Source organism: Sphingobacterium sp. xlx-96, assembly GCF_011007365.1.
GTDB lineage: Bacteria > Bacteroidota > Bacteroidia > Sphingobacteriales > Sphingobacteriaceae > Sphingobacterium > Sphingobacterium luzhongxinii.
On sequence record NZ_WFKM01000014.1, the window covers coordinates 1 to 57671 of the forward strand.

The window sequence follows — 57671 nt, forward strand, 5'->3', positions numbered from 1 at the left end:
CACAGCCTTTATATGCGCTGTTGGATAATGAGGGTGAGCTATTGGTTCCTACAAGCGGAGCGGTATACGACATTGAGAAGTATATAGCCTTCCTGCAATCGGGAATCGATGCATTCAAAGCAAAATAGTACTTTACTAATTGTTTAATATATGGCCCCTTTTTCATGAAAATGTTGGAGGGGTTTTTTTATATCTCTTTGCTCCATATTTCATATATAGGATCACCTTTCGAACTTTTACCGGAGTGATGCCAATGTCCCTGCTTGAGTTCGCCCTTAAAGTCTAACTGAGCTCCCACTCTCGTGTCATCTCGTGAAAAGAAAAGGATATGCTCCGTATACGCTGTATTAGAAAAACTGTAGTTTCCGCCTCCTGTACCATAAAATCCTTTAACAGCCGGGTTGATTGCAATCCATTGAAAGAATCCGTCGATCATTATTTTAATTGTCTTACGCGATGATTTTGGAATCGGACTCCTTTGCGAATCAGATTGTCGTCCGGTAATCCGCCACAGACCATCGAGATCCTGTGGTTTTGCAGTTTTTTTTTCGTAGATGGTATCGTCTAGTATTAGTTGATTTGTTTGTATATTGGTCGGTATCTTGAGCTCCGAACCTACACGTTGTGGAGAGATATCGTTGTATTCGGTTTGTAGAGTCATAATTTGATCGTTAAGGGTAAATGGGCCACCTTCCGTTCCAATATATTTACTGTCTGTATAGATGGTATGGCTACCATAGTTTTCCACAAATAACCATAAGTGCGTAGTATCCCCTTGCTTCGCGGTAAAGGCTCCGGTCAATTGTTTCGTCTGGGCTAGGCCTGCAAACCAAGCTGCAACAAGAATAATGGATAATATATTTTTCATCTTTTTAAATTTATACTTTTATTTGTGATGAAGCAATCTGGTTTATTCATAGAGTATATTTTTTAAGCGGCATTCATGAACTCACTTCACTCGGTTATTCATTGCCCTATGTGATTGAATAAATCATGATGGTTTTCTATTAAAAAGTGCTTGATACACTTAAAGTTACATAATCCGGATTAAATACACGAAATGTCGATTACAGGGTTGTTGGATTTAAAATCAAATTTCCCTAAGTTTGTTAATTATAATCCTTAAACCTTAATACTAATTTACTATGATCAAAAAATATGTTGTTTACTCTTTGATTTCAGGATTTGCTATTGCAGGACTTAATGCTTGCGGAGGCGCGACACAAAATACAGAAAAAGAAGAAATTCATAATGCCGCTACACAGACTATCCCTAAAGAGGCAGAGGGATTAATCGGTCGATGGGACATCACCGTAGAGAAAGAAGGGAAGCAAGTTCCTTCTTGGTTAGAAGTAAAGCTGTCAGGTTTTAATGTGTTGGTTGGTTCATTTGTTGCTGATGCAGGTAGCAGTAGACCAGTATCCCACATTAAGTTAGATAAAGGTAAGTTTTCGTTTGAGATTCCACCTCAATGGGAAGGAGGAGAAGGTGTATTTACGATTCAAGGAGAGCTTGTTGGGGAAGAGATAAAGGGAACAATAACTAGTAATAAGGGCAATGTCTTTAATTTTAGTGGAGTAAAAGCTCCTTATCTGGTCCGTACAGGAGAGGTAAAATGGGGTGAACCAATAGAGTTATTCAATGGTAAAGATTTAACCGGTTGGACTACGTCGAGTGAAGACAATCAATGGACTGTTAAAGATGGTGTGCTTGTTAATCAAAAGGCAGGCGCAAATTTGATATCGGATCAAAAGTTTGAAGATTTCAAACTGACGGCCGAATTTAGGTATACAGAAGGGGGGAATTCCGGGATCTATCTGCGTGGTCGCTATGAGGTACAGATAGAGGATTCTCCAAAAGATAGACATCCAGGGGCTTTATATTTTGGTGGTGTTTATGGTTTCTTGGCTCCAAATGAGATGGCTACGAATGGAGCGAATGAATGGAATACCTATGAAATTACGCTTCGGGGGAGGATGGTGACAATTGTCTCGAACGGAAAGACAATTATTAATAACCAAGAAATTCCAGGGATTACGGGAGGAGCATTGGATAGTAAGGAAGGTGAACCAGGTCCAATCTATTTACAAGGAGACCATACGGGAGTTGAGTTTAGAAAGATTAGTATCACTCCTGCGAAATAGAAGTAATTTTTACATTAATGGTCTGTTAAGAATATTCGTATTGCTGACAGACCATTTTTTTTGACTTTAATTATGTTACAGATACGTTCTATATTTTATTCTGTTCTTGTGATGGGGCTGTTTGCGAATGGTGCATTTGCTAATACAGATTCTGTTATGATTTCAAGAATTTACCATCAGTCATTTTTTAAAGGAGAAGCATATGCCAATTTGCGTTATCTGACTAAGGATATAGGTCATCGTATTGCGGGATCTCCGCAAGCAGCTGCAGCAGTGCAATGGTCTAAAAAGCTAATGCAAGCATTGCCGTTTGATAAAGTGTATCTGCAGGATGTCAAGGTGCCTTATTGGAGCCGTGGTGCTAAAGAACAAGCTATAATAGTCGGATCTGGAGAGAAACTGAATGTACTGGCCCTAGGGGGATCGGTTGCTACACCTGCAGGAGGGATAGAAGCTGAAGTAATTGAGGTAGAGTTGCTATCGGATCTTCGCAAGTATGGAGATGATGTGCGTGGGAAGATTGTTTTTGTTAACAAACCCTGGGATGAATCTCTTGTAGAAACTGGTGTCGCTTATGGGTTAAATAGCGCGCAGCGTAGCAGAGGACCCGCAGAGGCTGCTAAGTTAGGGGCAGTAGCCTATTTGTTCCGGTCCTTGGGGTCAGGTATTGACGATTATCCGCACACAGGTGCTACACGATATACCCAAGGTATCGATAGTATTCCTGCAATGGCAATTTCTGCCATCGGAGCAAATACACTAAGTGCTGCGCTTAAACATAACGCAAAACTGCGTGTATTTCTGCAACAGAGTTGTGCGTGGAAAGGGGAGGTCCTTTCGCACAATGTTATCGGTGAATGGACAGGTACAGAATGTCCAGAACAGGTCATCACTATGGGAGGACATTTGGACTCTTGGGATGTTGGAGAGGGGGCGCATGATAATGGTACGGGTACGATGGGTACATTGGATGCCTTGAGGACACTTATGGAGCTGGGTTATAAGCCGAAGCATACTATTCGTTTGGTATTCTACATGAACGAAGAGAACGGCGTGCATGGTGCCTCTCAATATGGATTACAAGCTAAAGGAAAGAACGAAAATCTGATTGCAGCCATAGAGAGTGATGCCGGCGGATTCGCGCCAAGAGGATTTGATATAAAAGCAGGGAAGCGAGCAATACAATGGATTCAAGCTTACTGGAAGCCTTTATTTGAACAGACGTATTGGGTCTCTAGGTTTCTAGAAGGAAGTCCGGGCGTAGATTCCGGTGTTTGGGGTAAGTACCACCCGAAAGCCATGATGTTTAATTTTAGGCCAGACCCACATCGTTATTTTGATTTGCATCATACGGATAAGGATGTTTTTGAAGCTGTCGATAGGCGTGAGCTCCAATCTGGAGTAGCTGCTTTAGCATCTTTGTTATATTTGTTAGATAGTCACTATAATCGCATTCCCGATTAAAGACGTTTGTTAGACTCCAATATGTACGACCACAATATCGGGATTACGATATGAGGGGTGGTATGAGGCTATACTGCTACTTCGTTTGTAATAGGCAAGCTCATCGTAAACGACCTCTCGAAGCACTCCTTTACCTTTGCCATGGATAAATTCGATTTGGGTATACTCCCAATAAATAGCAGCATCTAGTGACGCTCTTAATTTGTCTAGGGATGCAGCAATAAGTTCCTCTGCATCGTATTCTTCGATGTCGTCAATAAATGCGTCTGTGTGCAAGTCTACTATTTTAGGGGGGCGGGGTAATGTACGGGACATGTGGCGTTTACTTAGAGGATAATTGATTTATCAGGGTTTTTTTTTATGTAATCCAGTTTACTTTGGAACATCACTGCCATTTTATTGGCTCTCCATTTGGCCTCATCGGCTTTTTCGCCGGCAAAAAGACGGTCAACAGTCTGGTTGAACAGCGCCAACCAATGATCGAAATGTTGCTGACCTATGGGAAGGTGCGCATGTGGAGGAAACGGCCTGCCATCGTAAGTATATTCATTTAATAAAAGTGTCTGCCAGAACCGGTACATTTTGGAGAGGTGTTCAGGCCATTTGTCCTGTATATTCTGATTAAAGATAATACCTAGCATTTCGTCTTGGCGGATATGTTCATAAAACGTATCCACGAGTAGTTTTATATCTTCAAGTTTTGTTATATCTTTCTTTTCCATCTTCCAAGTCGTCTATTAACAAGGTATAAAGTTCTTGATTTTTTTTGATATTGTGGTCAGCGCGATGTCTGTATTTATGATATTAAGGGGGAGTTGAAAATTATTTATCAAGAAATCAGTATATTCTCTATTATTTTGTGGTGATCGCTTTGAATAGTCAAAGTAGGTTCCTATATTTGCATCACTTTAAAGGTGATACCTTTTCGGGGTGTAGCGTAGCCCGGTATCGCGCCACATTTGGGATGTGGAGGTCGTAGGTTCGAATCCTGCCACCCCGACATAAAAGCTCTAACGAAAGTTGGAGCTTTTTTTGTTTGTGGGGGGTGAGAACCGTTGGTTCGATCGGAAGAAGCTTTAAAAACTTATTCTTTGATTCACAAAAAAAATGGATGTACGAAGGTAGAAGTCTTAATTTAGGCTACAATATGGGGGGCTTGTTTTTTTTTTAGGTAATCCTGTTTGCTTAGGGAGGGTCTTGTTTTTTAAAAGGTTGTTATCGATTTGAGGAGTATTGGCAGATGTTGGTCTGATATTTGTAAAATATGGGGTAAATAAGGTTTTTATGATGAGACAAAAAATTTTTATCCTGTTGGCGTTGTTTGCTTTAAGCTTAAGTTCCTGTTATGTTAATAAGCATCCTCATGGTCATGTACCTCCGGGAAAGGCAAAGAAAGTGTACGGTGAAAAATCAGCGAAGCGACATGCTCCTGGTCAACAGAAGAAACAGCACAAAAAAGGTAACGGTCATTACAAACATAGCATTTATGTGTACTAGCTTTCAATAAGATTTTGTTAGATTGATAAATTGAAAAAGGCTGCACGAAATCCGTGAAGCCTTTTTGGTATTTAAAAATCAAAATAGCACTGTTACTAACAGTATTCGTCAAACGCAGCAACAAGGTTGTCTGCTATCATTTGTGCTGAACGACCCTCGATCATGTGTCTTTCGATCATGTGAACTAATTTTCCATCTTTAAAAAGAGCCATAGCAGGTGAGGATGGAGGGTAAGGAAGCATGTATTGACGGGCTTTGTCAACAGCTTCTTTTTCCATTCCGGCAAATACAGTAACTAATTTAGTAGGGTGTTTTGCGTTTTGTACAGCTGCTTTTGCTGCTGGACGAGCATTGGCTGCGGCACAGCCGCAAACAGAGTTTACCACCACAAATACGGTGCCTTCAGCGGGAATTGCAGCGTCAACTTCTTCTACTGTCTTTAGTTCTTGAAAGCCCGAGTCTGTTAATTCTTGGCGCATCGGGGCTACTAAATATTCTGGATACATCTGTTTTTAGAATTTAAATGTTTAAAATAAAAAATTACCATAAGTAATCGGTCTTTAAAGAGCAATCTTTAAATTTTGAAAACATACTTACAGTTGCAAAGATAAACTATTAAACCGATCCCGCCAAGGAGTCATCCTCAGTATAATGTCAGATTGTAGGGAGGTCAATCATATGTTTTTAATTCGAATTGAATGTTTGGATTTTCTTTATTCTTTAGTGTAAAAACATTTTTTGCATTTGTCCTCGTGTCTTGGTTTTGGAACGTATATTTAAGATTTCTGTTTATCTCTATTTTTTTTTGTTTTAACGCCTCAAGCATTTCTTTTAATAGAACTGGGCAGAAGTTGCTTTTGTGTTCCAGGTTGTATAATGCTCCCCTTCTCATGAGTTCTGTATTAAGTTTATTAATAATTGTTTGATATTAACAAAATTAAGACATGAAAGGGGGGAATCCTATACCCAATTATGAGTATTTTTCAATTGTTTAGTTCAAAAAAGACTGTCAAATCCGCTGTCTTTGTACCATTTTAAGGTTTTGTAAAAAGTGTGAGCAGGCCCCGAATTCTCTGCGCTCGGGATGTAGCAGGTCAGACCTGAGTTGGTTTTAATTTCAAAACCATTGAAAAAAGCTGTATTTGCTTTATATAGGACAGTTTGCTCTAGCGCTTTTTGTGTGTTTTGGTAATTGATGCTGTTGTTGTAGTTTTGATAGAGAAAGTCAAGAAAGTCAAATGCTATCAGTGGATTACCGATGCGGTCAAAATCCATTCGTTGTATATTGGAGCGGTTGAAGTCGGTATATAAAGGTGGTTGTGATTTTAGTGTGACCTTCGTTTGCGCGGCAAGATTACTTAGTTGGAAAGCGTCTACCACTGAAACGGTGGCCCAGGCTCCTGAGGACAGGCTGTTGTAATGATTGTAATATTTTGCTGCAATGGTTTTGTAGCCTTCTGGGCCTGGTAAAAATAGGTCATTCGTTATTTTATCATAAGGCATGCCATTGGATACAACTTCGCCGGGTGATGCTATAAAATATTTTGCCTTATCTTTTATTTCATATAATACTTCAGTGCTTGCCATTGAGCAGGCGTCAAACATGATAAAGTCGAAATTGTTAGGGAGCGCATTGTTTAAGTCGGTTATATCCATGACATGTCCGTTGTCATCGCCAAAGGATCTTAGTTTGATTCCGTTTTGGTTAGCGGGTACCCATCCCGTAGCATGTGACCATAGAATCAGCCCGTAGGTGTCGGCAGGATAGAGTTCTTGTGTTTCTTTGATGATGCTCTTCATTACAATAGGGTCAGAAGAGCTGTAAGGAGGATAATCTTTTATTTTTTTTAAACCACTTTCCGTTCCCGTCTTTTTGGTCACTTCGTACAGTGCTGGGGAGCCGGTCTTTAATTTTGCATATACAATCAAATTGCCATCGATATTACCTATGGCTTCTTCCATTTGACGCATGTTTTTGTAAGCGTCGTCTTCTAGGTTGTTGTTGGCCGCGAGGTATACGAGTACGGTTCTGTACTTTTGTTTTGCCTCCGGTTCTATACTTGGCTTTCCGCATGCTGCGAATACAAGGCTTAAACAAAATAGGGGGTATAAGAGTATCTTTTGCATCCTTATGATGATTTTGAATGTAATATAAGGCTAATTTCTTTATTACATGATTTTTTTGTTTTTGAGTTTGGTGTAAAACCGGGTTGAAAAGTATAGGCCTATGCTGCTGGTTAATAATAGTATAAGCGTTTCTGTGAGTTCTCTATTCATATTTTATGGGTTATATGGTTGTTAATTGGATCAGGTGATGTTCATATTTAAAAAAGGGCGGCTATTGCCGCCCTCTAAAAAGATATGAACTGTTTTTACTAAGTTAGTGTGAGATTAGATGTTGGGATTAACCCTGATCTTAATTTCTTTAACAACTTCAGCTTCAGTTGCAGCCAGGCCGGCAACGTTGAATTTGTTAGTTACTGTTACTTTGTATACCAAGTAAATTGGCTGTTGTAGGTTTGCACCCGAGTTAGTCCAGACAAGGTCTTGGCCATTTACACTTGCACTTGCTCCAGAAGGTGCTGAAATTGCAGTACCACTGGCGTTTTCGTAACGTACGAATGATACATTGGTTAAATTGTAACTTCCAAACATAGGGGAGATACCATTGATACCGTAATCGCTAATTAAGCCAACGTTCTTCGTACTTGAGAACCCTCCAGTGAAGTTATAAATTACTGTATTGTTGAAATCTTTGATTGTAATCAATCTTCTTACATCGATTTCAGATACATTCGTTCCAGAAACTTCTTTGTCTGTAAACTCTTTGTATGGTGTTTTAGCTTCAATAGCTTTTACTGGGTTTATGAACTTCACGTTAAACGAAGTCTGAAGACCGTTGTTGTAATTAACCCCATTTACAGTTCTATTGATGCTTAGGGAAACCATACCGTTGTTGACTTTTGCGCGAGCAGCAGTTTGGTTTTCGTCTAACTGTACTTCATTTGCGCTTATAGCAATACCGTTTACAGCTGGAGAGACGCCAAATGTGTAGCCCATTACAGGTGCGTTTGGTCCAGAAACTGTCGTTTCCGTCCAGTAATCCCATAAGTTAGCGTGAAGCTCCCAATTGCCACTAACCAATTTTCCATTAATGATTCCAAACGATTGATTTGTATCCCAGAATGGTAAGTCTTTAGTCAGTGTTGTGATGTTATTTCCAGTTACGGTTACATTGATCGTTACATTTACTACAGGATCTGTTGATACAGATGATGTGTATGTACCATGCAATGTATATGTTCCTGGCATTACTGTGTTGGCAACGGATACTTCGCGTGCAGCCCCTTGCGTAGGATTGTTCATTCCTGTACCTGGGCCGGTGATGAATGCAAATCCAGGAGGGTTAGATCCGCTTGGTGTAAAGGTATACACGGCATGGAAATCTGCAGCTGTTTTTTGTGTGTGATTGTATGCTGCATCTAAAGTTAATGGAGTGCTCCAAATGATGCCTTTGTTAACTGAAGGAGTCGAAACAACATCGTGAGTGAATGTACCGTTTACAGAAACAGGTGCCACTGCGCTTTGTACAAAGTTAACTTTGATAAAGCGATGAGCAATTACATTTGTGCTTCCTGTTCCAGGGAAGATGCTTACTCTCACTACTGCAAAATTATTGGTGGCAGCAGAGTTGTACTGATTGCCATTTGTTGTTGAGATCTTAACTGAAATTTTACCAGTAAGCGGATCTAAAGTTAGCCAATCTCTTTCTGGAGCATTTGCGCCATAATGATCGATGTCGTAGCGTAAGTTGTAGTCTGATAAACCATGATCATCCATGGAAACTATGTTGTTGTTGACCTGCGCCCGGCCGAAGAACCCATTTAATTTATCATCTAATACAATACCGCCTGTATAAGCTGTGTTATTGTCAAGGTTTGTCGTAGCATCGTTCTTGAAATGCAATTCGAAATTTGCGTCGGCTCTAGCGTCAGCTTGTGTTTTCGTATGTGCTAAAGACTGGCTGCTACTTCCTGCATCAGCGAATGCTGCTGTAGCGCCGTTTCCTGTGAATAATGGATTAACCCCGTTAAGTAGCGTTACTTTATCACCTGTTGCTTGTGCATTTCTAGATGATTTTTCAATCGTGATTTCGTCTTTCTCAACGATCTCTTCTTTCGCGATATTGAAAGGTGAAGCAACGAATTTCTGGCCGGTAGCGGCTTTTGCGTTGTTTACCTGTAATGCAATGAATAGATCTGTAGCGCCTGCTGCTGTTGGGAATGTGGAATTTGCGTTTGAAGGACGGTATTTTACAGTGATATCACCGAATGTTTTTACCGCAGCTCCTACTGCTGAGAAGTTCGAGCTAACTGTTCCTCCGGATGAACGGAATTCTACTTTTTCCGAGCTTTGTGTTAATAAACCGGTTGCTTCGTAGTTTTCAACCTTTACGCCAAATGGATTTAAGTTGTACTTAATCTCTGCATACCCTTGTAATAGTGTGTTTCTATTGGTGTTGCTCTCTACGATACGAGGGAAGAATACTACCGGGCTATTGTTGTTTGTAAAAGTTGGAACAATAGCTAAGCTATTAACTGCAACAGCTTCTGTAGCTAAGAAGATAGAGTCAGACGTCACACCTTTTGCGTCGGTGAATACCACGTTGTAACCACCATCTACAGCTACCATCGCGATATCGCCAGCATAAGCCTGTACTGTGGTTTGTGCGCCGTCTAGTGCCCAGTATTGTTTGCCGTCAGTCCCGGTAACCATAGTCACTACAGTTCCGTCTTGACCAGCAGGACCTTGAGGCCCAGTAGGTCCGGTAGGTCCAGTAGGTCCAGTTGCACCTGTATCACCTTTATCACCTTTAGCTTTGATGCCGGTGTCGACATATGTAGTGCCATTGTTGGCAATCTCCCAATTGCCATTTGTTCCGATGCGGATTAATGGTGATGATCCATTTGTACCATTTGTGCCATTAGTACCATTAGTTCCATTAGTACCGTTTGCACCATTTCTAATTTGATAAGTTTGCTTAGTTCCATCAGCCTTTTTGAAGACGATGTCAAAACCACCAGTTACAGAGGTAACCGATTCAACAACCATGTTGCTCGCTAATGACGCTAATGACGTTTTTAAAGAAGCAATGTCAGATGTGTTCTGATTAATACTTTGTTCTAGACGCGATATATCGTCGTCATACTTTTTACAGCCTTCGAGCACTACTGCACTACTTATGGCAATAGCTAAGGCGACTTTGGATAGATTTCTAATTTTCATGTTTTACTTTTGAAATTTGAATTCGGTTAACGCTCAAAATTGATTCTATTATGATGTTTGCTAATTATTATTCTGTAAAAGTACAATGTAATATTGTAATTTCAAATAAAAATTGAAAAATATATTTAAGAATATGTTTTTAATTCAAATTGGAAGCTGTGCATTTGCCCGTCTATATCTGTTATTTTGACTTCGAATGTGCTCTTTTTGCTTTTTCTTTTGATTGTTAAATGCTCCTCTGCATATTTTTTGTCTTTTATTTTTATGTTTTTGAGACTTATAAGATTCATTATATCTTTTTCGGTTATTTCTTTTGCCTCGTCTGATGTTATGTTTTTGCTTTCATTTTTTCTTTTTAAATCCATGGTGTTAATGGTTAATAAATGGTCTTGGTTTGATGACTTTGTTTTATTTAACCTTGTCTTTTCACGTCTGTATATTTAGTTGTAGTTATAAAACTACGCAAACATACAATAGTAAATTGTATTTTACAATAATCAATTGTTTTTTTTGTTATTAAATTTCGTTTGCTTAATTTGGCCTAATATTTGCCTACTTCTGTGTGTTCTCTCTCTCTGTTTAGAGATAAAACAGCATTAAAGCTTAGGAGAGCTAAAGCACACTTGTGTTCTTATGAAGTTGTTTTAATGCAGAAAATAAATATTTTGATACTGTTTATATAAATTTTATGTCTAACTGGGGTCGTTTAGATCAAGTAATACAATATTTGGGTTTGAATGTTAACTCTTTTGCGAAAGAGATTGGGTTGAATAGAGCGGAGCGCTTGTACCAGATTAAAAAAGGAAACTACGATATAAGTAAAAATCTTGCAGGTATTATTGTAGATCGATTTACCGATATCAACGAAGCTTGGTTGCTTACTGGAGAAGGAGCTATGCTTAAGGCTGCTGAGGGAGCATCTAAAATTCCACTATATAATATGAGCTTGGATGAGTTTAATGTTGATTTATCCCAAATGCAGATTGTTGACGAGTTGGAAATACCTATCTTATCCGGAAGCGACTTTGCGTTTGTTAATCAAGGGGATTCGATGAGTCCGGAGATTGAGCACGGTAGTGTGGTGTTTGTAAAGCAAGTTGACAAAGATGCTATTGTCTTCGGGGATATTTATCTTATTATTTCCGAAAAGATAAATGTGGTTCGTTTCATTCGTGGTTTAGATAATAAAAGCTGGAGGCTGGTTGCTAAGAATGCGAAAGACTTTGATGACCTTATACTTGGTATAGCGTCGGTGAAAGCGGTGTATAAGGTAAAGGGGGTTTTGTCGATGATTTCTATGTAGACTAACTAGCTATATGCTGCTTATCTATTAGCTGCTTTTTTTAGGAATTCTTTACAGACTTCAAGTCCATTTTCTAGCCTTTGGTTTCCAGAACCAGAGATGATTTTATAATCTGCCTGTAAGCTTTCTAGTTCTTTTTTCCAGATTTCCATAAAATAGGCTCTTTCTTCGGGAAAATCGCGTAAGGGATCATTTTCCCAGGGAAGATCTATATCCATTAAGAGATAAAGATCATATGTTCGTAGTTGGATCTCATTTATCACTTCGCTAGGTGTATGCTTGAAGAGATGATCACACCATATCTTTACTGTCATTATTGTGGTGTCGCAGATGAGTAGGCTATTTTTTAGCTGCGACTTAATCGCATCCTCTAAAGCTACTTGTCCATAAAACATGTTGGTCTCATCCTGCATTGTATATTGATTCTGGAGATTTTGACAGTAATATCTCGCATATTCAGGTACATAGGAGCAGTCTAAGGCTCTGGCTAGGTGTTGAGCCATAGTTGATTTGCCGGTGGACTCGGGTCCGACGACTGCTATTTTTAGTAACACATCTACTGTATTGTTCATTCGAGAACAATATTAAGCATTTTTTATATCTACTGTACGATTCTATTCGCACAATTCGTGCTAGCGAAGGATTCTGGTTTGGCTTTAAAGATAAACCCCATTCCCAGTATGTAGCCCATGGCTTCTTTCAGCGCTACATTTGATTCAAAATTAGGATTGGTGTTTATGTCAGCGTGAACTTCAAGGTCTATTTCGTATTGATCGAGGAGAGGACAGAGGTGATAGGCGGTATCTATGGACTTTTGAACCTCGAGAAGCATTCGTTCTTTGATGGTCATGTTGTGATTCTTTCGGTCTTTATGGATAAACATAAAGCCTCCTTTGTGATTACGTAAGAAAACGACTACGGTTGCAAACTCAACTGTTCCACGTTTTACCTGTGAATCGGTCCCTATAAATACCTTGAGTTTGTTGCCTAGTTGGTTTTCTCTAAGGATTGCTGCTTCAACAGCATCCATAATAGGAAGACGAAGATATTCGCCGTTGTACTTTTGCCATTCCATAAAATAAATTTTTGTTGTATAAATATAGTTGTATAGTGTTCATTTTCTGTTAATTGTATGTTGTTTTTAAGTTATGAAGTTATGTTGTTATCAAGTTATGTTGTTTTTTTTGTGTTTGCTGGCTTCCTACTCACTACTCCTACTCACTAATGTTCCTTAGAGCCATAGGCGAGATCTCCGGCGTCGCCAAGCCCCGGTACAATATAAGATTTGCTGGTGAGTTCGTTGTCTACGTCGCCCACCCATATCTGCGCTTCAGGGATAAATGCTCTCACGTGTTGTAAGCCTTCTTGTGAAGCAATAATAGCAGCTATGTGGAGTTCTTTGATGTTGTAGGCGCTCAGGAGCTCCCTGCAACAGAGAACAAGACTTTTTCCGCTGGCCAGCATGGGATCTGATACGATGACTATTTTGCCATCCAAGTCAGGGGTATTTTCATATTTTCGGTGAATCTCAAACTCACCGCTTTTTTTAGTATGCCTGTATGCTGCAATAAATCCAGAGTCTGCTTGGTCAAAGACATTTAGAAAACCCTGGTGAAAAGGAAGCCCCGCTCGTATAAGTGTGACCAGAACAGGTTGTTCGGTAAGTGTGTGCATTTCCGAAATACCTAGTGGAGTCTCGATCTCTTGGGGAGCATAGGTGAGTGTTTTGCTGATTTCATAAGCTATAATTTCGCCGAGACGCTCCAGATTCTTTCTAAAACGAAGACGGTCCTTTTGAATTTCGGTATGCCGCAGTTCGGATATGAAATGATTGGCAATACTATTTTGTTTTGTAAGGATGTGAATCATGCGTATTATATTTATTCGTACAAATTACGAAAAAAAGCCCATCATAGTTTCTTTTCGGTCATAATAATCTCGACTACTGGGAAAGCAGCTTGAGATTTGGTATTTTTACATAACAAGGAGCTAAATGAAATATCCATGTAGTACGGGCTGCACAAACACGAATGACCGCGGGGCAGCATGCCAACCAACAGTAATAAAGTCGTGCATAATATAGTTTGGATATTCCATATGGCCTAAAAAAGCAAATTATATACATATGAAATTTCAACTTACGTCAGAATATTATCCTACTGGAGATCAACCGCAAGCTATTAAGGAGCTGGTTCAAGGCGTAACACAAGGCGAGCCCTATCAGACGCTGCTAGGTGTTACAGGGTCTGGTAAGACTTTTACAGTAGCTAATGTTATTCAACAGACACAAAAGCCTACGCTGATATTAAGCCATAATAAAACACTGGCAGCACAGCTCTATGGTGAGTTCAAGCAGTTTTTTCCGGAAAACTCAGTGAACTATTTTGTTTCTTACTACGATTACTATCAACCCGAGGCTTTTATTGCTTCTACTAATACCTATATTGAAAAGGATTTAGCGATCAATGAGGAGATTGAAAAGCTGCGGCTGGCCAGTACTTCTGCACTGATGTCCGGTAGGAGCGACGTTATCATAGTTTCTTCGGTATCCTGTATCTATGGTATGGGTAATCCGGAAGATTTTTCGAGATCAATTTTCAGGTTCGGTGTAGGTACGACTATTTCTAGAAACGCATTCCTGCATAAGCTTGTAGAGATATTATACGCAAGGACTACCACTGATTTTAAAAGAGGTACTTTCCGGGTAAAAGGAGATACGGTAGATATTTATCCAGCTTATTTAGATAATGCCTATAGGGTGTCATTCTTCGGTGATGAGATTGATGAGTTGAGCGAAATAGATCCTGTCAGCGGAAAGACTTTGGTGAAGCATGAAACCCTTTCACTTTTTCCGGCAAATCTATTTGTTACACCCAAAGAAAAATTTACACAGTCCATCTGGGCCATACAGGAAGAGTTGGTACAGCGTAAATCACAACTAGAAGAAGAGGGCCGGATGCTCGAGGCAAAACGTTTAGAAGAGCGGGTGAATTACGACCTGGAAATGATGCGCGAACTGGGCTATTGTTCAGGAATAGAAAATTACTCCCGTTTTTTTGATGGAAGAGAACCTGGAATGCGTCCATTCTGCCTGTTGGATTATTTCCCCGAAGATTATTTGTTAGTTATCGATGAGAGTCATGTTACGCTACCCCAATTACGCGCTATGTATGGCGGAGATAGATCGCGGAAGATCGCACTTGTTGAACACGGTTTCCGTTTGCCAGCAGCATTGGATAATAGACCTTTAAATTTTCCTGAATTTGAATCATTAACCAATCAAACGATCTATGTGTCCGCTACTCCTGGTGACTATGAGTTACAACAGACCGAAGGTGTTGTGGTCGAGCAGGTCATTAGGCCCACTGGGCTCCTTGATCCTTTAATTGAAGTACGACCTGCCATAAACCAGGTGGATGACTTCTTGGAGCAAGTGGACAAAGCTATTAAGGACGGAGGTCGTGTGTTGGCGACTACCTTAACGAAGCGTATGGCCGAAGAATTGACCAAATACATGACCCGGTTGAACATCAAAGTACGGTACATACATTCGGAAGTTAAAACCTTGGAACGGGTAGAGATACTGCGAGGTTTGCGTTTAGGAGAATTTGATGTACTGGTAGGAGTCAATTTATTACGTGAAGGGCTTGATCTCCCTGAAGTGACTTTGGTCGCGATACTGGATGCAGATAAAGAAGGATTCCTGAGGTCGGTACGTTCGTTGATACAGACTATCGGTAGAGCAGCACGTAATGACAAAGGCCGTGTCATTATGTACGCCGATAAGGTGACGGACAGTATGCGAATTACTATTGATGAAACAAATCGGCGAAGAGAGAAGCAGATCGCTTATAATACCGAGCATGGCATCACCCCGCGCACAGTAGGAAAGACACGTGAAGAAATATTGGAGCAGACTTCCGTTGCAGACTTCAAAGGGATAGAACAAAAACCTTACATTGAGTCTGATGTGGCGAGTAGTGTTGCTGCAGATCCTTTAATAGCCTATATGAGCGAAAAAGATCTTAAAAAAGCTATCGAAACTGTTCGCAAACGTATGGACAAAGCTGCTAAAGAGATGGATTTCTTAGAAGCAGCAAAGTTGCGGGATGAAATGTTTGCCTTGGAGAAATCATATGAAGAACGATTTGGATAAAAAGGTATCCAAATCGTTAACTTCTATTTTTGCTCCCGGTAAAGCGGAGTCGCATTGAGACGCAAGGTCCAGCCATTTGAATCTTGCGTTAGATGAAACTTACCATTAGAGTAATTTTTAGCTTCTTTCTGTGTCAATAATATGCTGTTATGCTCCTCGGGCACAAATATCTCAGCTTGTTTTTTGATACTGTCCACTACAACATAAGCAGCAGTTTGATAAGCACCGGAAGTATTTAGGGTATGTAGCGCTATCCCTTCCTCAAATGGCCTAATGCAGCCGCTCCGCAGTTGAGACCAGGTATAGCCTGCAGAGCGGCGGCATCCGTGCTTGTCTTTATCCCCGCCAATACGAGTTAGACTATCGGTAGTATGGTTTGAAGATGTTACTTTCGATGACTGGCAGCTTCCCAAAGTAAGCGCTAAAAGAAAAAATAATAACAGAGGTGTTTTCATATGTGAATAATTATTGATGAGTGTCTGTTCGCATTGTTATCAATGAACTCGTTTCACTCGGTTTGTTTCTCTTCCGTCATCCGCCAGTTGGCGGACTCATGGGGTTTGTGCTTCACAAGACATGAGTATTTCATATTTGAATAATTACTTTGTGATCCGTCAGTTGACGGAGCGTTTGTCTTTTGAAGGCCCTTAACTTGTCCCCGTGAGTTTTGTAGCACAATTTATGTTCCCCTTTTTGCGATGTGGAAAGATTGTGTATAAATTAAGACTTAAATACCCTTTTTTGTACAGACAGTATATTACATATTTGTCTTTTTTTTATTGTATTTTAATTTTTAAATACATAAGTTTATGTTTTTTTAAACAAAATCTTTATTTTATTTAAGAAATGGCAATAGTGAATTGCCTTCTCCTATGTATAGATTTTTTAAGAAGTTACCAAAATATAAGTCAATGAAAAAGCCAGTTTTGGTTATTAAGTTTGGATCAGCATCTATCACAACAGACGGTGAAATTGATGAACGGATTGTGTTGGAGATCGCTCGACAATGTGCTGTCCTACAATCAAAATATAATATTGTGCTCGTCTCTTCGGGAGCGGTAGCAGCCGGTAAACGGTTTATCCCAAAATATACAGGAAGTCTAGCACAACGCAAGGCAGCAGCAGCCATTGGTAATCCCTTACTTATCCGTACTTATTCCATTTATTTTAAACCTTTCCGGATTGCATTGGCACAAAGTCTCTGTGAGCGGCATCATTTTTCCAATCGAAGTCAATTTTTACAATTGAAAAGTACATACGAGACCCTTTGGAAAAGCAACGTTATCCCTATAGCCAATGAGAATGATGTGGTAAGTAATAAAGAATTGAAATTTTCGGACAATGACGAACTTGCTACGTTAATAGCAGCAGGTTTCGATGCCGAACAGTTGCTGTTCAGCACATCAGTACCCGGAGTATTGGATAGTCAAGGCAATGTTATTCCTGTAATCGAAATCGTAGACAAAGATGCACTGGCATTGGCGCGAAAAGAGAAGACAGGTGTAGGACTTGGAGGGATGACTTCCAAACTCAATTTTGCACGATTAGCTACGCAAATGGGGATAAAAGCAGTGATTTTTAGTATGCAGACGACGGATGGTATATTAAAAGCAATTGCAGGAGAGACTGGAACAGTTTGTTTGCCGCAAAAGAAAAAGGTCTCTTCCCGCAATAAATGGTTAGCCAGCGGAAGCTTAATCGTAGGGATGGTACGTGTCGACCAAGGTGCGCTGGAAGCTATACGGACAAGAAAAAGCCTTTTGGCAGTAGGAGTGATACAGATTGTCGAAGAATTTGTAGTAGGCGAGGTGTTTCAGATCGCAGACACAGTGGGGATAGTCCACGCTGTCGCTAAAGCAAAGGTTGACTCATCTACATTAAAGACGACTCCTGCTAAAAAAAATATGGCGATAGCACATGCCGATGACATCGTGCTTTTATAAGGAACAAAGCGCAATGTGGAACGATAGGCATCCTATTGTAGAAAGTACCGATTTTAAAAAGTAGAAAAATGAAAAGCATCCACCAACAACTTGCAAATAGCCGCAGGGCAAAAATAAGTATCAACAGCTTAGTAGTAGAAGATAAAAAGCGAATATTAATTGATATTGCGCGTCTTTTAAGAGCGAACAGTAAAGCTATCCAGTCACAGAATAAACTGGATCTCGCAAAGATGGATGAAGCAGATCCGAAATTTGATCGACTGAAGCTAACACTTGAGCGAATCGAGGGTTTGGCGGACAGTGTGCAAGGAATCAGTGAACTTGGAGACCCTACCGGTCAGTTACTCAGTACGAAGGTACTACCCAATGGTTTATTGATCGAGAAGAAAACAGTAGCCCTGGGAGTTGTCGGTGTAATTTATGAGTCTAGACCCAATGTAACCATTGATGTGGCTACCTTGTGTATACAGTCGGGCAATGTCTGTCTATTGCGGGGCGGGAGCGATGCATGGCATACCAATAGCTATTTAGTAGGTCTTGTTCAGCAAGTATTATCCAATCATGGAGTGGAGCCTAATATCGTACAATTGCTGCCTACTGATCGGGCATTGATGCACGAGTTGCTTAGTGCTACAGCATATGTAGATATTATAATACCACGAGGATCGCAGTCTTTGATCGATTTCGTACGTCAACATGCTAAGGTCCCTGTTATCGAGACGGGTGCAGGTGTATGTCATACTTATGTTGAATCGTCTGCAGATCTGGATATGGCCGCTAAAATTGTTGCCAACGCCAAGATTTCACGGCCATCGGTCTGTAATGCGCTGGATACTGTTTTAGTAGACAATAACGTTTCTAAAGACTTTATCACCAAGCTTATTCCATTGCTGAAAGAAGCCAACGTCGAAGTATTTGCCGCAGATGAACTATATAAGCTATTTTCGGAAGAAGATTATCCCTATCTGCAAAAGGCAAAGGAAACCGATTTTGGGCGGGAATTTCTCGATTTGAAATGCACTATCAAAACTGTTACGGGGCTCGATGAAGCCTTAGTACACATTGCCGCATATTCCTCCAAACATTCAGAGTGCATTGTTTCTACAAATTCAGATAAAATAACGACATTTATGAACTTGGTGGATGCCGCAGCAGTATATTCCAATGCTTCAACCCGTTTTACCGATGGAGGCGAGTTTGGACTTGGAGCGGAAATAGGAATTTCTACACAGAAACTCCATGCACGTGGCCCATTTGCTTTAGAAAAGTTGGTGACAGAAAAGTGGTTTGTCACCGGCGATGGTCAGATTAGATAGTCAGGTATGGGAATTCGATACGAAAAAGATACGATTTTAAGCTGGATAAACGAGATGGGGAAGTTTCTTCGTCTGGTGGTGAGACAATGGAAAGGATTAGAAGAGGGGACGCCTTCTGTAGATATAGCGAAAGGATATGAAGAGTTCTTCCGGCATGATCGGGCCTATTTTGTTGCGCTCAGCGAGGAGGAAATTATCGATTACAGTATGCAGCTGGATCAAGAGCAGGTGAGACCCTTAGCACAGTTATTGATGTACGACGGATTGATCCATAAGGATAACAGTCAGCTGTCAAAAGCTAAAATTTTATTTGAACATTATATGCGCTGTACTGGAAGCTTTTCATTTGAAGATTACGGATTTTTGAATGAAATTAAAAAACACCTGAACTAGCAGCCGGGTTTGCTCTTATCGTAAGATATCTCTAGCGATTACCAAACGTTGTATCTCAGAGGTACCCTCATAGATCTGTGTAATTTTAGCATCGCGCATCAGACGTTCCACATGATATTCCTTTACATAACCATAGCCACCATGTATTTGCACCGCTTCAACAGTATGTTTCATCGCTACCTCAGATGCATGAAGCTTCGCAATAGCAGCCTCTTTACCATAGGGTCTTTGTTGGTCTTTTGTCCATGCTGCACGGTATGTCAGCAAGCGCGCAGCTTCGATATCCACTTCCATATCGGCAAGTTTAAATTGTATAGCTTGATGGTTTGCAATAGGCGTACCAAAGGTCTTCCTTTCTTGGGCGTAGGCCAAGGCTAGATCATAGGCACCGGCTGCAATTCCGAGTGCCTGTGCAGCAATCCCAATTCGACCACCGTCCAATGTTTTCATTGCAAATTTAAACCCAAAGCCGTCTTCACCAATACGATTTTCCTTTGGTACCACTACGTCAGAAAATAAAAGAGAATGTGTATCCGAACTTCGGATTCCCATTTTATTTTCTTTGGGTCCGATCGTAAAACCCTTACTTCCCTTTTCTAGAATTAGCACGTTGATGCCCTTATGTCCCAATTCAGGGTGTGTTTGGGCGATCACTAGATAGATATCTGCATTTCCTCCATTCGTGATCCAGTTCTTTGTTCCATTCAAGAGATAGTGGTCCCCCTGATCTGTTGCGGTCGTATGTTGTGATGAAGCGTCTGATCCCGCTTCAGGCTCCGATAATGCGAATGCACCGAGCTTTTCACCTTTAGCAAGAGGTATAAGATACTTTTGCTTCTGTTCTTCTGTTCCATAGGTCTCAAGGCCCCATAAGACCAGAGAATTGTGTGCAGACATGATGACTGCGGTAGAAGCATCAATTTTGGCAATTTCTTCCAGTGCCAGTACATAAGCCAACGTGTCCATGCCAGCACCGCCGTATGCCGCAGAAGTCATGATGCCCATAAAGCCCAGATCTCCCATTTTTTTTACAAATTCATAAGGAAATTGTGCTTCTTCATCCCGTTGTATTACGCCGTTTTTTAGTTCTTGTGCAAATTCACGAGCAGCGCTGCTGATCATTTTATGTTCTTCAGAAAGTTCGAAATGCATGATATACTGTCTGTTGGTTAAATCAAATATAACTATTTTTATTATGCTTGCATAGTAAGTTTGTTAAAAATATTTAATTATTTTGCGGATTCAATAAAGACTACTATATTAGTAGTATATATAGCGTATTAAATATTTACAACTATGAGTTTAAGATTAGGAGACGATGCACCAAATTTTCAGGTGCAAACATCGATAGGGAATATCGATTTCTACGATTATACAAAAGGTAGCTGGGTGGTATTATATTCACACCCATCCGACTTTACGCCAGTTTGTACAACCGAATTAGGGCGTACAGCGCAGTTAAAAGCCGAATTCGAAAAGCGCAACGTTAAGGTCTTAGCCTTAAGTGTAGATGGTGTTGAGGATCACCTCGAGTGGATAAAGGATATCAATGAAACACAGAACACAACTGTTGATTTTCCGATTATTGCGGACAAAGACCGGAAAGTCGCTGAGTTATACGATATGATCCATCCGAATGCCTCCACAACATTTACGGTAAGATCTGTGTTTGTGATTGGACCGGATAGAAAAATAAAACTCACACTCACTTATCCTGCTTCAACAGGTCGTAACTTTTACGAGATCCTCCGCGTTGTCGATTCGTTGCAGCTCACCGCAGACTATTCTGTAGCGACTCCCGCAGATTGGAAGGATGGTGAAGACGTGATTGTGGTTCCTGCCATTAAGACAGAAGACATCCCTTCTAAATTTCCAAAAGGTTTTACGGAAATTAAGCCCTACTTACGTGTTACGCCTCAGCCGAATAAATAATTACAGGGTAATTTAAAAGTAAAAGTCCTTTCCGTAAGAGCAGAAAGGACTTTTATCGTTTTAGGCAGCTATTAATAGCCAGGATTTTGAGACAGCCCATCACCAAATCCTATTTCCGATGCCGGGATTGGGTATAGGAAATGGGTTTCACTTTTGAGGCTGCTGTATTTCTGCAGTGCTAGTTTTGTCCGACAATAGTCAAACCAAGTTTCTCCTTCAAACAATAGTTCTCTTTCCTTTTCCTCCTGTACGGCAATGATAAAATCCGTTAGATTTTGGTAAGTATCAACGGATGATATAATACCGGCTCTGTCTTGTACTTTTTTCAGCGAACTGTAAGCAGTCTGACTCACGCTATTATCGATTCTTGCCCTTGCTTCTGCATGGATAAGCAAGAGTTCCGCTAGACGAAGTGCAGTGACATTTTGACTCGCCGGAGAGAAGTTGGGGAATTTTCCCATAAAGTAGTTGTTTTTACTTCCCTTTTTTATGGAAAATGCTTTTCGCTTATCTTCCTGTTCGTACAGATCTAGTAATGTAGTGTCTTTTACAAAGAATAACACAGTGGCGTTATCATTGGATACAGCCGCTAACGGATTCGTAACTTGATCATTAAATTGTATTTCAAAGATCGCCTCGCTGGTGTTCTGTGTAGTCCATATACTTGAAAAATCGGATGCTAAACTGTATTTCCCGGAAGAAATAACCTCCTCGGATAAGTCTACAGCAGGTTTATAATCAGCAGTGAACGCTGCTTGATAGAGATAGACTTTTGCCAACAATGCTTTTGCGGCCCAGTGTGAAGCGCGACCTCTACCTGCATCGCCGGTATAGGGATTTTCTTTAGGAAGGAGATCAGCTGCCTCAGTCAAATCTTTGATAATCTGTGTATATACCGCTTCTTTTTCCGATTGTGCAATAGCCAATGTGCTATTTTCGCGGGTATAAGCTAGCTTTAAAGGGATACGTCCAAAAGCTCGAACGAGAAAAAAGTAGTTAAAAGCACGTATAAATTTAGCTTCTCCAATAAAGATGTTTTTCTTTTGATCGGTGATCATCGCCGAAGTCATGTTAGGTACTTCTTCAATGATTTGGTTGGATGAGTTTATAGTAGTATATAGTGCTTTCCACATATTTGCGACCCAAGGGTTGATCGTCTGTACCTGATGTACACCAAAATTTTCATATTCGGGGTATGCAGCAGCGTGTCTGACGTGTCCGGCTGAGAATTCGGGAACAATTATGGTCGATTGACCGTATGAAAACGAATTCATCATACTACGGTACATTCCCATTAAGGCAGCATTGGCGTTGGTTTCGGAGTTAAAGTATCCTTCTTGAGCTACCTGCCCCAAGGGGTCACGATCTAAAAAATTATTACAGGAAGTTGTCAATCCGATAATTGTCGCCAAGAATAATAAGAGTATGTTGTTTTTATTCATCTGTATAAATTTGATGTTTGTTGCTGATGAAAGCAGCTCTTCTTAAAATGTTAAGTTAAATCCTGTCGTAAAAATCCGTGGTTGTGGATAACTACCGTAATCATAACCATAAATTAATCCCGTATTAGCTCCACCATGGTTAGAACTCACTTCCGGATCATAACCTCTATATTTTGTGAACACAAAAGCATTTTGAACGGTAGTATACCAACGGAGTTTTTTTATTTTTAATTTTTCCGATAGTATGGAAGGTATGGTATAGCCTAACGTAATATTCCGGATTCTAAAAAAAGAACCATCTTCAATGAACCGGGAGGATATGGCTCCGTTGTTTAGATCACCTGGGGCCGGCCTCGGCACATCGGTAATATCTCCGGGTTTTTGCCATCTGTCTACAAAGTCAACCAGTTGGTTTGAACTGGGATTGAAACCTTCTAAACCCGAGGCAAGATTATAGTTGAAGATATCATTACCGTAGCTAAATTGTCCCAGTATACTCAAGTCAAAGTTTTTATATAGAAAATTATTGGTAATACCACCGAAGAAATCGGGGTTGGGATCGCCGATAATTACATGATCTGAATAATCTTTCGGTAGTACCATAGACCCGTCAGCCCCTAAGTAATCGATCATTCCCGTCTGTGGGTTTACACCCATGGATCGCCAACCATAAAATACACCCAGCGGCTCTCCCGGTCGGGCACGATTCAGATCTCCGACACCACCACGCATTTCAGTAAGTCCATTGGGTAAGGCCAGTACCTTATTTCGGTTGAAGGTCATATTAAGGGAAGTTGACCATTGAAAATCGCCCACGAGATTTTTTGTCGTTAACTCAAATTCAAAGCCTTTATTTTCTATCTCTCCCGAGTTAGTGAATCGGGTGCTGTAACCCGAACTGCCCAAAATAGGCAGGCCTATTAAAAGGTCAGATGTCTTCTTGTGGTAATAGTCGGCCAAAAGGGAGATGCGATCGTTTAAAAAGCCTGCATCCACACCGATATTCCATTGTTGTGTAGTTTCCCACTTCAATCCCTGATCACCCAAAATATTGGGTAGAAAACCAGGTGTCCCCATATAATTGTTTCCTCCAGAATACAGCGAGCGACTAGCATAGTTTCCGATGTTTTGATTGCCCGTAATACCCCAGCTAGCTCTAAGCTTTAAATCACTGAACAACTTGGAGCCCTGCATAAAACCCTCTTGTTTGATGCGCCACGCACCTGCAAAAGAGGGGAATATAGCCCAGCGGTTGTCCCTACCAAAGCGAGATGAGCCGTCCGTACGAATATTAGCATTTAAGATGTATTTGTCTTTGTAGATATACGTTGCGCGTGCAAATCCAGAAGCAATGGCCCATTCTTCAGGAAAAGAGTTTGCACCATTAATCACACCACCAGCTGTGATATAGGGGATATCATTACTAGGAAAATTGGAACGTTGTGCATGGACAAAATCGAGGCGTGATTCTTGGAATGAGAAGCCTGCAAGTGCGTTTATACTATGATCGCCAAAAACCTTGTCGTATGTAAGTGTGGTTTCATTGATCCAGAGCTGATCTCTCGTATTACGGCGAGCACCGATCCCTCCTTGGCTCACATAAGAGCGTAACCCACTAGGAGGCATAAAAAATGTCTCATCGATGAAGCTAACGTCTGTACCAAAGCTTGTTTTTAATAATAACTCAGGGACGACGTTATATTCGGCACTAGCATTCGCCAATATCCGAAAAGTCTGTGCCTCATTGGTTGGTAATTGCAGCATTGCTGCCGGGTTTTCCCGCGTCACACGTACCTGATCGTACACATAATTTCCTTGTTCGTCGAAGACTGAGAGGTTCGGAGGAGAGAAAATGCCAACTTTGGTAGCACCTTCTTTAGAATTTTCTTCCTGTACACGTTGATTTACGGCCCGGGTGAGGTTGATTGCGGTCGAAAATCGAAGCTTTTCGCTGTGCTGATGATCGAGATTAAGACGTCCGCTCAATCGATTGAAGTCGGACCCGAGAAGTACACCACCTTGCTTCATGTAGCCAATAGACGTATAATAGCGGGTCTTTTCACTGCCGCCACTGGCTGATAATTCATAGTTTCTAATTGCCGCATTTCTGAATATAGCGTCTTGCCAATTGGTGTTGACGCCAGGGTTGGCAAATATTTGCGCAGGCGCTTTATTCGTATCAATACCCAATTCAAGTCGGATACGGTAATAGTCCCGCATATAATCCTGATACTGCTCCGTACTCATTAAATCATAGTATCGTTCTCTTGGTACCTGCGAGAAACCTTCATACATGTTGAAGTTAAATTGACTGTGTCCAGAAGTGCCTTTCTTTGTTGTAATTAAGACCACGCCATTTGCAGCTCTAGAACCATAAATAGAAGAAGAAGCCGCATCTTTTAATATTTCTATAGATTGCACATCCGAGGGATTTATAGATGCGAGTACATTAATACCCTGCGTTCCTCCGCCAAAATCAAATGTGGATCCGCCTGTAAAATTAGTTGTGCTATTGACTGGGATACCATCAACGACGTACAAGGGGTCGGAGCTCGCGTTTATAGACGTGGTACCGCGCACACGGATGCTTACTCCTCCTCCTGGTGATCCTGACTTCTGGGTCACCTGTACGCCCCCTGCTTTGCCCTGTATGGCTTGTGTGATACTGGGGAGGATTTCGTCTTCAATGTCTTTAGCTCCGATACTAGAGACTGCAGTAGGTAGCGTAGTACGTTTCATGGTACCATACCCGACAGAAATAACCTGTACCGATTCGATAGTATTGGTTTCGGTTGTTAAGACAACCTGAACAACATTTCTAGCGCCCACTGTTTGGCTGATCGCTTTGTAGCCAATAGAGGAAAAACGCAACCTGTTTTTAGCATTGGCTGCAATTCTGAATTTTCCGGATTCATCCGTTAAGACCGTTGTTTTAGTGCCTTCTACATTTACGGAGACACCCGCTATCGGACCAGAAGGGCCGTTGACCACTCCCGTGATTATACCCTGGGTTGTTGTGGTGTCGGGGTCTTTTACAGGCACAGCTTTGACGGTATCCCTTGTAGGAATCGTGGTTGTTGTATCTCCTATCTCCTGTAAGGAATCTGCTTTTTCAATGGAAAGCTTGACGTTCACCTGTTTTTGATTGTTGATGTGGACTTCGGATTCTGCAAAGCCTGATTTTATGAAAATCAGTACGCCATTGGGGTTTGCCGATATTTTAAATTTACCGTCGCTGTCAGATACAACAGAGTTGGAAGTACCTTTTTCCAAAATAACCACACGTTCTAGAAAGATTTCAGATGTGTCGGTAACATTTCCGGAAATGGATATCGAATCAATCGCGGAAAGGGAAGGAAATGGGGGAGGGGCAGCGTTTGCTTGATGATAAGAAATGATAAGTGTACATACTAAAAGAAATACGCGATAAAAATTGAGCATCATAAGTTAAAAAATTATATAAATATTTTGCAGGGAGCCTTTGGAGGCCAGCAAAAAGGGAGTTACGGAGCGGATGGATAGCTAATTTAACAATCATGTTTTTTAGTATATCATTCTTGTTACACATTAAGTTGTGTATACAATGAAACGCTCGTAAATAGGATTTGTTGTTTAACGATGTCTTTTTTTGAAATCAGCTCAAAATTTTTGAGCGAGTTGTGCCTCGGCTTTTTAATGGCAATTGAGAAGAGGAATGGCGTTGAAAAGAAACAGGCCCCTATAGGAGGCCTGTTTTACGATTAAATCTTTTCAAGAAAAACTACCTCGTTGAAATAATTTAACCCAGATTTATTGAAAAAACGTTTAACTAAAAGACTTTAACAATGTAAATATAGTCTTGTAGCTTTTTTATTTGTTCTGTTCTCGGTAGAGCAGATAATGTATTTTTGCTATTTAGTAGGATGTTGCCCTTTAATGATTCTGCTGGAATTTTATTGAGTGTCTCGACAAGCTCTTTTGTCTTAATGGCAAAAGCAGCCCCATCGATCCCTTTTTGTTTACCGGAAATGATACCAATGATATTACCTTGGTTATCTAACACAGGACCACCGCTATTCCCTGGGTTGACGGGAATAGAGATTTGGTAAGCTATGGTGTCACCCGCATATCCTGTGTTTGAACTTAAATAACCTTGACCATATACCGCTTCGTCCCTAGGAAATCCTAAAGTGAAAATATCCTCGCCTAATTCTGAACTCTGTTTTTTAAATGTATAAGGTATATTTTTTAAGTTTTTGAAATTTACATCATCTATATGTAGGATGGCGAGATCTTTTTGTGCATCGGTATACACGATCTGTGCTCTATAGGCTTGGCCTTTTACATTTTGTAGATGAATTGAATCTGCGCCATTAACAACATGGTAGTTCGTCACCACATACCCATCTCTGGTCAACATAAAACCTGTCGCTCCGAAATGAATGGCCGACGCGCTCTTGTTCTTGTCGTTGTTAATATTCTGAATAGCTTTATTCTGTTCGTTCACATTTTTCTTAACAGAATTCATTTCACGACGTAGTGCGCTATAATCTGTGTTGGCCTTCTGTATACTCGTGAAGTATCCCGTGATCCATAAGGTAGAAAAAACAGATACCAATGCTACAGCTGCTGCTACGCCAGCATTGAATTGTAGCTTACTCCATAGCGAAGCTACTTTACCCCGTACGGAGTTATTTTTTTCCTGTTTGAATTTATCGCCCTCTACAATCAATGCTTGTTGAAAGGCATTGCGCAATTCTGTTTTTTGCCAGTCCTGAACAAAATTTTTGTGTTGTTCAAATAGCTCAGCATATTCAGGGTTTGATGTACAGAAATTTTCAAAAGCTATAGCATCGTCCTGTACAAGCTCCCCTCGTAAATACTGATCTGCCCAGTCTATAAAATTATGTCGCTGCATACTCATTTTTCAAGAGTTGAATTAAAAAATATTTTTTTGAGTCGTTGCAGACACTTGTACTTCTGTGTCTTTGCATTATCTGCGCTGGTATATCCAAATTTGTCGCGGATATCTTGCATAGACATGTTGGCAATATAGAAATCTTTCAACAGGGTTCGACAAGGTTCTCCTAATTCTGATAAAGCGATATTCATCTGTTCAAATCTGCTCTCTATCTCATCGTGTTTCTCGATATCTTCCTCTATATGCAAAATATCTTCGAAATCAGAAATGTCCGATGTATTAGCCGTATTACCTTTACGTGTGAGTTGTTTTAGCCACAACCTTCTACATACCGCATACAAAAAAGTCCCAAGCTTACTGCTTAACTCAAACTTTTGTTGAGTAATCTTATTATACAATACCATCACTGCCTCTTGAAAGATATCTTTTGCTTCATCCTCAGAGCCGTTATTGCTAATTATCATATGTGAGACCGAAGGAAAATAAGATTTATAAATCTTATTGATAGCCCTGCTATCTCCTTTGGATACCCCATCTATAATTTCCTGATCTGAAGCCTCAGTTGGAAGTGGAAGTATTTGTCTTATTTTACTCACTAATTAATACCTTAAAATTCAAATAGTAACCCTTGGGGAACGAATTTAATTAAGAAAAGTATGCTCTTCTAGTTTCCCGTTGTTTTATCCTGATGCAACAAGCTTCTTGGTGCTTCAATAGAGGCCCTTTCAATAAACCTCAACCAAACCTAATAGTATTTTTGATTAAAAACTAATGTTGGATCTAAAAAATATGTTATAGACTTGTTAACGAATAACTTGTTATTTAAGTATACGATGTCGATTGTAAAAAGTGTATTCAAAGTATGAATATAGTTAAAGTCTTGCGATAGGAAAAGGGAGAGACAACCGTTGCTATAAACAACAAAAGGCATCCTATAGGGATACCTTTTGTGTTTTTCTTAAGCGGTCTGGACGGGACTCGAACCCGCGACCCCATGCGTGACAGGCATGTATTCTAACCAGCTGAACTACCAGACCTAAGAATTTTAATTGTTGTTGAAAGATATTTAGACCATTGAACTCAAATCGAGAGCTTTTAATTTAGGAGAAGATTTAAAAAGCGGTCTGGACGGGACTCGAACCCGCGACCCCATGCGTGACAGGCATGTATTCTAACCAGCTGAACTACCAGACCTTTTTTTCTTCGCCTAAAATTATCTTAAATAATCAGACTAAAATCTTTTTACTATTTTTAAGAACGTTTGAAAAGACTATTCTTTTCTTTGTTTTTTTGCGGTCTGGACGGGACTCGAACCCGCGACCCCATGCGTGACAGGCATGTATTCTAACCAGCTGAACTACCAGACCTCAACCCTTCTTGTGAGAAGGTGTGCAAATATAGCGCTTATTTATTTATTTCCTAATTTTTTTTGAAAAAAACTTACTCTACAGCGCCTTCCTTCATCTTTTCGGCATTTTCAGCAAACTGTAACGCGTCTATAATTCCCTGAATATCACCGTCCATAATAGATGGTAGATTGTACATTGTCAATCCAATTCTATGTTCGGTAACGCGACCTTGCGGATAATTATAAGTACGTATTTTTGCCGAACGATCACCTGTAGAGACCAGCGTTTTTCTTTTGGCGGCGATATCTCCGTTCTTTTTGTTCAATTCGATCTCATAAAGTTTCGTACGAAGCATCTCCATGGCCAATTCTCGGTTTGCTAATTGCGAACGTTCTACCTGACATACCACCACAATTCCTGTAGGTTTGTGCGTCAATTGCACCTTTGTTTCTACTTTATTGACATTTTGTCCTCCTGCACCACCGGAACGGGAAGTGTGCATCTCTACATCACCAGGGTTGATCTCCACGTCAACTTCTTCCGCTTCCGGGAGAACGGCTACCGAAGCCGCTGATGTATGTACACGTCCTTGAGTTTCTGTGTCCGGAACACGCTGTACACGGTGTACACCCGATTCATATTTTAGCTGACCGTATACATCATCTCCAATAACTTTAAGTATTACTTCTTTATAACCGCCAGAAGTACCTTCAGTCACATCCATAACTTCATTGCGCCAACCTTTGGTTTCGAAGTAGCGTGTATACATACGGTAAAGATCTCCCGCAAATAAAGCTGCTTCATCACCGCCTGCGCCACCTCGGATCTCTATAATCGCATTTTTACTGTCTTCAGGGTCCTTAGGAATTAGCATAAGACGGATTTCTTCTTCTTTCTCTTCCTTTTGATCCAGTAAGATGTCCTGCTCCTCCTTAGCCATCTCTCTCAACTCTTGATCTTTCTCATTTACAAGGATATCCTTATTGGTCTCGATGTTACTGACTATATTTTTGTAAATATGATACTGTTCAACGATTTTTGACAAGTCTTTATATTCCTTGTTTAGTTTCGCAAAACGTTTCATATCGTTGATGGTTTCAGGATTGCTCAGTTCCGCTTCCACTTCTTCCCATCTTTCTTTGATCGCTCGTAGTTTTTCTAACATAATTCTGTCTGATAAGTATTTGCCTTCAACGTCAAAAGGGCAATAATAGCCCCTGAGCACCAATAATATGAGGCACTATTGAAGGTTCTTGTGCCAAAAGGACATTTTCCTCCTTTTAGAATGTGCAAAAATACTGAAAAATATGGTTTAAAAAGAAGGAATTATTAATGACTTGAGACAACCTTTAACCCTATTATCGAAGCGATTAGCGTAAAGATGAAGAATATTCTCCAAAATTCAGCAGGTTCCTTAAAGAAAATAATTCCCATCAAAACAGTTCCCACAGCCCCAATACCGGTCCATACCGCGTAGGCGGTCCCCAAAGGTAATGTCTGTGTAGCTTTAATGAGCAGGCCCATACTGAGGAATAGACATACTACAAATCCCCCGTACCATAACAATGACGATGTACCCGCAGCCTCTTTAGCTTTGCCTAGACAAGTCGTAAAGCCTACTTCAAAGAGACCACCTAATATTAAAAAAATCCAGTTCATTTTTTTTCTTTCTCAAAAATCACTGTTTTGGAGGATATTTTTTTTAACATTTGTTAAAAAAACAAGTATTCTACGGGTTTGTACGAGGCTAGCTTCCGATGCCAAAGTGCGTGGAAATTACTTAATCTCCGCGCGTATCCGCGATAGCGTAACCTGCGTGACTCCAAGATAGGAAGCGATGTATCCCAATTTGATACGTTGTACGACATTAGCTTCTTTGGTCAAAAGATCCTGGTAACGCTCATAAGCCGTTTTGAACAGGTTCTGCATTAATCGTTGTTCGATTTTTAAAGTTTCCAGTTCAGCTAATTTTCGTCCCCAATTTGCAATAGGTAGAGAACTGTTGTATAATTTCTGAAGTTTCGAGATAGGAAGTCGGAATAATACACAGTCTTCTAAAGTGTCGACTATCTCGTACCCCGGAGTACCGTGGATATAACTTTTAAGCGATAATATAGCGTCTCCTGGAAAACAGAAATCTAAAACGGCTTCTTTTTCTTCTTTCGGGTAAAAGATCCGGCAGATGCCTTCTTTTAATATATATATATACTTTGATGTTTTATCTTTGTCTATTAATGTAGCGTTTTTCTCTATTTTAGTTTGTTGCGTTATAGCAATTAGCTTCTCAAGATCCTCTTGGGGCAAGGGGTAGATACGTTGAATAGCTTCTACAAATTCCATTTTTCCAATTTAAGATTTTGACCGTCCCACACCGCGTAGGTATAATAATTGATCCATTCCCCTAGATTGATAATCTTTGACTCAGGACCCGCTTGGATCTCATAAGGAAAATGACGATGTCCAAAAATAAAGTAATCGTAATGTTTGTCCTTTAAAACTTCCTTCACATATTGAATAAGCCATTCATTTTCCTCCCCCAAAAACTGTTCGTCCGTATGGCTAGAAATCCGACTATGCTTAGACCATTTTTGGGCAATTCCTATACCTAGATTTGGATGTAGCCGGGCAAAAAGCCATTGACAAACGGAACTACGGAATACTCTTTTTAATATTTTATATTTTTTATCCCCAGGTCCCAAACCATCACCGTGATGTATATAGAGCTTTTTACCGTTTAAATGTAGTTCCAGTTCATTATCGATGATGACAGCACCAAGCTCCTTTTTTAAGTAACCAAACATCCACATATCATGATTACCTTTAAATAAAGTGATCTTGACGCCGAGATCGGCCAACTCTGCAAGTTTACCTAAAAAACGGATATATCCTTTTGGAACGACCGTGCTATACTCAAACCAAAAGTCGAAGATATCTCCCACGAGATAAAGTTCGGATGCGTCTTGCTTGATATGATCAAACCATCTTACAATTTCTCTTTCCCGAAGTTCCGACTGCTCTTTAGGATAAGATCCTAAATGGAAATCGGAAGCAAAGTATATCTTATTAGCTATTCGCATGTCGATGTAAAACTACCAAAATGCCCTGATTTTACAAATAATTCATTGGAAGTTACTTTCCCTTTGGTATGTGCTAATTAAATGTCATGTACCTATAGATCTTATTGAATGCAGAATGAAAGTTTCAAAGGAAGAATTATTTCATTAGTTTTGGAATAAATAGCAATCAATTATGAAGAAAAATATTGGTTTTATAATGCTATCTATGGCATTCGTAGCTTGTCAACAAAATAAAAAGATTGACCCCGTGAAAGATATTACAACAACGCTCTATCCAAAGACTGAGAAAATAGACCAAAAGGATACCTACTTCGGTATTACTGTTGAAGACCCCTATCGCTGGCTAGAAGACGATATGTCTGCCAAAACCAAGGCTTGGGTCACAGCTGAAAATGAAGTAACTCAAGCATACCTTGGGCAGATTCCCTTTCGTCAGGCGATTACGCAACGCCTAGAAAAGTTGTGGAACTATGAAAAGTACTCAGCACCCTTTGAAGAGGGGGAATACACCTATTTCTATAAGAATGACGGTTTACAAAATCAATCTGTATTATACCGTAAAAAAGGAGATAAAGGGACAGAAGAGGTATTCTTGGATCCGAACAAATTTTCGGCAGACGGCACGACCTCATTGGCCGATATTTCATTCAGTAAAGACGGTTCCTTGGTCGCTTATCAGATCTCGGAAGGCGGCTCCGATTGGCGTAAAGTCATTGTCTTACGTGCTGCAGATAAAACAGTCGTCGGAGATACATTGATCGATGTTAAATTCAGCGGTTTAGCCTGGAGGGGCAATGACGGGTTTTATTACAGTTCATACGATAAACCTAAATCTGGCTCCGCGCTGTCTGCGATGACAGATCAGCACAAGCTTTATTTTCATAAGTTAAACACCGCGCAATCCACAGATGAATTGATCTTTGGCGGAGTCAAGACACCGAGAAGATATGTGGGGGCTGGATTGACAGAGGATGAGCGTTTTTTGATCGTTACAGCTGCCAATACAACATCGGGTAACGAGCTGTATGTTAAAGATCTTACAAATCCAGCAGCAGGCTTCATCACAATTGTGGATAATTTTGAGAAGAACCATGCCATTCTAGACAATGACGGCGATCGACTTATTCTTTATACCGAGTTAGGTGCGCCTAACGGTAAGATCGTAGAGACGGTGTTGGCTAATCCGAAGCCCGCTACATGGAAAGACTTAATTCCAGAGACCGATAATGTATTAAGCCCCTCTATAGGAGGAGGAAAGATCTTTGCATCCTATTTAAAAGATGCTACCTCATTGGTCAAGCAATTTGATCGTAACGGAAAAATAGAACGGGAAATTACCCTTCCGGGAGTAGGTACAGCAAATGGATTTGGAGCCAAAAAGGAAGATAAGACGCTATATTATACCTTTACTTCCTATATAAATCCAGGAACCATCTATAGTTACGACATTGCTTCAGGCAAATCAGATGTGTACAAGAAGTCTAATGTCAAATTTGATCCTGAACAATATGAGTCAAAGCAGGTTTTTTATACTTCGAAAGATGGTACAAAAGTACCGATGATCATTACTTATAAAAAGGGTACAAATTTGGATGGTAAGAATCCAACTATGCTGTACGGTTACGGAGGATTTAATATTAGTCTTAGTCCAGCCTTTAGTACAGCTAATATTATCCTACTCGAACAAGGAGGCGTATATGCTGTCGCTAATTTAAGAGGAGGGGGCGAGTATGGTGAGAACTGGCACGTTGCAGGAACGAAATTGAACAAGCAAAATGTGTTTGACGATTTTATAGCAGCAAGCGAGTACCTTATTAAGGAGAAATACACTTCGTCCGAAAAGCTAGCGATCGCGGGAGGATCAAATGGTGGATTGCTGGTAGGCGCATGTATGACCCAGCGACCGGAGTTGTTTAAAGTCGCGTTTCCGGCGGTAGGAGTATTAGATATGTTGCGTTACCACAAATTTACCGCAGGAGCAGGATGGGCATTCGACTACGGTACCGCCGATGATAGTAAAGAGATGTTTGAATATCTTTATAAATATTCCCCATACCATGCTTTAAAACCCAATACATCCTATCCTGCAACAATGGTAATGACAGCCGATCACGATGATCGCGTGGTACCGGCCCACTCTTTCAAATTTGCGGCCCGGTTACAGGAGTACAATGTAGGACAAAATCCCGTTTTGATTCGTATCGATACCAATGCAGGACATGGAGCAGGCAAGTCTACTGCCATGCAGATCGCCGAACATGCCGATAAATGGGCTTTTATGTTTCAGAATATGGGAGTTAGTTACCAAGAAATAAAATAATGGTAGACCAACTTATTCAACATATAAATGGCATTACGCCTTTGACCAAGGACGAAGAGGCTATTGTAGAAGAACTCATTCGTGAGAAGACTTTACAGCGTAAGCAATTTTTGCACCGAGCAGGCGAAGTCGCACAATATTCGGCTTTTGTGATCGAGGGATGCTTACGCTCTTATGCTGTAGACCGGAATGGCTTTGAACATATTTTGCAATTTGCCCCTGCCAATTGGTGGATATCAGATATGTATTCTTTTGTTAAAAATACACCCAGCGAATTAAATATAGATGCGCTTTTGGATACGAAGGTTTTGTTATTAAGCCGGTCCTGTCAGCTAAGTATCTTTGACCGTATACCTAAGCTGGAACGTTATTTTAGAATTCTTACCGAGAATGCCCTCGCGGCTAGTAATCACCGTACCATTAATTACCTTAGCCTTCCGGCCAAAGTGAGGTATGAGAAGTTCTGCACGATGTATCCAACATTGATCAACACGATACCCCAAAAATCGGTGGCATCCTATATTGGTATCACACCTGAGTTTTTGAGTAAGTTGAGAGCCGAGTTTTAATTCTTCTCTACTCCAACTATTGTATATTTTTATCGATATGCAAAAACAATGTATTTTGAAGATTGTTTCGGTTATAGCATTGTCTATTTGCAATCTTGAAGGTTAATTGAAAACGTCTATTCCGATGAGAAAATATTTATTCTTGTTCGTTTTACTTACGATATGTTCCAGTTTAGTTCGGGCGGGCAGTTTTTTTGGAAACATCGATTCCCTTTCTCGACCTTTATTAGATTCCGCGTTAACATCGATAAAGTTATGGAAACCCGTTCCAGTTAGTTTTCAGGATACCACACGGGAAATCCTCAACCCACAACGTCCTAAGCATTTTTGGAGAGCAGGTACTGAATGGTTTTTAGCACAGGCATTTCCCGCTACTTTTAATCGTTTCATTACCAAAGATCCCTATTCATACATTTCATTTAAGAACTTTATAGACCATCAGCGGTTTAGTGCTTGGGATTGGGATGATAATCAATTTACGACAAATCAGATTGATCATCCTTACCATGGACAGATATATTTTAATGCTTTTCGAAGTAATGGGTATAACTTTTACCAATCCAGCATAGCTACATTGGCGGGCTCCTATATTTGGGAGACCGCAGGAGAGACCCAAAGTCCATCCATTAATGATTTGGTCAATACTACTTTTGGGGGGATTATCCTTGGGGAGATGACTCATCGGGTTTCCCGGAACATTTTAGCTAGAAGTCGAAACGGGAATAATGTGATAGGCAATGAAATTGTAGCCCTTTTAGTAAATCCGGTAAATAGCCTAAATCGATTGCTGGATGGAAAATGGGGCAAGCGTGTAGACGACTATTATACAGTCGACTCTTCTGTTATCAGTGCAGAGATTGATGCAGGCTTTAGACGATTTGATGCCAAAGAAGGAGACTTTCTGTCTAAGGGAAAAGACTCTTTTTACACGCGCCTACGATTTAAGTATAGTAACGGCGATCATAATTATAAGCGTCCTTTTGATCAGTTCTCCGTAAATTTAGAAGCTGGTAATGGCGACAGTACGTTTATCAATGCGATCAATGTCCATGCATTACTTTATGGTGCTAAATTCTTTAAATCAAAAAAGGGAGAACATTATGGGTCTTTGAATGCACATTATGATGTTTATAATAATGATGCCTTTTTCTATGGAGCACAAAGTCTGAACTACAATTGGTTATCCGAATTTACTTATAAAAGCCAGAATAAGTTAAATCTTAGTATGGGCGTTGGTGCCGTGTTATTGGCGGCAGTACCGGACCCATACCTGTTATATGGTGCCAGTCGTAACTACAACTACGGGTCAGGGGCATCTTATCGATTTAGGGGAGATCTTAGCGTATTAAATAGATTATTGTTTACTGCCGATTACAACGGAGGTGTTTTTTATACGATCAGCGGTACCCCCTCACATTATATCCTACATGCAGGAACTGTAGAAGCTAGCCTTCGTGTCTTCAAAAGGTGGTCTATTAATTTGAGATCCGGTTATTTTTCGTTGGAAGGAAAGTTTAGAGATGAAAAGTATCCCGATTTTCATCGGGAATATCCCTTTGGATCCATTTCTATCGGCTACAATATTCAATTCTAAGGTTCATATTGCATATGATCCATCTTTTTGCCAAATACAGATAGATTGTTTTTGACAACAAACCCCATCTTTTCATAGAGCCGTTTGGCATTTGGATTATCGCAATCTACTAAAAGCCCCAGCGTATCCTTCCTTTTGTTTACAAATTCTTTAATGACAAATTCTATCAAGAATCTACCAATACCTTTTCCTTGAGCCTGAGGACTTACTGCTATCGTGTCTATGTATATCTCTCCCTCTTGTGTCTCATCCGCAGGTTGATAATCAATGTGATAATTTTCTTTGATGCGATCCAATACCGGTTGACGAAGTGTCCGTAACTGGCCCCCAGGATAGAGGCAGATCTGTCCCATTATTTCGTCGTCATTTTCAGCAACGAATATGTATTGGTAGGAGTATTGATTATTCTGTTTCTGTATGAGGTCGCACAGAAACCTTTTCCCTTCTTCCAAGTCTTCCTGGCCAATAAACTGATAGACGATTTCAGTCATCGCCAATATCATCAATTCGGCAATCTGCGGGGCATCCTCTTTTTTTGCTTTACGGATATGCATTGTTATAGGGTTTAAAATATAAATAATGAAGTTAAAAAAACTTTCATGATTCCATTGAATCACCAACAGAGATAAAAGTTATTGATGTCCTTTAAAACGGATACTCTCACAAAAAAAAAGGGTTAACATATAACTGTTAACCCTTTTTTTATATGTAAAGATTACTATTTCTCTTCTAATTTCTCGAATTTATCGTAATCTATTTTTTTAGATTTTGTCTTAACAGTTGTTTTTAGATGATCAAACACTTTAAGAGCTTTCACTTCTTCGAATAAGCGGTTTGCCTGCTCTCTGTCAGATAGAAGTTGCATTGCAAACTGACCTAATTGTTCGTCAGTAGGCTCTTCGTTGATGTTGTACATTTTGATCTGTCCGTAGATACGCTCTTTCGCTAGATCAACGACCTCATCATATTTAACCTCAAGATTATTCGCTGTAACAATACGGTTTTCGATAATTGTCCATTTCAGGTTATTCAAGAAGTCTGCAAAACCTTCTTCGATTTCTGCTGGAGAGAGGTTCGGGTTTGTAGCCTGTAGCCATCTTTTTAAGAATTCCTCAGGGAATTTAGCTTCTACTTTATCCATACCAAAAGTATACATATCATTACGTAACTTTTGTGCAGAGTTCTGTTTGAATAAGTTTTCTACTTCTTCTTTAACCTTTTCATTAAATTGTTCTTCTGTAGTTACTTCTCCAGCAGGGAACAATTTATCAAAGAACTCCTGGTTCAAATCTGCTTCTTCAAGACGGTTAATGTTTTGAACAGTAAGTTCAAAATTAGTAACGTCAAGGTTTTCAGTTTCTTCTTCTGTAATACCAAGGATACGTGCGATATCAGCGACTTTAAATGCCTTTTTAATATCGATTTTTACGCTATCATCTTTCTTTAAGCCTACAAGAGATTTCTTGATTTTAGCGTCTTCAATTATATCTGTACGGATTGAAGTTGTTTTTTCGATACCCTCTTCTTTTTCCTGTTTTAAAGTAGCGTACAATACATCACCTTCTTCAGATACTTCTGGATTGGTCATTTTTCCATAGCTACGACGTAGGTTTTTAGTACGTTCTAGCAAAGTCGCTTCGTCAGCCTTAATATCATACTCTGTAAATTCAGTTTCTCCAGAGAAAGGAATGTCGAAAATAGGAGCAAGACCGATTTCGTAATTGAAATTGAACGTATCTTTAAAATCCCAATTGTATTTGGTGTCATCTTCGCCTTCTACAGGAAGAGGCTGGCCTAGTACTTCTAGTTTTTGCTCTGTAATATATGCGGAGATTTTTTCATTTACAACGCGGTTGATTTCATCCAACAAGATAGCTTTACCATAGGTACGTCTGATATGGCCGACAGGAACCAATCCAGGACGGAAACCAGGTAATTTTGCTTTTTTTGCTTGATCTTTAATCGCTTTGTCGACTGCTGGATTATAATCTTCTGGTGCTAAATCAACGGTAATTTTAGCGCTGATGTCATCGGTTTTCTGATGTGAAATGTTCATACTTCTCTTAAGCGTTATTTTCGCATTATAAAAAAAATCCTCCCGATGTCTTTTGGTCGGGAGGATATCAAGTGCGGAAGAAGGGACTCGAACCCCCACGCCTTGCGGCGCCAGATCCTAAGTCTGGTGCGGCTACCAATTACGCCACTTCCGCAGTTAGGATTTCTTTTGTGCTACAAAGATAGAACTCAAAACGATATTTGTCAAGCCTTTTTTATAAAAAAACACTGTAAATAATATTTATTTTAGATAACAGCCTATGATTCAGTTTGATTTTTTTTAAAAAAAATCAAACTGAAATTTCATTTCGAGAAGAATCAAGAGGAATAATGGGTAAAAAGGGGGAGATATATGTATTTATGGGGGATAAGAAGAACGTCTAGTGGAAAGGATTTATTGAGGGATCGCGCTTTTTTTCGAAAAAAATATTTGCAGCATTGATATTTTCTATGTTACTTTGAATATCAAAGTACTTTTATGGGGCGTCAAGATATAATTAAGGAAATAGGACAGATTCGCTCTCTGATGGAGCGATCATCGAAGTTTATGTCCATAAGTGGACTTTCTGGTATTCTTATTGGAAGTTATGCCTTAATAGGGGCATTTTTCGGTTATATTACTGTATATGGTGTTCGTAGTGATTTTAGGTATAGAGATAATTATATAACGGATTACGGTATTATAAATAAGTTGATCCTTATTGCAGCGCTCGTGCTGCTGTGTTCTGTTGTGACAGGATTCCTAATGGCCAAGCACAAAGCGAAGAAGAACAAGCAAGCGATTTGGAATGCCACCAGCAAAGCATTATTGGCTACGATGCTGGTACCTTTGCTAACTGGCGGAATACTTTCTATTATACTTGTGTATAGAGGAGATTACGGTATGGTTGCGTCCTCACTGCTTATTTTTTACGGTTTAGCTTTAAGCGCAGCCAGCACCTTTACCTTTAAAGAGGCGAGATGGCTAGGTATTATGGATATTCTTTTGGGATTACTAGCACTATGCTTTCCTGGTTATGGTCTTTGGTTTTGGGCGATAGGTTTCGGCGTATTGCATATTATTTATGGCGTTATTGTTCATCAACGTTACGAAAAGTGAGTTTAGATTTATCCCTATATGATAAAGTATTAGAGAACCGTGTTCGTTTGCAGATCATGGGCGTATTGGTTGCGAACGAGTATTACGATTTCAATTCTCTGAAAGAGCTGTTACAGGTGACAGATGGTAATCTAGCGTCCAATCTTAAAAGTTTAGAAAAGGAAGGCTATTTGACGGTCGAAAAGAGTTTTGTGGATAGAAAGCCTAATACGAAATATATTAGGACTGATAAGGGGCAAAGAGCTTTCGAAAATCACTTAACAGCGTTAGAAAATTTGATAAAGCAGCAGTACTAGGTCTTTTTTTTGCCTATCAACTTTGAAAACCAAAGTACTTTCTTTCTCTTTAAACAGAAAGTTTGCAATTATAAGTACAAGCAGATAAAAGAGGAAAAATATATAATTAATCACACAAAAAGCAACAATCATGGAAAATGAATCACAAAAACCTCCACAATTGCCGAGTTCAAGTATGACAATCTTCGAACGTATTAGCAATTCAATTATCTTGAAACTCTTCGTCATCTTTATTTTGGTTTTAATTATGATGATACCGATGTCATTGATAGACGATCTGGTCAGTGAACGAAAGAATAGGGAACAGCAGGTATCGTCGGAAATCGCTGCCAAATGGGGTAGAGATCAGGTCGTATCCAGTCCAGTACTGGCAGTGCCTTATGAATATCTAAGTGAAGTCATTGAAAAAGATAGTAAGGGCAAAGATTACACAGTCCAGCAAATTAATAGGGATTGGGTCTTTCTGCTACCTGGTAATACGCAAATAACGACAGAAATTAAACCGGAAAGTTTAAAGCGAGGTATTTATCAATCAGTAGTCTACAATTCGGAACTTACTCTAAAGGGAACTTTTGACGGGTTTGATTCAAAACAGCTGCCAGTGGAGTTGGATAAGATAAAGTGGAAAGAGGCGCAGTTAGTATTTGGTATACAGGATGTAAAAGGATTGTCTTCTAACCCTGCAGTGATGTGGGGCAACGATAAGCTGACATTAGCTATGAATGTAAAGGACTTTGATTTGTTCAATAATAATATGACAACCAGTGTTCCTTTAGCTAACATAGATGATACAAAATCAGACTTTCAGATTAAAGTAAAGTTAAGAGGTTCAAAATCTGTTAATTTTTTACCATTAGCTAATCATAATCTGATACAAGCGAAAGGAAGTTGGGGAAATCCTAGCTTTAATGGTGCTTATCTTCCTGAAGCACGCGAGGTATCGGATAAAGATTTTAATGCTTCATGGAATATTCCGAGTTTTGGAAGAAAGGTTCCTCAGCAATGGTCTGGAGCGAATACTCGGCTATATAGATTTTCTGGGATGTCCCTAGCGGACGCTGACTTTGATACTTATGTAGGGACAGCTGATGCTGCGGCTTCCGCAGTAGCTGCTGCAAGTACGAGTATAGAAGCTGCTACAGATATGGATATGGTGCAGATTAATTTTCTGCCTGAGGTTAATAATTATCAAAAGACAACTCGCGTTGCGAAATACGGAATTTTAGTAATCGTACTCACCTTTGCCTCCCTTTTCTTTACGGAGATAATAAAAAAGCAACGTATCCACCTGATTCAGTATATCCTTATTGGAGCGGCCATGGTTCTATTCTACTCGTTGTTATTAGCCATATCCGAGCATATGGGATTCAATGTCGCCTATCTTTTAGCAGCAATTGCTACCGTCGGATTGATTGCTTCATTCATTAAGATGATAACGAAAGACAATCGGACAGCTTTATTATTCATGGGAATTCTTGGTTTGTTCTATGGGTTTATATTCGTTTTGATGCAACTCCGGGATTATTCGTTGATCGTAGGGACAATAGGCATATTTATCATCCTTGCGATTCTGATGCGTATCTCGACCAAGATAAACTGGTATCAGTTTGATAAGCAATGAGATTAGGAACACAAGGCATCAAGATGTATTTAACATACATCTTGATGCTAATTAGACGCTTTTAATCGGAACTGATTTATATGCAGCCTGCGTACACCGAGTCGGACATTTCTCCGGTGAACATGTCTAATACGCCAAAGTAAATATGCAGTTGTTCTATTTTACTAAAGTGTTCGGGTAACTGCCATTCCAGTTGTCCACTAATAGTGCTTGCTCCTCCGTCATAAATACTAACCTCTTTTTCGATATCATATGCCAATAACAGTATGTTGTAGTGCTTATCCTGATATCGCTGCGCCTCCCATGCTATTGTCAATTTATTCTTATTTCTATTTAATGAAGTGACAATCGGAATCTGGAGATTTCCCCTGAAAACCAATACTTTTTCTGGGTTGACATACGGAATAGTATCCTCATTGTATTCTAGCGCTGTTTTAAAAATATAAGATTGTGCCTTTTGAAAAGCTCCGATACGGCTCCCCGGAGGTGCCAAATTCTTATAACCGAACTTGATAGTCTCATTGATCGGAGCTAAAAACTTCGATACGGCCTTCATCCGATTACGGTTTATTAGCGCCAAGGGACTTGGTTTACGCTTTACATAATTAGGAAGCCCACGAATAATTGCCTGCCCATTTAATTCGTAACCTACAACACTTCCTACTTTTCCGGAGAATGGACCATTGATTCCGTCTTTTAGTATTGCCATCTTTTTTTGGTTTTAAGATTGTCTAATCCAGACCGCGCTCGAAACATATCCGGTGTTAGTTTATAATTAATTATTACTAAATATACATATAGTTATGGTTATATTGAAATATCATAGAGTGAATCTAGTGTATTCATAGTGATTTACCTCTATGAACCCTCTATAAAACCTCTATTTATACACTATAAAATCTCTATTATTATATAACTAGTGACAAACTTATTAATCTCTTATAGTTTAATTTTAAAGCAATATAGTTTTAGCGAGCATTGCTCATGTTTGTTTCTGAATAAGTCACGAAATATTGCTTTAAAAAAGAATTTTTTTAATTTTTTTTGTGTGATTTAAGGGTTTTGCCGAAAAATTTACGAAAAATCATCATCTTAGCTGAAGTAAATGATATTAAACTTAAATTTGATCATAACCCGCAAATCTCCACGAAGGCCGATTTGGCGTATGTAAACTCAGCTAAGTACAAATATGAAGAAAGCTAAAGTTTTTTATGTGTTTGCGTTTTTGCTTGCTTCTGTTGGAAGTGGAAAGGCGCAACAAACGAGTTACGAGTGGAAACAGGCATCAGAAGAGGGATATTCCTACAAGTATGTGTCAAATGATCCTACACACTCCAGGTTCTACACACTCCAAAATGGATTGACTGTTATTTTGAGTCCTAGTAATAAGCAACCTCGGATTCAAACGTATATCGCTACTAAAGCAGGTAGTAAGACAGATCCCAAAGACCATACTGGATTGGCGCATTATCTCGAACATTTGTTGTTTAAAGGAACGGAGCAATACGGGTCATTAGATTGGGCCAAGGAAAAGCCTCTTTTGGATAAAATTGATGGTTTATACGAATCCTACAACTCGACAAAAGACGAAGTGAAGCGTAAGGCTATTTATAAAGAAATAGATGCTGTATCTGGAGAGGCCGCGAAGTATGCTATCGCCAACGAATACGATAAGCTTATGAGCCATATGGGCGCTGAGGGTACAAACGCTTTTACATCCTTTGAGCAGACAGTTTATATAGAAGATATTCCCAATAATGTTGTTGATAAGTTTCTTGCAGTGCAGGCCGAACGATTTAAAAGTCCGGTTTTTCGCTTGTTTCATACCGAGTTAGAAGCTGTCTATGAAGAAAAGAACATTGGTTTGGATACAGACAACCATAAAGCCATCGAGGCGATGTTTGAGGGATTATTTCCAACTAATAATTATGGGCAACAGACCGTTATAGGAACAGTTGAGCATCTTAAAAATCCATCATTAAAAGCGATTCGAGCTTATTTTGAGACCTATTACGTCCCGAATAATATGGGGGTTATTATGTCTGGAGATTTCGACCCTAACGTAATGATCAAAAAAATAGAAGCAGCATTCTCTTATATGAAAGCTAAAGAGGTGCCGCCTTATACTTTTGATCCAGAAAAGCCGATCAGTAGTCCTATATTAAAGGAAGTAAAAGGACCCAATGCCGAGTTTTTATTCCTGGGATTTAGATTTCCTGGCGCCGCTAGCAAAGATGCACAAATGTTAAATCTTTTAGGAAGCATCCTTACCAACGGGTCTGCAGGATTAATTGATTTGGACTTAGTGAAATCTCAAAAGTTATTGGGCGCAGGCGCATTCCCTTATATCTTAAAAGACTATTCGATGTTGATTCTTCAAGGAAATCCATCGCAAGGACAGTCTTTGGATCAAGTCAAGGAATTGTTATTGGCTGAATTAGCAAAACTACGTAAAGGAGAATTCTCGGAAGATTTAATCACATCTATTGTGAATAATGAACGAAAAGCACAAATCGCCCGAAACGAAAGCTACCAAGACAGGGCCGAGGAACTGATGGGGGCGTTTACTTCTGAATTGGATTGGTCGAATGAGTTACGCAATACAGATTGGTTAGCGACGGTAACGAAAAAGGATATTGTTGATTTTGCAAACAAGTATCTGAGTAATCAAAACTATGTTGCCATCTATAAACGTCAAGGGGTGGATGAGAATGTCGTGAAAGTGATCAAGCCAGAGATTACGCCAGTTACTGTCAATCGTGAGGCCCAATCTGAATTTTTGACTAAAATGAATGCGATGCCTGAGGAAGAGATCAAACCGGTGTGGTTGGACTATAACAAAGACATTCAAAAGTCTTCGGTTTATGGGGTAGACGTGTTAGCTGTAGAGAATAAGGATAATGAATTGTTTAGCCTGGTATATCGTTTTCCTTTAGGTAAGTGGAACAATAGACTGTTAGGATTGGCAGCCGGTTATTTTGAGTTCTTAGGGACGAAAGATAAGAGTAGTGAACAGTTCAGTAAAGCTTTTTATAAGCTAGCGACAGATTTTTCTGTTTCTGCCGGGAATGAAGAGACCACTGTATCTATCGCTGGTTTAGACCGTAATTTTGGCCCCTCGGTACAGCTGATTCAGGATCTCTTGAAAAATTGCGTAGCCGATCAAGAAGCTTTTGAAGCGTATATCGCGCGTTTGAAAAAAACGCGTATCAATGCGAAGGAAAATAAAGGAGCTATTATGGACGGCTTAAAAGCTTATGCAAAATATGGTGCAAAAAATCCATTCAATTATACTTTTACCGATGCAGAGCTTGATCAACTGAAGGCGGATGACCTAGTTAAGGTATTGCATGATTTGGCACAGACCAAGCACAGTGTGCTTTATTTCGGACCTAAGAAAGTGGCGCAGATGATAGCGGTTTTACCAGCGTTAAAAAATGGTAAAGGTGCATTTACGGCTATTCCTGTGGGAGCATCTTTCAAAGAGTTGCCTACAAACGAAAATCAGGTTTTAATTTCTAACTATAATATGAAGCAGGCAGAAATCTTCTGGTTTAGAAATTCGGATAGCTATAATACGGCTTTGACACCTACCGTATCTTTATTTAATACATACTTTGGTGGTGGAATGGGGAGTATTGTGTTTCAGACTATTCGGGAGTCTAAGGCGTTGGCATATTCGACTTATGCTTTTTATGGTCAACCTTATAAAAAGGAAAATCACTACACTATTGGTGCTTATATCGGTACACAGTCCGACAAATTCATGGATGCAATATTAGGTATGAACGAGCTTATTAATGTATTGCCCGAGTCTTCGAAATCGTTCGAAACAGCCAAGCTGAGTCTGATGAAGTCCATAGCAAGCGAGCGTGTTACGAATACGGGGATTCTGAATAGTTATCTTGCCGCAGAGCGTCTGGGAAATCAAACCGATATTCGTAAGACCGTTTATGAAAAGATTCCAGTGTTGACGTTTGCTGATGTCAAAGCTTTTCATAGCAAGGAGTTTAGCAAAAAACCTTATATTTATTGTATAGTAGCTGATGAGTCAAGCCTCAAAAAGGAAGATCTGGATAGCCTAGGTAAGGTCAGGAAGCTATCCTTACAAGAAATATTTGGATATTAACGTACACAACTACCTAATCATATACCTCAATTAATGGATGGACGGGTCACTTCTCTCAAGAGTGGCCCGTTTTTTTGTAAGCGTTTGTTTCCAAGGCCATGAAAGTTATTTTGTTATTGACACCAAAATTTTACAACAATTTATCCAAATGATATAAATCAAAGTCTATCTTCCTCATGTTAATTTTAAGGCATCTTTATATCCCATTTTAAAGTTGTGGTTTACGCCCGTTGGACTACTCTTGGGATAATTTCTTATCTTGCACCTTTGCTTATTAGAAAAGGTTATGAACAAATTATCCATGTTGGCTGCAGGGTTGCTTATAAGTGTGACTGCTGTAGCACAAAAAAAGCCAGAAGTTGAATTTGATAAATCGCTAATCACCACCAAAGTACAGGAATCGTTTGGAAAGAAAAATATGACCGCAATGGATTTGTGGGAATTGGGACGTGTGTCTGCAGAAGGCTTGAGTCCCGATGGTAAGACATTGCTGTACGGAGTGTCCTATTATTCATTGAAAGATAACAAATCTGAAAAGAATCTCTTTGCTCTTTCTTTGACCGACAAATCTGTTAAACAGTTTACTGTAGACACTGGTGCTGAATCTGTATTGACGATTGCTGCCAATGGCGATGTGATCTATACCTTTAAAGGTCAGATCTGGAGAAAAAGTCTACAAGGGGGGAATGCAGTACAGTTGACGGATGTGGAAGGTGGATTGGAGAATGTCAAATTTTCACCGGATGGAAAATATATCCTGTTCAGTAAGTCTGTGTTGATCAAAAGTTATCATAGCACTGACAAGTATAAGGATCTATCAAAATCAAATATCTATGTTTATGACAATCTGGATTACAGACATTGGGATAGTTTTAATGATGGTCGTTTTAATCATCCGTTCATTGCTAGTTACTCTGATGGTAAGATCGGTGAACCTGTAGATCTGTTGAAGGATGAACCTTATTACAGTCCTACTGTACCTTTTGGTGGTGTGGAAGATTTTACCTGGAGCCCTGATGGAAAATCTGTTTTGTACGTATGCAAGAAGAAGTTCGGAAAGGAGTACGCTACCAGTACAAATACGGACATATACCGATACGATATCGCTACGGGTCAAACTAAAAATATGACCGAAGGTATGTTGGGGTATGATAATAATCCGGTGTTTAGCCCTGATGGTAAACGCCTTTCTTGGTTGAGTATGCGTACGGATGGATATGAGGCTGATAAAAATGATATTGTCCTATTAGATCCATCATCATCGCAGAAAGTAAATCTTACAGCGCATTGGGATGGAACTGTGAACTCTTTTGTCTGGAGTAAAGATAACCGAAAAATTTTCTTTGTGGCCCCGACCCGGGGTACGGTTCAGCTTTTTTCAATTGATGTCCCTGCCAATCTTAATGTCAGATCATTGCCTAAGATTCAACAGATCAGCGACGGCCAATTTGATGTCACTGGTATTGTTGGGGAGTTAAAAGATGGTTTGGTCGTGAGCTCGACGAAGATGACGCAGGCTACGGAGTTGTATCACTATGCCTTTAAATCTAAGAACCTGAGTGCCTTGACTACAGTCAATGATGCGCATTATGCAAGACTGAATGAAACGAAGGTAGAAGGAAGGTTTACTAAGGCTTCCGATGGACAGGATTTGTTTTCATGGGTAATTTATCCGCCAAACTTTGACCCTAGCAAGAAATATCCTACATTGTTGTTTTGTCAGGGAGGACCTCAATCTGCAACTACACAGGGCTATTCTTTTCGATGGAGTTTTCAGTTGATGGCCTCTCAGGGATATATTGTCATCCTTCCTAACCGTAGAGGAATGCCAGGATGGGGTGTCAAATGGAATGAAGATATTTCGAAAGATTGGGGAGGACAAGCTATACGGGATTACCTTTCCGCAATTGATGATTTTTCGAAAGAAAGCTATGTAGACAAATCCCGCATTGGTGCCATTGGCGCTAGCTATGGCGGATATTCTGTATTTATGTTGGCCGGTGTTCATGAAGGACGTTTCAAATCTTTTATTTCGCACTGTGGTTTGTTTGATATGACCTCTTGGTATGGTACGACGGAAGAACTTTTCTTTGCGAACCACGATCTAGGTGGTGCCTATTGGGATAAGAAGAATGAAAAAACGTATACCGACTTTAATCCGATCAAACATGTCGATAAATGGAATACACCAATTTTGATATTTCAGGGAGGGAAGGATTATCGTGTACCTATCGGACAGGGACTAGAAGCATTTCAGGCTGCCCAGATGAAGGGGGTAAAAAGTAGATTGGTATATATGCCGGATGAAAATCATTGGGTACTTTCAGGACACAATGCGCAGGTATGGCAGCGTGAGTTTTTTGATTGGCTCAAAGAGACATTATAAAAAATAAAGGGATCCATTTTGGATCCCTTTATTTTTTTATATTGTACTAAACCATTTTTGAAATAAGTGACCTACAAATGGAAGTTCTTTTTGACTGCCGTTGAAAGCAGATATTAATCCCATAATCCATAAGATTAATAAAATCGTACCGATAATCATAGCGATGGTTTCTCCTGCTACTGGAACTACACGTAGAGTTCCAGAGACAAGGCCCACGATTAATAATCCTATGTTTTGACGGATATGGAATTTTGCAAAGTTATTGTTTTTGTCTTTGTTCATTACAAAGGCTATAATTAATCCTATCACGGTGATATAGGAAATTATTGCTATGTTTTTTCCTTCCTGAACGCTGTTTTTTACCGATGTGTTGTCCATTGCTTTTGAGTTATCGTTTTTGTTTTAGCAAAGTTATCCATAAAAACAACGCATTTTATTCCCCGAAAACCGGGATATTTCCGCTATAACAAATTTAAATGGGTGAGGAGAGTTATAAAATTCGCGTTTATACGCGAATTTTATAACTTCTGAATAAATTATTTGGTATCCTTCTTGCCAAAAATTGAAATCTTTAAATATTTGCCGGGATTGTTTTTTAAATCATGGACAAGTTCATTCAGGTTTGCCGATGCACTATTGAGGTTATCATACAGCTGCTTGTCGTTGAGAAGCAAGCCGATGGATCCTTCCCCTTGATTTATTTTACCGGTTATGGCCTGAACGTCCTTCATTGCCTGATGGGCATTGTCTATGGTCGCCTTGATCTCGGTCTTGGATAGATCGTCCGAGAGATTGTCAAGATTGGCCAAGATCGAATTTATCTTTTCGTTATTGTTTTTAAAGTTGCTGGTAATGGATTCTAAATTTTGCATGATTTTAGCTAAACGAATTCGTTCAGAACCCATGAGGCTTTCAACATCACGCGTTATTTTCTCCATATTGGTCAACGATACCGAGATGCTACGTAGACTGTTTTTGAAATCGCGTTGGAACTCGTCATCTAAGGCTGTGTTTACGGCACTGAGGACAGAATCTAGCTTTACGACTAAGTTCTCGATTTTCTTTTGCAGAGGCTCTACTTTTTCCATTAGATTGGCCTGTACGTCCGATTGTAAAGGATCACCATGTCGAGCCATGGTGCTGCTATTACCCAAGTCAAAGACAATAACTTTGCTTCCTAATATACTTTCGCTAACGATTCGAGCAATGGTATTCGAAGGAATACTGTACTCACTTTTTATCTTGAATTCTGTACGTATCTTACCATTGTCCATAAGATACATCCGAGATACACGCCCGATCTGATAACCATTTACCATAACGGGTTTTGATGTTGCGAGACCATCGACGTTATCATAGTCGGTATAAAACATATTATCTGAGCTGAAAACATCATTTCCTCTCAGAAAACTATATCCTATAAATAATAAGGCAATTGCTATTGCCGTTAATGCGCCTACTTTAGTCTCGTTTGATATCTTCAAAATACGTTAATTTAAGGGTTTAGCTTAATACAACCTATAAACACTTTAAATATAAGAAATGTTTATTTTTCCGTAGATGTTTTGTATTTTTTTATTGCTTGGAATAGATTTTCCACGATTTCGGCCTGACCTTCATCCGACAACATGTAGTTTTCTTCTTCTGAATTGTTGATAAAGCCAATTTCTGTTAGCACAGCTGGCATAGAGGCCCTGGCCAGTACGGCTAGTCCTAATTCTTTAACACCTCTGTTGACACGTCGTGAATTAACATATTCCTGTTGCATCATTGACGCGAGTCGAATGCTACGGTCACGGTATTGCCTACGCATCACTTTAAATACAATATAACTGGATGGGTCTTTAGGGTCGAAATCCCCCAAATCACTGTTATCTTCGTTATGAAGCAACATGTCCGCATTCTCACGTATAGCTACATCTTGCTCTGAAATCCGGTGAAACCCGAGCACAAAAGTTTCGGTACCACTAGCTTTAGACGTCCGTTGACTGGTGGAGTTAGCGTGGATGGATACAAAAATATCAGCATTATTTCTATTAGCTATTTCGGAGCGCTCTTTAAATGGAACATCTATATCGGTACTACGTGTCAAAATGACATTAATAGCTAGTTTATTTTCCAGTTCGTTTTTAAGCTTTTTAGATACATCTAAAACGATATTTTTTTCTAAAGATCTTCGACCCGCTGCTCCCGGAATAGGACCACCATGTCCTGGATCAATCACTACGGTGAATGTTTTTTTGTTTTTTGAAGCGGGAGGGTCATTAGAAACCGGTGTAAAGGAAACGAATGCTACGAGTACGGATGATGCGAAAAGAGAGAAGCTTAATTTTTTAACAATATTTAAAAATTTCATCGGTGTTTTTTTTACATTTTTGTCTTAGCTATTTTATAACGGACTGACAAAGATAGTTGTTTAATTGTATATGATAAAAATAAGAACCTTTTATTAATGATTTTGACTACTTTTGCCGATAATAGTTTATTTTTAGGACTAAAATAATATTTCGTATTTCGACTTTGGAAACGCTAACTCGTATTTTACTTTTATCTGTGTTCCTATGGTTAGGAACAGCTACAGTGTTCTCTCAAGTCACCCCTACGAAACCTATAAGCAGTAATGCGAAGGATACTACATTAATAACCAACGATACCACAAAAAATCATCTCAAGGGCAAAAGTGGTCAGGATACTGTTGTCATGAAAACGGATAGCGGTCTGGAGACAGTAGTAACTATTGTTGCCAATGACTCTTCTTGGAATGAAGTAAGTAAAAATATTATTCACCTGTATAAAGGTGCTAAAGTTAAATATCAGGAATTCGAGCTTTCGGCCGATTATATCCGTTTGGATCGTAATACAAATGTGCTTTTTGCGAGTGGTGTGGTCGATCATAATGGAAAATATGTGGGACGACCTGTCGTGTTGTTTCCAAATGATACACCGAAGGCCGTAGACTCTCTACGTTATAATTACAAATCACAGGAAGGAAAGACGTTTGGAATCATGACTGAGGTGGATGGTGGATTTATCCAAGCTAAGGTGTTACGAAAGAATCTCTACGACGAAATGTCTATTCATAAGGCATTGTACAGTACCTGTAATCTTCCTGAACCTCATACGCATTTTGGTATTCATATTACCAAAGGGGTGGTTACGGATAAGCAGATTGTTGCTGGGCCGTCATACTTAGTCGTTCAAGGAATTCCGATGAAGTTTTTGGCTTTACCATTTGGTTTCTTTCCAAAGCAAGATAAAAAATCCTCTGGTTTTCTCTTTCCTTCTTTTGGGGATGACGTGGCGCGGGGATTCGGTTTGCGGGATTTAGGATGGTATCTCACCTTTAATGATTACTGGGACTCGGAGATTCGTGGTAGCTTTTATTCGAAAGGCTCTTGGGAGTCTTCCATACGTACGAATTATTTGGTAAACTATAAATATAGTGGAGGGTTTAATATTCGCTATGCTTCTACCAAGGTCGGTACAGAAGGAGCCAGTAATTATGGGAGTAATAAAGATTTTAATGTCACGTGGAACCATACGCAACGACAAGAGGCTAACCCAGGGACCTCTTTTTCTGCTTCGGTAAATTTTGGTACGGCTTCTTATTTTCAGAATACGGGTGCAAATAGTACCTATGACTATGATCAGCTGACACGTAATAACATGTCCTCATCCATCAGTTATGGTAAGGTATTTGCCGATGGTAAAGTCAATTTTACGTCTAGTTTGAGCCATCGTCAAGATATGGCTTCAGGTAAAGTAGATCTAGAGTTACCGACATTTGCCTTAAACGTTTCTACATTTAATCCATTTGATTCCAAAGATCGGGTAGGGGAGCAGAAATGGTATCAACGTATTACGGTGGGGTACAGTCTACAGGGAAGAAACTCTATTTCGACTGGTGACTCTGTGCTTTTTACCAAGCAGGCTTTGAAGCAATTTACAAACGGCTTTCAACACAATATACCGGTCAGTCTGAGTTTAAATGCGTTTAAATATTTTCAATTTAGCTCCTCGGTGAATTATACAGAGCGTTGGTACTTGCAGACTATCCGAAAAGGATTAGATAACGAGATTAATGGTTATGTTGATATCCGTGATACAATTTCCGGATTTAGAAGAGCCTATGATTACTCATTCTCTAGCGGTTTGTCGACCAAGGTGTATGGTAGGTATCCTAAGATCGGTAAGATAGAGGCTGTACGGCATGTCGTGACTCCTTCGATCAACTTTAACTATAGACCCGATTTTTCAGACCCTAAATATGGTTTTTATAAATCTTATATCGATCAAGCAGGTCGTCTTTCTGAGTATTCAATCTTTGATGGTGCCATTTTTGGAGGGCCTTCTTCGGGTAAATCCATGGGTATTGGCTTCTCGGTAGATAATAATATCGAAGCTAAAATCCGTACGGAAAATGATACTACAGGTAAAGGCTTTAAGAAAGTTCCTATTCTTCAGGGCTTGACATTTAGTGGTAACTACAATTTTGCGGCGGACTCTTTGAAGCTCTCTACAATCAGTTTCTCGGGTAGGACGACACTATTTAATGAGAAAATAAACCTGAACTTTAACGGAACTTTTGATCCTTATCAAGTAAATGACAGAAATACCCGCATAAATCGCTTTACGATAGAAGATGGTAAATTGGCTCGATTGACGAATTTCGGTTTGTCTTTTGATTATAGTTTTAATCCGGATGCCTCGAAGAACCGTAATGGCAATATTGATTCGATGCGTAACCGTATGCCAAATATAACGAAGGAACAGTCGGAAGCGCTGGCCCGAATCAGTACCGACCCTAATGCTTTTGTTGACTTTAATATGCCGTGGAACTTAGCAGGATCGTTTAGTTTTCAGTATTTCAAGAAATTTGATTCGGTGCTGCGTCGACAACGCAGCGATTACTCGGCGACATTGGGTCTTCACGGTGATGTGAATGTCACTCCCAAGTGGAAAATTCAATTCAACTCTGGATATGATTTTAAACAAAAGGAGGTATCTATGACCCGTTTCTCCATTTATCGGGATCTGCACTGTTGGGATATGTCTGTGGGTTGGGTGCCATTTGGCCGTTATCAGAGTTACAATATTACGATCAGAGCTAAAGCTTCTGTACTACAGGATCTGAAATTAACAAAGCGTAATAGCCATTATACTTATTAAAATAAAGTTATAGTGGTGATAAAGGGTGATAAAGGTTATGTAATTTATAAAAGACGTCTCCATAACGTACATCACTTAATATAACTTCATAACTTTATTGTAACTATGAAAACTGAAATTATAACCATAGGAGATGAGATACTACTGGGCCAGATTGTTGATACAAATTCAGCATGGCTTGGGCAGCTCTTGGATTCCTTACACATATCTATTCAACAGATAACATCTATTTCGGATAGTAAAGATGCTATCTATGGTATATTGCGTGAAGCGGCAGGTCGTTCTGATTTAATTATAGTAACTGGTGGATTAGGTCCTACTAAGGATGATGTTACCAAGGAAACTATCGCTTCTTTTTTTAACACTACTCTGGTAAGGGATGAAATAGTCCTGTCACATGTCAAGTCTATTTTTGAGAAAACTGGGCGTATTATGCCTGTTATGAATTATGGACAAGCTGATGTGTTGGCATGTAGTGAGGTGCTTTTTAATGACGTAGGTACTGCACCGGGGATGTGGGTCGAGCATGAAGGTAAATGTTTTGTGTTTTTACCGGGTGTTCCTTTTGAAATGAAATTTTTGATGGAAAACCGGGTGATGCCGAAGTTGGTCAATTATAGGCCTAATGGGGCTATTTATCATGCCCATGTGATTACGATGGGAATTGGGGAGTCCTTTTTGGCGGAAAAGATCGCAGATATTGAAAATGAATTGCCATCCTATATCCGATTGGCCTATCTTCCTAAATTGGGTACTGTGCGACTCCGGCTGTCGGCGGTTGGAACTGATGTGGAAAGTTTAAAAGCAGAGACCGATCAATTTGCAGAACGGATCGGGATACGTTTGTCCGATCACTTGGTGGCACGTAAAGATATAACAATTGAAGAAGCTATTGTTGAAGAATTTACCCAAGCAGGGCTTCGTCTAGCTATCGCCGAAAGTTGTACCGGTGGACTTTTGGCGGGCTCTATCACAGCGATACCCGGGGCGAGTGCTGTTTTTGACTGTGGTGTTGTGGCTTATCACAATCGAATCAAAGAACAGGTATTGGGCGTTGAAGAAGAAGTGTTGCGTGAATATGGGGCTGTTAGCGAACAGACCGTTATTCAGATGGCCGAAGGGGTAAAGCAATTAAGTGGGGCGCAATATAGTATTGCTACGAGTGGAATAGCGGGGCCTGGAGGCGGAACTTTAGACAAGCCGGTAGGCACAGTTTGGATTGCGGTAAGTGGAAAGTTTAGAACTACTACGCAGGTATTTCATTTTAGAAATGATAGAAAGATAAATATTGAACGTAGTATAGGACAAGCCTTAAATATGTTGTGGAAATTGTATAAGCAGGATAGTGTTGAATCCTGAAATATAATTTCATTATTAAAATGATTTTAAATATTATATTTTGTTTTTAGGGATTTCATTCCTAATTCTCTAACTTAGTACGATAAAACACAAAATAATTATGGGAATATTCAAATTGGTACTTCCAAAGATGGGGGAGAGTGTTTCTGAAGCTACATTGACAAAATGGGTGAAAGTTGTTGGGGATCGTATCGAAGAAGATGATACCGTGGTTGAAGTTGCTACGGATAAGGTAGACTCCGAGGTTCCTTCACCTGTTCAGGGTATACTGAAAGAAATTCTATTTGAAGAAGGTCAGGTCGTACAGGTTGGTGATGTTATCGCATTATTAGAAATTGAGGGTAGTGTTGAAGAAGATAGTATTGCGCCTGCGGTGGATACTGCCCCTATGGTAGCTCCTACTTTTGAAGCTTCTGTGTCTGAAAATCCAATTCCTGGGATTGAAATATTAGAACGTACTGATTCAGAATCATCGTCGGTATCTAGAGGTACTTCGGAAGATCGTTTTTATTCACCTTTGGTAAAAAGTATTGCCCAACAAGAGGGACTTTCTGCACAGGAGTTGGAAGCGATCGTTGGGTCTGGATCCGAGGGACGAGTGACGAAGCAGGATGTGTTGGATTATATAAGGTTGAAGGCCGCCGGTAAAGACACGATGCCTACAGGCCCAGTTTCTGTGCCTGTTCAGAATGCAGAAGTGCGGAGTGCTGCTGCACCTGTGGATGTAGTTAAGGCCACAAACGGAGATGAGATCATTGAGATGGACCGTATGCGTCGGCTAATAGCAGATCATATGGTGAATAGTATACGTACGTCTCCGCACGTGTTTTCTGTGGTTGAGGCTGATGTGACTAATCTAGTGAATTGGCGTAATAAAATTAAAGATAGTTTTAAAAAGAGAGAGGGTGAAAATATCACATTTACACCATTGATCATTGAAGCGATAACAAAGGCATTGAAGGATTTTCCGATGATTAATGTCTCTGTTGATGGGAATAATATTATCAAAAGAAAGCATATTAATATTGGGATGGCAGCTGCATTACCTTCTGGAAATCTTATTGTTCCGGTAATCAAAGATGCCGATCAACTGAGTTTGGTAGGGATTAGTAAAGCCGTTAATGATTTGGCTAATCGAGCTAGAGGTAATAAATTAAAACCCGATGATACGCAGGGGGGGACATTTACCTTTACTAATATCGGTGCTTTCGGCAATATTTTTGGTATGCCTATAATTAACCAGCCGCAAGCGGCTATTCTAGCTGTAGGGACAATTACGAAGAAACCCGCGGTTTTAGAAACTTCAGACGGAGACGTTATTGCTATCCGGCACATGATGTACCTAACGATGTCGTATGATCATCGCGTTATTGATGGCGCATTAGGAGGTACATTTTTAAAAAGGGTAGGAGACTATCTTGAAAATTGGGATAAGGAAAGAGAGATTTAATAATTGCAAAGGAAACAAAAGCCTATGGTCGTCGACCATAGGCTTTTGTTTTTTGGTAAGACTTTTAATAATTGTTATATTTCAGTTATAAATACAAATATCCAGCATATGGAAGGGTTAAAGCCATTTATTGATTTTGCTTTAAGTTGGTATTGGGTTCCGCTATTGGTACTTTATACCGGAGTGATCAGTGCTATTCTGATTGAAAACCGAAATCCCAGTAAAACCATCGCTTGGATTCTCGTCATTATATTCATTCCGTTTTTGGGACTTATTCTGTATTATTTTTTCGGACAAAAATTTGTTAAAGTTCAGAAAATAAAGAAAATTAATAAACAGCAGGCACGACGTTTAGAAAAGCAGTGGGAATTGTTGGATCCGGTAATTGAATCTTTTATTCAGAATATTCATGATGAAATAGGTGATTTATCTAAAGTGTTTCGATTGATGAAGCGAGAACGGTTGTCATCTCCCACATTGAACAATGATGTGCGGCTTTTGGTTAACGGGGAGGAAAAATTTGAAGCTTTGAAAGTTGATTTAAGACAGGCGAAGCATTCTATTCATATGGAGTATTATATTTTTCAGCCTGATCATGTGGGGCTCGAAATTTTGAATATCCTGGAGGAAAAGGCATCGGAAGGTGTTGTGGTTAGATTGATTGTAGATAGCTTCGGTTCGCCTGATTTGATTAAATATATGCGCCGGAATAAAAACACTGGTATTGATTTCCATGCGTTTCTTCCTGTGACATTTACCTCTCTAGCTAATTCAAATTATCGTAATCACCGAAAAATCGTAGTGATAGATGGGGTGGTTGGTTACGTCGGTGGTATCAATATTTCGGATAGATATAGTAATACTTCTGCCAATAGAAAGGCTACTTATTGGCGGGATATTTCACTTCGCATAGAGGGATTGGCAATTAATATGCTTCAGATAAATTTCTGGAGTTCCTGGAATCAAACGGATGGCGCTCCCTTTTTATTAGAAGAGGGGTATCTGCATATGATACGAAAGAATAGGGAGGAAAGTGGTGAAGCGGGAGTCGGATTTGTGTCGAGTGATCCAGCTTCTGTAGGTCCATTTAACATGGAAGCTATGCTGATTGCTATTGGTGAAGCGAATCAACATGTACGGCTTTGTACACCTTATTATATCCCGAGTGAGGAATTAGAACGGGCCCTCATTATAGCGGCGGCATCAGGTGTGAAGGTGGAGTTAATGATACCGGCTACCTCTGATTCCTATTTCGTACAACATGCTTCGTTTTCCTTTTTAAAACCGCTATTGGAAAGAGGTGTAGAGGTACTTCTATACCAAAAAGGTTTTCTACATGCCAAGACGATGACAGTGGATGGAAAGTTAACTTTTATTGGGACTGTGAATCTGGATATACGCAGTTTCTATATTAACTATGAA

47 protein-coding genes and 5 tRNA genes (1 of these 52 running past the window's edge) are annotated in these 57671 nt (G+C 39.8%); 22 read left to right on the forward strand and 30 right to left on the reverse strand.

The features are described from left to right. Positions 1-187: 187 nt before the first annotated feature. Positions 188-868, reverse strand: a complete 681-nt coding sequence (locus G7B20_RS16915) for a hypothetical protein (protein ID WP_164112613.1) — start codon at positions 866-868, stop codon at positions 188-190. Between the two features lie 277 nt (positions 869-1145). Here G7B20_RS16915 and G7B20_RS16920 point away from each other — a divergent pair, with 277 nt between their 5' ends. Both G7B20_RS16920 and G7B20_RS16925 read left to right on the forward strand, forming a co-directional pair. After that, positions 1146-2144, forward strand: a complete 999-nt coding sequence (locus G7B20_RS16920) for a DUF1080 domain-containing protein (RefSeq protein WP_164112614.1) — start codon at positions 1146-1148, stop codon at positions 2142-2144. A 72-nt stretch (positions 2145-2216) separates the two neighbouring features. After that, on the forward strand, positions 2217-3608 hold the full coding sequence (locus G7B20_RS16925; RefSeq protein WP_164112615.1) for a M20/M25/M40 family metallo-hydrolase: 1392 nt from the start codon (positions 2217-2219) through the stop codon (positions 3606-3608). A gap of 9 nt (positions 3609-3617) precedes the next feature. Here G7B20_RS16925 and G7B20_RS16930 read toward each other — a convergent pair whose 3' ends face one another. Together G7B20_RS16930 and G7B20_RS16935 are read right to left on the reverse strand one after the other, a co-directional pair. After that, positions 3618-3923: a Smr/MutS family protein gene (locus tag G7B20_RS16930; RefSeq protein ID WP_164112616.1), complete on the reverse strand. Its 306-nt coding sequence runs from the start codon at positions 3921-3923 to the stop codon at positions 3618-3620. An 11-nt stretch (positions 3924-3934) separates the two neighbouring features. Next, the gene (locus tag G7B20_RS16935; RefSeq protein WP_164112617.1) at positions 3935-4330 is read right to left on the reverse strand and encodes a group III truncated hemoglobin; all 396 of its coding nucleotides are present in this window, start codon (positions 4328-4330) and stop codon (positions 3935-3937) included. 204 nt (positions 4331-4534) lie between these two features. On the opposite strand from G7B20_RS16935, the gene G7B20_RS16940 reads away from it, so the two are divergent. Further along, a tRNA-Pro gene (locus G7B20_RS16940) sits at positions 4535-4608 on the forward strand. Between the two features lie 284 nt (positions 4609-4892). Continuing rightward, on the forward strand, positions 4893-5105 hold the full coding sequence (locus G7B20_RS16945) for a hypothetical protein (protein ID WP_164112618.1): 213 nt from the start codon (positions 4893-4895) through the stop codon (positions 5103-5105). Positions 5106-5200: 95 nt separating this feature from the next. On the opposite strand, the gene G7B20_RS16950 is transcribed toward G7B20_RS16945, so the two are convergent. The 4 genes from G7B20_RS16950 to G7B20_RS16965 form a co-directional block, all read right to left on the reverse strand. Continuing rightward, the gene (locus G7B20_RS16950; protein ID WP_164112619.1) at positions 5201-5611 is read right to left on the reverse strand and encodes a BrxA/BrxB family bacilliredoxin; all 411 of its coding nucleotides are present in this window, start codon (positions 5609-5611) and stop codon (positions 5201-5203) included. A gap of 490 nt (positions 5612-6101) precedes the next feature. Continuing rightward, positions 6102-7232, reverse strand: a complete 1131-nt coding sequence (locus G7B20_RS16955; protein ID WP_164112620.1) for a clostripain-related cysteine peptidase — start codon at positions 7230-7232, stop codon at positions 6102-6104. Positions 7233-7496: 264 nt separating this feature from the next. Continuing rightward, the gene (locus tag G7B20_RS16960) at positions 7497-10391 is read right to left on the reverse strand and encodes a hypothetical protein (protein WP_164112612.1); all 2895 of its coding nucleotides are present in this window, start codon (positions 10389-10391) and stop codon (positions 7497-7499) included. Positions 10392-10516: 125 nt separating this feature from the next. Next, complete coding sequence (locus G7B20_RS16965) at positions 10517-10756, reverse strand: hypothetical protein (RefSeq protein ID WP_164112621.1); 240 nt, start codon at positions 10754-10756, stop codon at positions 10517-10519. Between the two features lie 323 nt (positions 10757-11079). Between G7B20_RS16965 and G7B20_RS16970 the strand changes: the two genes are divergently transcribed. Beyond that, positions 11080-11694: a helix-turn-helix transcriptional regulator gene (locus tag G7B20_RS16970; protein ID WP_164112622.1), complete on the forward strand. Its 615-nt coding sequence runs from the start codon at positions 11080-11082 to the stop codon at positions 11692-11694. Positions 11695-11714: 20 nt separating this feature from the next. On the opposite strand, the gene G7B20_RS16975 is transcribed toward G7B20_RS16970, so the two are convergent. From G7B20_RS16975 to upp, 3 genes are all read right to left on the reverse strand, one after another. Further along, a complete protein-coding gene (locus G7B20_RS16975) occupies positions 11715-12266 on the reverse strand; it encodes an AAA family ATPase (protein ID WP_164112623.1) in 552 nt (183 codons plus the stop codon). Positions 12267-12295: 29 nt separating this feature from the next. Next, positions 12296-12769, reverse strand: a complete 474-nt coding sequence (locus G7B20_RS16980; RefSeq protein ID WP_164112624.1) for a ribonuclease H-like YkuK family protein — start codon at positions 12767-12769, stop codon at positions 12296-12298. A gap of 146 nt (positions 12770-12915) precedes the next feature. Next, entirely contained in the window at positions 12916-13563 is a 648-nt protein-coding gene (gene upp / locus G7B20_RS16985; protein ID WP_164112625.1) for a uracil phosphoribosyltransferase, read from the reverse strand. A gap of 256 nt (positions 13564-13819) precedes the next feature. Here upp and uvrB point away from each other — a divergent pair, with 256 nt between their 5' ends. After that, a complete protein-coding gene (gene uvrB, locus G7B20_RS16990; protein ID WP_164112626.1) occupies positions 13820-15850 on the forward strand; it encodes an excinuclease ABC subunit UvrB in 2031 nt (676 codons plus the stop codon). A 23-nt stretch (positions 15851-15873) separates the two neighbouring features. Here the strand turns inward: uvrB and G7B20_RS16995 are convergent, their stop codons facing one another. Beyond that, positions 15874-16305 (reverse strand): hypothetical protein, encoded by a 432-nt coding sequence (locus tag G7B20_RS16995; RefSeq protein ID WP_164112627.1) that lies wholly within the window; start codon positions 16303-16305, stop codon positions 15874-15876. Between the two features lie 456 nt (positions 16306-16761). Here G7B20_RS16995 and proB point away from each other — a divergent pair, with 456 nt between their 5' ends. From proB to G7B20_RS17010, 3 genes are all read left to right on the forward strand, one after another. Continuing rightward, a complete protein-coding gene (gene proB, locus G7B20_RS17000) occupies positions 16762-17793 on the forward strand; it encodes a glutamate 5-kinase (protein WP_164112628.1) in 1032 nt (343 codons plus the stop codon). Positions 17794-17861: 68 nt separating this feature from the next. After that, positions 17862-19109, forward strand: a complete 1248-nt coding sequence (locus G7B20_RS17005) for a glutamate-5-semialdehyde dehydrogenase (protein ID WP_164112629.1) — start codon at positions 17862-17864, stop codon at positions 19107-19109. A 6-nt stretch (positions 19110-19115) separates the two neighbouring features. After that, entirely contained in the window at positions 19116-19502 is a 387-nt protein-coding gene (locus tag G7B20_RS17010; protein ID WP_164112630.1) for a hypothetical protein, read from the forward strand. 15 nt (positions 19503-19517) lie between these two features. On the opposite strand, the gene G7B20_RS17015 is transcribed toward G7B20_RS17010, so the two are convergent. After that, complete coding sequence (locus G7B20_RS17015) at positions 19518-20654, reverse strand: acyl-CoA dehydrogenase (protein WP_164112631.1); 1137 nt, start codon at positions 20652-20654, stop codon at positions 19518-19520. A gap of 144 nt (positions 20655-20798) precedes the next feature. Between G7B20_RS17015 and G7B20_RS17020 the strand changes: the two genes are divergently transcribed. After that, a complete protein-coding gene (locus tag G7B20_RS17020; RefSeq protein WP_164112632.1) occupies positions 20799-21434 on the forward strand; it encodes a peroxiredoxin in 636 nt (211 codons plus the stop codon). 71 nt (positions 21435-21505) lie between these two features. On the opposite strand, the gene G7B20_RS17025 is transcribed toward G7B20_RS17020, so the two are convergent. The 11 genes from G7B20_RS17025 to G7B20_RS17075 all read right to left on the reverse strand — a co-directional run bounded on the left by G7B20_RS17025 (position 21506) and on the right by G7B20_RS17075 (position 32202). Beyond that, positions 21506-22876, reverse strand: coding sequence for a RagB/SusD family nutrient uptake outer membrane protein (locus tag G7B20_RS17025; protein WP_164112633.1), 1371 nt, complete (start codon positions 22874-22876; stop codon positions 21506-21508). Positions 22877-22918: 42 nt separating this feature from the next. Beyond that, complete coding sequence (locus tag G7B20_RS17030) at positions 22919-26320, reverse strand: SusC/RagA family TonB-linked outer membrane protein (RefSeq protein ID WP_164112634.1); 3402 nt, start codon at positions 26318-26320, stop codon at positions 22919-22921. A gap of 364 nt (positions 26321-26684) precedes the next feature. Then, complete coding sequence (locus G7B20_RS17035; protein ID WP_240466034.1) at positions 26685-27773, reverse strand: S1C family serine protease; 1089 nt, start codon at positions 27771-27773, stop codon at positions 26685-26687. Positions 27774-27775: 2 nt separating this feature from the next. After that, the gene (locus G7B20_RS17040; protein ID WP_317164258.1) at positions 27776-28372 is read right to left on the reverse strand and encodes an RNA polymerase sigma factor; all 597 of its coding nucleotides are present in this window, start codon (positions 28370-28372) and stop codon (positions 27776-27778) included. A 367-nt stretch (positions 28373-28739) separates the two neighbouring features. Next, positions 28740-28813: transfer RNA gene (locus G7B20_RS17045), tRNA-Asp, on the reverse strand. Positions 28814-28896: 83 nt separating this feature from the next. Next, positions 28897-28970: transfer RNA gene (locus G7B20_RS17050), tRNA-Asp, on the reverse strand. A 99-nt stretch (positions 28971-29069) separates the two neighbouring features. Beyond that, a tRNA-Asp gene (locus tag G7B20_RS17055) sits at positions 29070-29143 on the reverse strand. A 73-nt stretch (positions 29144-29216) separates the two neighbouring features. Beyond that, a complete protein-coding gene (gene prfA / locus G7B20_RS17060; RefSeq protein ID WP_164112636.1) occupies positions 29217-30290 on the reverse strand; it encodes a peptide chain release factor 1 in 1074 nt (357 codons plus the stop codon). A gap of 164 nt (positions 30291-30454) precedes the next feature. Further along, on the reverse strand, positions 30455-30784 hold the full coding sequence (locus G7B20_RS17065) for a DMT family transporter (RefSeq protein WP_164112637.1): 330 nt from the start codon (positions 30782-30784) through the stop codon (positions 30455-30457). Positions 30785-30901: 117 nt separating this feature from the next. Next, a complete protein-coding gene (locus tag G7B20_RS17070; protein WP_164112638.1) occupies positions 30902-31465 on the reverse strand; it encodes a Crp/Fnr family transcriptional regulator in 564 nt (187 codons plus the stop codon). Further along, positions 31453-32202, reverse strand: coding sequence for a UDP-2,3-diacylglucosamine diphosphatase (locus tag G7B20_RS17075; protein ID WP_164112639.1), 750 nt, complete (start codon positions 32200-32202; stop codon positions 31453-31455). Before G7B20_RS17075 ends, G7B20_RS17070 begins: the two co-directional genes overlap by 13 nt. Before the next feature lie 172 nt (positions 32203-32374). Here G7B20_RS17075 and G7B20_RS17080 point away from each other — a divergent pair, with 172 nt between their 5' ends. From G7B20_RS17080 to G7B20_RS17090, 3 genes are all read left to right on the forward strand, one after another. After that, complete coding sequence (locus G7B20_RS17080; RefSeq protein WP_164112640.1) at positions 32375-34522, forward strand: prolyl oligopeptidase family serine peptidase; 2148 nt, start codon at positions 32375-32377, stop codon at positions 34520-34522. Beyond that, positions 34522-35091, forward strand: a complete 570-nt coding sequence (locus G7B20_RS17085; RefSeq protein ID WP_164112641.1) for a Crp/Fnr family transcriptional regulator — start codon at positions 34522-34524, stop codon at positions 35089-35091. The genes G7B20_RS17080 and G7B20_RS17085 overlap by 1 nt, the downstream gene beginning before the upstream one ends. Positions 35092-35215: 124 nt before the next feature. Continuing rightward, positions 35216-36685: a DUF3943 domain-containing protein gene (locus G7B20_RS17090; RefSeq protein WP_164112642.1), complete on the forward strand. Its 1470-nt coding sequence runs from the start codon at positions 35216-35218 to the stop codon at positions 36683-36685. Here G7B20_RS17090 and G7B20_RS17095 read toward each other — a convergent pair. From G7B20_RS17095 to G7B20_RS17105, 3 genes are all read right to left on the reverse strand, one after another. After that, positions 36682-37239 carry a GNAT family N-acetyltransferase gene (locus G7B20_RS17095; RefSeq protein ID WP_164112643.1) on the reverse strand — a complete coding sequence of 186 codons (558 nt, stop codon included), beginning with the start codon at positions 37237-37239 and terminating at the stop codon, positions 36682-36684. The genes G7B20_RS17090 and G7B20_RS17095 overlap by 4 nt on opposite strands. Before the next feature lie 164 nt (positions 37240-37403). Beyond that, the gene (locus G7B20_RS17100) at positions 37404-38741 is read right to left on the reverse strand and encodes a trigger factor (RefSeq protein ID WP_164112644.1); all 1338 of its coding nucleotides are present in this window, start codon (positions 38739-38741) and stop codon (positions 37404-37406) included. Positions 38742-38813: 72 nt separating this feature from the next. Continuing rightward, positions 38814-38895: transfer RNA gene (locus G7B20_RS17105), tRNA-Leu, on the reverse strand. A 323-nt stretch (positions 38896-39218) separates the two neighbouring features. On the opposite strand from G7B20_RS17105, the gene G7B20_RS17110 reads away from it, so the two are divergent. From G7B20_RS17110 to creD, 3 genes are all read left to right on the forward strand, one after another. After that, positions 39219-39839 carry a hypothetical protein gene (locus G7B20_RS17110; RefSeq protein ID WP_164112645.1) on the forward strand — a complete coding sequence of 207 codons (621 nt, stop codon included), beginning with the start codon at positions 39219-39221 and terminating at the stop codon, positions 39837-39839. After that, positions 39836-40135, forward strand: coding sequence for a winged helix-turn-helix domain-containing protein (locus G7B20_RS17115; protein ID WP_164112646.1), 300 nt, complete (start codon positions 39836-39838; stop codon positions 40133-40135). The genes G7B20_RS17110 and G7B20_RS17115 overlap by 4 nt, the downstream gene beginning before the upstream one ends. 130 nt (positions 40136-40265) lie before the next feature. Beyond that, entirely contained in the window at positions 40266-41756 is a 1491-nt protein-coding gene (gene creD / locus G7B20_RS17120) for a cell envelope integrity protein CreD (RefSeq protein WP_240452781.1), read from the forward strand. A gap of 76 nt (positions 41757-41832) precedes the next feature. Here the strand turns inward: creD and G7B20_RS17125 are convergent, their stop codons facing one another. Next, positions 41833-42465, reverse strand: a complete 633-nt coding sequence (locus G7B20_RS17125) for a DUF6266 family protein (protein WP_164112647.1) — start codon at positions 42463-42465, stop codon at positions 41833-41835. A gap of 480 nt (positions 42466-42945) precedes the next feature. On the opposite strand from G7B20_RS17125, the gene G7B20_RS17130 reads away from it, so the two are divergent. Beyond that, on the forward strand, positions 42946-45885 hold the full coding sequence (locus tag G7B20_RS17130) for a M16 family metallopeptidase (RefSeq protein WP_164112648.1): 2940 nt from the start codon (positions 42946-42948) through the stop codon (positions 45883-45885). Positions 45886-46171: 286 nt separating this feature from the next. Further along, on the forward strand, positions 46172-48271 hold the full coding sequence (locus G7B20_RS17135) for a S9 family peptidase (RefSeq protein ID WP_164112649.1): 2100 nt from the start codon (positions 46172-46174) through the stop codon (positions 48269-48271). A gap of 36 nt (positions 48272-48307) precedes the next feature. Here G7B20_RS17135 and G7B20_RS17140 read toward each other — a convergent pair whose 3' ends face one another. From G7B20_RS17140 to G7B20_RS17150, 3 genes are all read right to left on the reverse strand, one after another. Then, positions 48308-48649, reverse strand: a complete 342-nt coding sequence (locus tag G7B20_RS17140) for a DUF4870 domain-containing protein (RefSeq protein ID WP_164112650.1) — start codon at positions 48647-48649, stop codon at positions 48308-48310. Between the two features lie 158 nt (positions 48650-48807). Then, positions 48808-49755: an MlaD family protein gene (locus G7B20_RS17145; RefSeq protein WP_164112651.1), complete on the reverse strand. Its 948-nt coding sequence runs from the start codon at positions 49753-49755 to the stop codon at positions 48808-48810. Between the two features lie 62 nt (positions 49756-49817). Then, positions 49818-50627 carry an N-acetylmuramoyl-L-alanine amidase gene (locus G7B20_RS17150; RefSeq protein ID WP_164112652.1) on the reverse strand — a complete coding sequence of 270 codons (810 nt, stop codon included), beginning with the start codon at positions 50625-50627 and terminating at the stop codon, positions 49818-49820. A 164-nt stretch (positions 50628-50791) separates the two neighbouring features. On the opposite strand from G7B20_RS17150, the gene G7B20_RS17155 reads away from it, so the two are divergent. From G7B20_RS17155 to cls, 4 genes are all read left to right on the forward strand, one after another. Next, positions 50792-53440, forward strand: coding sequence for a putative LPS assembly protein LptD (locus G7B20_RS17155; RefSeq protein WP_240466035.1), 2649 nt, complete (start codon positions 50792-50794; stop codon positions 53438-53440). Positions 53441-53545: 105 nt separating this feature from the next. Further along, complete coding sequence (locus G7B20_RS17160; protein WP_164112653.1) at positions 53546-54799, forward strand: competence/damage-inducible protein A; 1254 nt, start codon at positions 53546-53548, stop codon at positions 54797-54799. Positions 54800-54899: 100 nt separating this feature from the next. Next, the gene (locus tag G7B20_RS17165) at positions 54900-56249 is read left to right on the forward strand and encodes a dihydrolipoamide acetyltransferase family protein (protein ID WP_164112654.1); all 1350 of its coding nucleotides are present in this window, start codon (positions 54900-54902) and stop codon (positions 56247-56249) included. Positions 56250-56357: 108 nt separating this feature from the next. Then, on the forward strand, positions 56358-57671 hold the 5' portion of the coding sequence (cls, locus tag G7B20_RS17170; RefSeq protein WP_164112655.1) for a cardiolipin synthase. Its footprint extends 165 nt past the window's final position; the window shows 1314 of its 1479 coding nt (coding positions 1-1314); its start codon is at positions 56358-56360; its stop codon lies off the right edge, out of view.

Excerpts from the sequence above, each read along its gene's own strand:
- G7B20_RS16915 (WP_164112613.1), bottom strand. The coding sequence starts at position 868 with ATGAAAAATATATTATCCATTATTCTTGTTGCAGCTTGGTTTGCAGGC.
- G7B20_RS16920 (WP_164112614.1), top strand. The coding sequence starts at position 1,146 with ATGATCAAAAAATATGTTGTTTACTCTTTGATTTCAGGATTTGCTATT.
- G7B20_RS16925 (WP_164112615.1), top strand. The coding sequence starts at position 2,217 with ATGTTACAGATACGTTCTATATTTTATTCTGTTCTTGTGATGGGGCTG.
- G7B20_RS16930 (WP_164112616.1), bottom strand. The coding sequence starts at position 3,923 with ATGTCCCGTACATTACCCCGCCCCCCTAAAATAGTAGACTTGCACACA.
- G7B20_RS16935 (WP_164112617.1), bottom strand. The coding sequence starts at position 4,330 with ATGGAAAAGAAAGATATAACAAAACTTGAAGATATAAAACTACTCGTG.
- G7B20_RS16945 (WP_164112618.1), top strand. The coding sequence starts at position 4,893 with ATGATGAGACAAAAAATTTTTATCCTGTTGGCGTTGTTTGCTTTAAGC.
- G7B20_RS16950 (WP_164112619.1), bottom strand. The coding sequence starts at position 5,611 with ATGTATCCAGAATATTTAGTAGCCCCGATGCGCCAAGAATTAACAGAC.
- G7B20_RS16955 (WP_164112620.1), bottom strand. The coding sequence starts at position 7,232 with ATGCAAAAGATACTCTTATACCCCCTATTTTGTTTAAGCCTTGTATTC.
- G7B20_RS16960 (WP_164112612.1), bottom strand. The coding sequence starts at position 10,391 with ATGAAAATTAGAAATCTATCCAAAGTCGCCTTAGCTATTGCCATAAGT.
- G7B20_RS16965 (WP_164112621.1), bottom strand. The coding sequence starts at position 10,756 with ATGGATTTAAAAAGAAAAAATGAAAGCAAAAACATAACATCAGACGAG.
- G7B20_RS16970 (WP_164112622.1), top strand. The coding sequence starts at position 11,080 with ATGTCTAACTGGGGTCGTTTAGATCAAGTAATACAATATTTGGGTTTG.
- G7B20_RS16975 (WP_164112623.1), bottom strand. The coding sequence starts at position 12,266 with ATGAACAATACAGTAGATGTGTTACTAAAAATAGCAGTCGTCGGACCC.
- G7B20_RS16980 (WP_164112624.1), bottom strand. The coding sequence starts at position 12,769 with ATGGAATGGCAAAAGTACAACGGCGAATATCTTCGTCTTCCTATTATG.
- upp (WP_164112625.1), bottom strand. The coding sequence starts at position 13,563 with ATGATTCACATCCTTACAAAACAAAATAGTATTGCCAATCATTTCATA.
- uvrB (WP_164112626.1), top strand. The coding sequence starts at position 13,820 with ATGAAATTTCAACTTACGTCAGAATATTATCCTACTGGAGATCAACCG.
- G7B20_RS16995 (WP_164112627.1), bottom strand. The coding sequence starts at position 16,305 with ATGAAAACACCTCTGTTATTATTTTTTCTTTTAGCGCTTACTTTGGGA.
- proB (WP_164112628.1), top strand. The coding sequence starts at position 16,762 with ATGAAAAAGCCAGTTTTGGTTATTAAGTTTGGATCAGCATCTATCACA.
- G7B20_RS17005 (WP_164112629.1), top strand. The coding sequence starts at position 17,862 with ATGAAAAGCATCCACCAACAACTTGCAAATAGCCGCAGGGCAAAAATA.
- G7B20_RS17010 (WP_164112630.1), top strand. The coding sequence starts at position 19,116 with ATGGGAATTCGATACGAAAAAGATACGATTTTAAGCTGGATAAACGAG.
- G7B20_RS17015 (WP_164112631.1), bottom strand. The coding sequence starts at position 20,654 with ATGCATTTCGAACTTTCTGAAGAACATAAAATGATCAGCAGCGCTGCT.
- G7B20_RS17020 (WP_164112632.1), top strand. The coding sequence starts at position 20,799 with ATGAGTTTAAGATTAGGAGACGATGCACCAAATTTTCAGGTGCAAACA.
- G7B20_RS17025 (WP_164112633.1), bottom strand. The coding sequence starts at position 22,876 with ATGAATAAAAACAACATACTCTTATTATTCTTGGCGACAATTATCGGA.
- G7B20_RS17030 (WP_164112634.1), bottom strand. The coding sequence starts at position 26,320 with ATGATGCTCAATTTTTATCGCGTATTTCTTTTAGTATGTACACTTATC.
- G7B20_RS17035 (WP_240466034.1), bottom strand. The coding sequence starts at position 27,773 with ATGCAGCGACATAATTTTATAGACTGGGCAGATCAGTATTTACGAGGG.
- prfA (WP_164112636.1), bottom strand. The coding sequence starts at position 30,290 with ATGTTAGAAAAACTACGAGCGATCAAAGAAAGATGGGAAGAAGTGGAA.
- G7B20_RS17065 (WP_164112637.1), bottom strand. The coding sequence starts at position 30,784 with ATGAACTGGATTTTTTTAATATTAGGTGGTCTCTTTGAAGTAGGCTTT.
- G7B20_RS17070 (WP_164112638.1), bottom strand. The coding sequence starts at position 31,465 with ATGGAATTTGTAGAAGCTATTCAACGTATCTACCCCTTGCCCCAAGAG.
- G7B20_RS17075 (WP_164112639.1), bottom strand. The coding sequence starts at position 32,202 with ATGCGAATAGCTAATAAGATATACTTTGCTTCCGATTTCCATTTAGGA.
- G7B20_RS17080 (WP_164112640.1), top strand. The coding sequence starts at position 32,375 with ATGAAGAAAAATATTGGTTTTATAATGCTATCTATGGCATTCGTAGCT.
- G7B20_RS17085 (WP_164112641.1), top strand. The coding sequence starts at position 34,522 with ATGGTAGACCAACTTATTCAACATATAAATGGCATTACGCCTTTGACC.
- G7B20_RS17090 (WP_164112642.1), top strand. The coding sequence starts at position 35,216 with ATGAGAAAATATTTATTCTTGTTCGTTTTACTTACGATATGTTCCAGT.
- G7B20_RS17095 (WP_164112643.1), bottom strand. The coding sequence starts at position 37,239 with ATGCATATCCGTAAAGCAAAAAAAGAGGATGCCCCGCAGATTGCCGAA.
- G7B20_RS17100 (WP_164112644.1), bottom strand. The coding sequence starts at position 38,741 with ATGAACATTTCACATCAGAAAACCGATGACATCAGCGCTAAAATTACC.
- G7B20_RS17110 (WP_164112645.1), top strand. The coding sequence starts at position 39,219 with ATGGGGCGTCAAGATATAATTAAGGAAATAGGACAGATTCGCTCTCTG.
- creD (WP_240452781.1), top strand. The coding sequence starts at position 40,266 with ATGGAAAATGAATCACAAAAACCTCCACAATTGCCGAGTTCAAGTATG.
- G7B20_RS17125 (WP_164112647.1), bottom strand. The coding sequence starts at position 42,465 with ATGGCAATACTAAAAGACGGAATCAATGGTCCATTCTCCGGAAAAGTA.
- G7B20_RS17130 (WP_164112648.1), top strand. The coding sequence starts at position 42,946 with ATGAAGAAAGCTAAAGTTTTTTATGTGTTTGCGTTTTTGCTTGCTTCT.
- G7B20_RS17135 (WP_164112649.1), top strand. The coding sequence starts at position 46,172 with ATGAACAAATTATCCATGTTGGCTGCAGGGTTGCTTATAAGTGTGACT.
- G7B20_RS17140 (WP_164112650.1), bottom strand. The coding sequence starts at position 48,649 with ATGGACAACACATCGGTAAAAAACAGCGTTCAGGAAGGAAAAAACATA.
- G7B20_RS17150 (WP_164112652.1), bottom strand. The coding sequence starts at position 50,627 with ATGAAATTTTTAAATATTGTTAAAAAATTAAGCTTCTCTCTTTTCGCA.
- G7B20_RS17160 (WP_164112653.1), top strand. The coding sequence starts at position 53,546 with ATGAAAACTGAAATTATAACCATAGGAGATGAGATACTACTGGGCCAG.
- G7B20_RS17165 (WP_164112654.1), top strand. The coding sequence starts at position 54,900 with ATGGGAATATTCAAATTGGTACTTCCAAAGATGGGGGAGAGTGTTTCT.